Annotated in this window: 49 protein-coding genes and 2 pseudogenes (1 of these 51 only partly in view); 31 read left to right on the plus strand and 20 right to left on the minus strand. The window is 73.4% G+C overall.

Annotated features, from left to right (window positions below; translation table 11 throughout):
- Positions 1-201, plus strand: a 201-nt coding sequence (locus AC3ERT_RS23400) for a substrate-binding domain-containing protein (protein ID WP_435176600.1), incomplete at its 5' end; no start/stop codon positions are given.
- A gap of 46 nt (positions 202-247) precedes the next feature.
- Here AC3ERT_RS23400 and AC3ERT_RS23405 read toward each other — a convergent pair.
- The 3 genes from AC3ERT_RS23405 to AC3ERT_RS23415 form a co-directional block, all read right to left on the minus strand.
- Positions 248-970: an MBL fold metallo-hydrolase gene (locus AC3ERT_RS23405; protein ID WP_435134207.1), complete on the minus strand. Its 723-nt coding sequence runs from the start codon at positions 968-970 to the stop codon at positions 248-250.
- A gap of 7 nt (positions 971-977) precedes the next feature.
- Complete coding sequence (locus tag AC3ERT_RS23410; RefSeq protein ID WP_435176714.1) at positions 978-1,502, minus strand: NlpC/P60 family protein; 525 nt, start codon at positions 1,500-1,502, stop codon at positions 978-980.
- Between the two features lie 63 nt (positions 1,503-1,565).
- On the minus strand, positions 1,566-2,714 hold the full coding sequence (locus AC3ERT_RS23415) for a glycoside hydrolase family 3 N-terminal domain-containing protein (protein ID WP_435176602.1): 1,149 nt from the start codon (positions 2,712-2,714) through the stop codon (positions 1,566-1,568).
- Positions 2,715-3,440: 726 nt separating this feature from the next.
- On the opposite strand from AC3ERT_RS23415, the gene AC3ERT_RS23420 reads away from it, so the two are divergent.
- A complete protein-coding gene (locus tag AC3ERT_RS23420) occupies positions 3,441-6,974 on the plus strand; it encodes a phosphodiester glycosidase family protein (RefSeq protein ID WP_435176604.1) in 3,534 nt (1,177 codons plus the stop codon).
- Positions 6,975-7,080: 106 nt separating this feature from the next.
- On the opposite strand, the gene AC3ERT_RS23425 is transcribed toward AC3ERT_RS23420, so the two are convergent.
- Positions 7,081-8,097, minus strand: a complete 1,017-nt coding sequence (locus tag AC3ERT_RS23425) for a LacI family DNA-binding transcriptional regulator (RefSeq protein ID WP_435134218.1) — start codon at positions 8,095-8,097, stop codon at positions 7,081-7,083.
- A 94-nt stretch (positions 8,098-8,191) separates the two neighbouring features.
- Between AC3ERT_RS23425 and AC3ERT_RS23430 the strand changes: the two genes are divergently transcribed.
- The 5 genes from AC3ERT_RS23430 (at position 8,192) to AC3ERT_RS23450 (ending at position 12,207) form a co-directional block, all read left to right on the plus strand.
- Positions 8,192-9,241, plus strand: a complete 1,050-nt coding sequence (locus tag AC3ERT_RS23430; protein ID WP_435176606.1) for an amidohydrolase family protein — start codon at positions 8,192-8,194, stop codon at positions 9,239-9,241.
- Positions 9,238-9,828: a cysteine dioxygenase gene (locus tag AC3ERT_RS23435; RefSeq protein ID WP_335982570.1), complete on the plus strand. Its 591-nt coding sequence runs from the start codon at positions 9,238-9,240 to the stop codon at positions 9,826-9,828. Before AC3ERT_RS23430 ends, AC3ERT_RS23435 begins: the two co-directional genes overlap by 4 nt.
- A 287-nt stretch (positions 9,829-10,115) precedes the next feature.
- The gene (locus AC3ERT_RS23440) at positions 10,116-10,874 is read left to right on the plus strand and encodes a G1 family glutamic endopeptidase (RefSeq protein ID WP_335982572.1); all 759 of its coding nucleotides are present in this window, start codon (positions 10,116-10,118) and stop codon (positions 10,872-10,874) included.
- Between the two features lie 253 nt (positions 10,875-11,127).
- Positions 11,128-11,532 (plus strand): DUF2795 domain-containing protein, encoded by a 405-nt coding sequence (locus tag AC3ERT_RS23445; protein WP_335982574.1) that lies wholly within the window; start codon positions 11,128-11,130, stop codon positions 11,530-11,532.
- Between the two features lie 255 nt (positions 11,533-11,787).
- On the plus strand, positions 11,788-12,207 hold the full coding sequence (locus tag AC3ERT_RS23450) for a GNAT family N-acetyltransferase (RefSeq protein ID WP_335982616.1): 420 nt from the start codon (positions 11,788-11,790) through the stop codon (positions 12,205-12,207).
- Here the strand turns inward: AC3ERT_RS23450 and AC3ERT_RS23455 are convergent.
- Positions 12,135-13,424, minus strand: a complete 1,290-nt coding sequence (locus AC3ERT_RS23455) for an MFS transporter (protein WP_435176608.1) — start codon at positions 13,422-13,424, stop codon at positions 12,135-12,137. The genes AC3ERT_RS23450 and AC3ERT_RS23455 overlap by 73 nt on opposite strands.
- Before the next feature lie 143 nt (positions 13,425-13,567).
- Between AC3ERT_RS23455 and AC3ERT_RS23460 the strand changes: the two genes are divergently transcribed.
- From AC3ERT_RS23460 to AC3ERT_RS23475, 4 genes are all read left to right on the plus strand, one after another.
- Positions 13,568-14,032, plus strand: coding sequence for a MarR family winged helix-turn-helix transcriptional regulator (locus AC3ERT_RS23460; protein ID WP_435134227.1), 465 nt, complete (start codon positions 13,568-13,570; stop codon positions 14,030-14,032).
- A gap of 44 nt (positions 14,033-14,076) precedes the next feature.
- Entirely contained in the window at positions 14,077-14,796 is a 720-nt protein-coding gene (locus AC3ERT_RS23465; RefSeq protein WP_435176610.1) for an NAD(P)H-binding protein, read from the plus strand.
- A 90-nt stretch (positions 14,797-14,886) separates the two neighbouring features.
- Positions 14,887-15,627, plus strand: a complete 741-nt coding sequence (locus AC3ERT_RS23470) for an HAD family hydrolase (protein WP_435176612.1) — start codon at positions 14,887-14,889, stop codon at positions 15,625-15,627.
- The gene (locus tag AC3ERT_RS23475) at positions 15,624-18,005 is read left to right on the plus strand and encodes a glycoside hydrolase family 65 protein (protein ID WP_435134232.1); all 2,382 of its coding nucleotides are present in this window, start codon (positions 15,624-15,626) and stop codon (positions 18,003-18,005) included. Before AC3ERT_RS23470 ends, AC3ERT_RS23475 begins: the two co-directional genes overlap by 4 nt.
- A gap of 31 nt (positions 18,006-18,036) precedes the next feature.
- Here the strand turns inward: AC3ERT_RS23475 and AC3ERT_RS23480 are convergent.
- The 3 genes and pseudogenes from AC3ERT_RS23480 to AC3ERT_RS23490 form a co-directional block, all read right to left on the minus strand.
- A pseudogene (locus AC3ERT_RS23480) lies at positions 18,037-18,786 on the minus strand (magnesium and cobalt transport protein CorA); the annotation flags it as partial.
- Positions 18,787-18,832: 46 nt separating this feature from the next.
- A complete protein-coding gene (locus AC3ERT_RS23485; protein ID WP_435176614.1) occupies positions 18,833-19,750 on the minus strand; it encodes a recombinase family protein in 918 nt (305 codons plus the stop codon).
- A 175-nt stretch (positions 19,751-19,925) separates the two neighbouring features.
- On the minus strand, positions 19,926-20,564 hold the full coding sequence (locus AC3ERT_RS23490; RefSeq protein ID WP_435176616.1) for a TetR/AcrR family transcriptional regulator: 639 nt from the start codon (positions 20,562-20,564) through the stop codon (positions 19,926-19,928).
- Between the two features lie 247 nt (positions 20,565-20,811).
- Here AC3ERT_RS23490 and AC3ERT_RS23495 point away from each other — a divergent pair, with 247 nt between their 5' ends.
- Positions 20,812-21,945, plus strand: coding sequence for an FAD-dependent oxidoreductase (locus tag AC3ERT_RS23495; RefSeq protein WP_435176618.1), 1,134 nt, complete (start codon positions 20,812-20,814; stop codon positions 21,943-21,945).
- 266 nt (positions 21,946-22,211) lie between these two features.
- On the opposite strand, the gene AC3ERT_RS23500 is transcribed toward AC3ERT_RS23495, so the two are convergent.
- Positions 22,212-25,349, minus strand: a complete 3,138-nt coding sequence (locus tag AC3ERT_RS23500) for a Tn3 family transposase (RefSeq protein ID WP_435176620.1) — start codon at positions 25,347-25,349, stop codon at positions 22,212-22,214.
- A gap of 125 nt (positions 25,350-25,474) precedes the next feature.
- A pseudogene (locus tag AC3ERT_RS23505) lies at positions 25,475-25,723 on the minus strand (magnesium transporter CorA); the annotation flags it as partial.
- A gap of 154 nt (positions 25,724-25,877) precedes the next feature.
- Between AC3ERT_RS23505 and sthA the strand changes: the two are divergent.
- Both sthA and AC3ERT_RS23515 read left to right on the plus strand, forming a co-directional pair.
- On the plus strand, positions 25,878-27,281 hold the full coding sequence (gene sthA / locus AC3ERT_RS23510; RefSeq protein WP_335982587.1) for a Si-specific NAD(P)(+) transhydrogenase: 1,404 nt from the start codon (positions 25,878-25,880) through the stop codon (positions 27,279-27,281).
- Positions 27,282-27,353: 72 nt separating this feature from the next.
- Positions 27,354-28,094 carry a 3-keto-5-aminohexanoate cleavage protein gene (locus tag AC3ERT_RS23515; RefSeq protein ID WP_435134237.1) on the plus strand — a complete coding sequence of 247 codons (741 nt, stop codon included), beginning with the start codon at positions 27,354-27,356 and terminating at the stop codon, positions 28,092-28,094.
- A 208-nt stretch (positions 28,095-28,302) separates the two neighbouring features.
- Here AC3ERT_RS23515 and AC3ERT_RS23520 read toward each other — a convergent pair whose 3' ends face one another.
- From AC3ERT_RS23520 to AC3ERT_RS23555, 8 genes are all read right to left on the minus strand, one after another.
- On the minus strand, positions 28,303-29,337 hold the full coding sequence (locus AC3ERT_RS23520; protein ID WP_435134239.1) for a PHP domain-containing protein: 1,035 nt from the start codon (positions 29,335-29,337) through the stop codon (positions 28,303-28,305).
- Between the two features lie 267 nt (positions 29,338-29,604).
- Positions 29,605-30,162: a glycoside hydrolase family 25 protein gene (locus tag AC3ERT_RS23525; protein ID WP_335982593.1), complete on the minus strand. Its 558-nt coding sequence runs from the start codon at positions 30,160-30,162 to the stop codon at positions 29,605-29,607.
- A gap of 160 nt (positions 30,163-30,322) precedes the next feature.
- Positions 30,323-31,048: a DUF4232 domain-containing protein gene (locus AC3ERT_RS23530; RefSeq protein WP_435176622.1), complete on the minus strand. Its 726-nt coding sequence runs from the start codon at positions 31,046-31,048 to the stop codon at positions 30,323-30,325.
- A 371-nt stretch (positions 31,049-31,419) separates the two neighbouring features.
- Positions 31,420-32,154: a DedA family protein gene (locus AC3ERT_RS23535; RefSeq protein WP_435176624.1), complete on the minus strand. Its 735-nt coding sequence runs from the start codon at positions 32,152-32,154 to the stop codon at positions 31,420-31,422.
- An 18-nt stretch (positions 32,155-32,172) separates the two neighbouring features.
- Positions 32,173-32,340: a hypothetical protein gene (locus AC3ERT_RS23540; protein ID WP_435134249.1), complete on the minus strand. Its 168-nt coding sequence runs from the start codon at positions 32,338-32,340 to the stop codon at positions 32,173-32,175.
- Positions 32,341-32,394: 54 nt separating this feature from the next.
- A complete protein-coding gene (locus AC3ERT_RS23545) occupies positions 32,395-32,751 on the minus strand; it encodes a PRC-barrel domain-containing protein (RefSeq protein ID WP_435134252.1) in 357 nt (118 codons plus the stop codon).
- Between the two features lie 90 nt (positions 32,752-32,841).
- On the minus strand, positions 32,842-34,284 hold the full coding sequence (gene gndA / locus AC3ERT_RS23550; RefSeq protein WP_335982605.1) for an NADP-dependent phosphogluconate dehydrogenase: 1,443 nt from the start codon (positions 34,282-34,284) through the stop codon (positions 32,842-32,844).
- A gap of 181 nt (positions 34,285-34,465) precedes the next feature.
- Entirely contained in the window at positions 34,466-34,741 is a 276-nt protein-coding gene (locus tag AC3ERT_RS23555) for a GlsB/YeaQ/YmgE family stress response membrane protein (RefSeq protein WP_335982607.1), read from the minus strand.
- A gap of 298 nt (positions 34,742-35,039) precedes the next feature.
- On the opposite strand from AC3ERT_RS23555, the gene AC3ERT_RS23560 reads away from it, so the two are divergent.
- The 10 genes from AC3ERT_RS23560 (at position 35,040) to AC3ERT_RS23605 (ending at position 48,769) form a co-directional block, all read left to right on the plus strand.
- Positions 35,040-36,890 carry an ABC transporter transmembrane domain-containing protein gene (locus AC3ERT_RS23560; protein WP_435176626.1) on the plus strand — a complete coding sequence of 617 codons (1,851 nt, stop codon included), beginning with the start codon at positions 35,040-35,042 and terminating at the stop codon, positions 36,888-36,890.
- On the plus strand, positions 36,887-38,644 hold the full coding sequence (locus AC3ERT_RS23565; protein WP_435176628.1) for an ABC transporter ATP-binding protein: 1,758 nt from the start codon (positions 36,887-36,889) through the stop codon (positions 38,642-38,644). Before AC3ERT_RS23560 ends, AC3ERT_RS23565 begins: the two co-directional genes overlap by 4 nt.
- A gap of 201 nt (positions 38,645-38,845) precedes the next feature.
- Positions 38,846-39,715, plus strand: coding sequence for an aldo/keto reductase (locus AC3ERT_RS23570; RefSeq protein ID WP_335982611.1), 870 nt, complete (start codon positions 38,846-38,848; stop codon positions 39,713-39,715).
- Between the two features lie 170 nt (positions 39,716-39,885).
- Positions 39,886-42,012: a glycogen debranching protein GlgX gene (glgX, locus tag AC3ERT_RS23575; RefSeq protein ID WP_435176630.1), complete on the plus strand. Its 2,127-nt coding sequence runs from the start codon at positions 39,886-39,888 to the stop codon at positions 42,010-42,012.
- 476 nt (positions 42,013-42,488) lie between these two features.
- Positions 42,489-43,250: a DeoR/GlpR family DNA-binding transcription regulator gene (locus AC3ERT_RS23580; protein WP_335980425.1), complete on the plus strand. Its 762-nt coding sequence runs from the start codon at positions 42,489-42,491 to the stop codon at positions 43,248-43,250.
- Positions 43,251-43,432: 182 nt separating this feature from the next.
- Positions 43,433-44,818 (plus strand): ABC transporter substrate-binding protein, encoded by a 1,386-nt coding sequence (locus AC3ERT_RS23585; RefSeq protein WP_335980423.1) that lies wholly within the window; start codon positions 43,433-43,435, stop codon positions 44,816-44,818.
- Positions 44,819-44,834: 16 nt separating this feature from the next.
- Positions 44,835-45,803, plus strand: coding sequence for a carbohydrate ABC transporter permease (locus AC3ERT_RS23590; RefSeq protein ID WP_435176632.1), 969 nt, complete (start codon positions 44,835-44,837; stop codon positions 45,801-45,803).
- Positions 45,803-46,687 carry a carbohydrate ABC transporter permease gene (locus tag AC3ERT_RS23595; RefSeq protein WP_335980421.1) on the plus strand — a complete coding sequence of 295 codons (885 nt, stop codon included), beginning with the start codon at positions 45,803-45,805 and terminating at the stop codon, positions 46,685-46,687. Before AC3ERT_RS23590 ends, AC3ERT_RS23595 begins: the two co-directional genes overlap by 1 nt.
- Entirely contained in the window at positions 46,684-47,673 is a 990-nt protein-coding gene (locus tag AC3ERT_RS23600; RefSeq protein ID WP_335980419.1) for a zinc-dependent alcohol dehydrogenase family protein, read from the plus strand. The genes AC3ERT_RS23595 and AC3ERT_RS23600 overlap by 4 nt, the downstream gene beginning before the upstream one ends.
- 76 nt (positions 47,674-47,749) lie before the next feature.
- The gene (locus tag AC3ERT_RS23605; RefSeq protein WP_435134269.1) at positions 47,750-48,769 is read left to right on the plus strand and encodes a carbohydrate kinase family protein; all 1,020 of its coding nucleotides are present in this window, start codon (positions 47,750-47,752) and stop codon (positions 48,767-48,769) included.
- 75 nt (positions 48,770-48,844) lie between these two features.
- On the opposite strand, the gene AC3ERT_RS23610 is transcribed toward AC3ERT_RS23605, so the two are convergent.
- Positions 48,845-49,093: a Smr/MutS family protein gene (locus AC3ERT_RS23610; RefSeq protein WP_335980414.1), complete on the minus strand. Its 249-nt coding sequence runs from the start codon at positions 49,091-49,093 to the stop codon at positions 48,845-48,847.
- 115 nt (positions 49,094-49,208) lie between these two features.
- Between AC3ERT_RS23610 and AC3ERT_RS23615 the strand changes: the two genes are divergently transcribed.
- The 6 genes from AC3ERT_RS23615 to AC3ERT_RS23640 all read left to right on the plus strand — a co-directional run bounded on the left by AC3ERT_RS23615 (position 49,209) and on the right by AC3ERT_RS23640 (position 55,508).
- Complete coding sequence (locus AC3ERT_RS23615; protein ID WP_435134272.1) at positions 49,209-49,568, plus strand: DUF6204 family protein; 360 nt, start codon at positions 49,209-49,211, stop codon at positions 49,566-49,568.
- Positions 49,569-49,737: 169 nt separating this feature from the next.
- Entirely contained in the window at positions 49,738-51,552 is a 1,815-nt protein-coding gene (locus AC3ERT_RS23620; RefSeq protein WP_435176634.1) for an SGNH/GDSL hydrolase family protein, read from the plus strand.
- Between the two features lie 115 nt (positions 51,553-51,667).
- Positions 51,668-52,837, plus strand: a complete 1,170-nt coding sequence (locus tag AC3ERT_RS23625; protein WP_435176636.1) for a S1 family peptidase — start codon at positions 51,668-51,670, stop codon at positions 52,835-52,837.
- A gap of 114 nt (positions 52,838-52,951) precedes the next feature.
- Positions 52,952-53,692 (plus strand): SDR family NAD(P)-dependent oxidoreductase, encoded by a 741-nt coding sequence (locus tag AC3ERT_RS23630; RefSeq protein ID WP_435176638.1) that lies wholly within the window; start codon positions 52,952-52,954, stop codon positions 53,690-53,692.
- Entirely contained in the window at positions 53,689-54,147 is a 459-nt protein-coding gene (locus AC3ERT_RS23635; protein WP_435176640.1) for a MarR family winged helix-turn-helix transcriptional regulator, read from the plus strand. Before AC3ERT_RS23630 ends, AC3ERT_RS23635 begins: the two co-directional genes overlap by 4 nt.
- 68 nt (positions 54,148-54,215) lie before the next feature.
- Positions 54,216-55,508: a low temperature requirement protein A gene (locus tag AC3ERT_RS23640; protein WP_435134285.1), complete on the plus strand. Its 1,293-nt coding sequence runs from the start codon at positions 54,216-54,218 to the stop codon at positions 55,506-55,508.
- Positions 55,509-55,579: 71 nt separating this feature from the next.
- Here the strand turns inward: AC3ERT_RS23640 and AC3ERT_RS23645 are convergent, their stop codons facing one another.
- Positions 55,580-56,743, minus strand: a complete 1,164-nt coding sequence (locus AC3ERT_RS23645) for an AI-2E family transporter (protein WP_435134288.1) — start codon at positions 56,741-56,743, stop codon at positions 55,580-55,582.
- A gap of 470 nt (positions 56,744-57,213) precedes the next feature.
- Here AC3ERT_RS23645 and AC3ERT_RS23650 point away from each other — a divergent pair, with 470 nt between their 5' ends.
- Positions 57,214-57,297, plus strand: the 5' portion of a protein-coding gene (locus AC3ERT_RS23650) for an endo alpha-1,4 polygalactosaminidase (RefSeq protein WP_435134443.1). The gene runs 735 nt beyond the window's last position; 84 of the gene's 819 nt are visible here — the first part of the coding sequence; its start codon is at positions 57,214-57,216; the stop codon falls past the right edge of the window.

A 57,297-nucleotide genomic window follows, 5' to 3' on the forward strand; every position in this document is an offset into this window, starting at 1 on the left:
GTCATCGGCTACGACGACTCCGCCTTCATGAACTACACCGACCCACCCCTCACCACCCTGCGCCAACCCATCGAAGCCATGTCCCGCGCCGCCGTCGCCCTCCTCGTCAACCAGATCACCGGCGAGAGCTCCACGCCCAGCGAGTTCCTGCACGCCCCCGAACTGGTCGTCCGCAATTCCACCAGCCCGGTACGCGGGTGACGCGGCCCGGCCGGACCGCGGGGTCCTGACGCGCGGTGCCGATCGCTCACCCGTCCGAGGCCGGGCCCGGGCGGGTCGGCTCCCATACGGCGGCGTCGTGCGCGAACAGCACGCGGCGGGGGTCGAAGTCGGCGAGCCGGTCCAGCCAGGGGCGGTAGGAGGGCAGTGGGGGCGGTACGCCGTCGAGCGCGGCCTGACGGGCGAGGTGGCCGGCGGTGAAGTGGGAGGCGAAGTCGTGCGCCTGGCCGGCCAGCACCACGGTGCCGTCGCGTCGGCGTACCACCAGCGACTGGTGGCCCTCGGTGTGCCCCGGGGTCGGCACGATCCACACGCCGGGCCACACCTCGGCCTCGCCGGTGAACTCCTCGTAGCGCACGCCGGGGAAGTCCACCAGCTCGCCGAACGTGTAGTCCTCGCCGCGCGCCGCGGCCAGTTCGGACGCCTGGACGAGGATCGGCGTACGGCCCAGCGAGGGGTTCCCGCCGCAGTGGTCGAAGTGCAGGTGGCAGTTGGCCACCAGCGCCACGTCCGCGAGGCCGGCCCCCGCGTCCGCGAGCGCGGCCGCCAACTCCCGGCGCCGGGGCCGGTAGTGGGCCTCGGTCTCCGGGTCGGCGGCGCCGATGCCGGTGTCGAACAGCAGCAGCCCGGCCTCGTGGCGGACGAGGTAGGCCAGTACCGGCTCGACGCGTGGTTCCCGGCCGCCGGTCTCGACCGCGGGACGGACGAAGTACCCCAGGTCCAGACGGCGTACCGCGATGTCGTCGCTCATCGGCTCATCATGCCGCGCGGAGCCGTTTGACGCCGACGAGGAAGCGGTAGCGTTCGCGCGCGGCGAAGTCGGCCGTTCCCCACACCGCGGGTCGCCCGACCTCCGCACACAGGTGGAGGACCTGCCCGTCGCCCACGCAGACGCCGACGTGGGCGCCGTACGCGTCGCCGTCCTTGTTGAACAGCAGCAGGTCGAGGGGGCGGGCCTGCGCTACTTGGACGGTGTGCCGGGTGTCCTCCCACAGGTCGCTGGAGCGCAGGGCGGGCAGGGAGCGGCCGAAGTGGGCGAGCACCGCGTAGGCGTACAGCTGGCAGTTGGCGCCCGCGGCGAGGCCGGGCAGCGCCGCGACGGCCGCGGAGCCGGGGTGGCGGGCGCCGGCGTAGGGGACGTGCCAGAAGGGGGCCGGGAGAAGGGAGAGGAGGGGGTGGGCCGGGTGCGGGTGGGGGTGCGGGTCCGATTGGGCGGAGGGCTGGAGCGGGTCGGGCTTGAGCGGAGCGGGCTGGACCGGGCCGGGTTGGACCGGGTCGGGCAGCTGATCGTCGGGCGTGGTCGCCACCTCGCTTCCTCGGGTGGGGCGCGGGAAGCGGCCCCGGCTTCAGGATAGGGAGGTGCGCAGCGCGGTGACGCGCTGGACCGCCGCGTCGAAGGCGGCGGCGGGGAGTTGACCGCTGGTGTAGGCGCCGGCGAGGGCCTGTGCGGCGTCGTCGCCCTGGGAGGTGTCGCGGGCGGAGCACAGCAACAGGTCCATCCCGGCGCCCGCGGCGAGCAGGGCGCGCTGCGCGGTGTCGTAGGAGGCGCTGATCGCACCGGCTTCCAGGGCGTCGGTGACGGTCACGCCGGTGTAGCCGAGCCGGCCGCGGAGCTCCTGCTGGACCACGGTGGCGGACAGGCCCGCGGGTGCGGTCGCGTCGAGCGCGGGGTAGACGGCCCAGGAGACCATGACGAGTCGGACGCCCGCGGCGATCGCGGCCTGGTACGGGAGTTCGTCCACGCCGCGCAGCTTGGACAGGCTCTGGGTGAGGGTGACGGGGCCGGCGTCGGTGTCCTGGGCTGCGGTGGCGGCGCCGAGGCCGGGGAAGTGCTTGGCGGTGGCGGCGACGCCGGTGGCCTGCTGGGCGGTGATGAACGCCTTGCCGAGGGTGGAGACGGTGCTCGCGCTGCTGCTGTAGGAGCGCTGGTACTTGTCGACGAAGTTGCCGGCCGTGTAGTAGACGTCGAGCACGGGCGCGAGGTTGACGTTCATCCCGACGCCGGCCAGGTTCGTGCCGGCGCCGGTGCCGGCCTGGGTGGCTGCGGTCTGCGGCTGCGCGGCCTCGCCGACCTGCTTCTCCGACAGGGCGGGGGCGCCGGGCAGGCGGCGTACCTCGCCGCCCTCCTGGTCGGTCATCAGCAGCAGCGGCGCCTTGACCGGGCTCGCCGCGTTGGCCGCCGCCAGCTGCTGCACGACGGCGGCGATCTGGCTCTCGCTGGAGATGTTCTCACCGAAGAAGATCACTCCGGCTGCCTCGCCCGCGCTGATCGTGGCCAGCAGGGCGCTCGGCACGGTGAGCCCGGGGTAGGAGTAGATCACCCGCTGGCCCGCGGTCTGACGGGCGGTCAGCGCGGTGGGGGCGGCGGATGTTCGGTCGCGGGTCCGCCCGGCTGCCGCGGCGCTCGTGGCGCCGGCCGAGGCGGCTGCCACGGCGGCGCCCGCGGCGGCCAGCACCGTGCGGCGGCGGACGGGCAGGCTGCGTGGTGCGTCCATGGGTGCCTCTTCCCGTGGGTGTGGGGGCGCGGGATTTGTGCAGCGTTCATGACACCGTCGGGACGGTACGCCCTTCCCGCCACGGCCCGGAAGGGCTCCGGCGAACGCCAATGGCCTACGCCAAAGGCGGCGTTCGGGACCTGCGGCGACGCGGTTTCCGGCGCGGATTCAGGGGGCGGAACCTTCACGGGCGGGGGCCTCGCGGGAGTTGTCCACAGCCGGATGGGTGGCATTGCGCGGGACGCCCCGGCCATGCGTCATCGTGGAGTCATGACACAGAGCGATGAAATGCGATACGGAACGTCACCAGTCAGGTCGGGGCAGGCCGAGGTCGGGGAGAGGGCCCGTCCGGCCGGGGCGAGGGGCGCTCCCCTGGTCCGCGGGCCCGCGCGCGCCGCGCCCGGGGCGTCGGAGGCGAAGACGCGGCCGCCCCGGTGGAGCCGGGCGTGCCAAGGGAGTTCGGCCGCACCCACCCCCACCGAGTTGGCGGTGCACGGACAATTTCTGCGAACACGGGGCCATAATGTGCCCGGGTTCGCCACGTGTGGCGCGCTCCGGCTCCTGTTGCTCATCCTGCCGTCGGCTCACCGACATCCGGATGCGGCCCGGGCCGTCCACACTGCATGGCGCACCACCGCACCGTTCCCGTACGACAGGCCGCGACGGCCGGGACCGCCGGGCCGCCATGGTCCGGGCGGGCCGGCGGCAGGCCCGCCCGGAGGACTCATGGCCCAGTTCCTGAACCGCCCACGCCGCCCGAGACGCGCGGCACGGACCCTGGCCGCGCTGGTGGCGGCCGCCGTGTGCGCCACGCTGCTCGCGGCAGGCGGCAGCCCCGCGACCGCCGCGGCCAGCACCCGCGCGGACGGCGCCGCGTCGTCCTGGCTGCCGCCCACCCCCGACCAGTGGCCGCTGGTGGTCGACGAGAAGACGACCGCGCCCAGCACCCTGACCCACGGGGTGGACCACTACTCCGACACGCTGCAAACGGTCGGCGGGGCGCAGCGCGCGCAGGTCCTCGACGTGTCGCTGACCGACCGGAACGTACGGCTCGGCGTGGTGGAGTCGCACGACCGCCTCACCGACCCGTCCGACGAGGTGCCCTCCTCGATGGCGCGGCGCACCGGCGCGGTCGCGGGGATCAACGGCGACTTCTTCGAGATCAACGCCAGCGGCCGGCCCGAGGGCATGGTGGTGCGCGACGGGCGGCTGCTGAAGAGCCCCGAGCCGAGCCGCCCGGCGGACTTCTGGGTCCGCCGCGACGGGAGCATCGGCATCGGCACCGAGACGTACACCGGCACCCTCACCGACCGGACCAGCGCGGCGAGCACCGCGCTCACCGGGGTCAACGCGGTGGACGACCTCGGCGCGGGCGCGCTGCTGCGGGTCACGCCCGACCTGGGCCCGGCGTCCATCGCGGCGGCCACCGTCGTCACCGGCCGGCTCGGCGCCGACGGTGCCACGCTGACGGTGGACACGGTGCGCAGCGGCGTCACCGACCTGCCCCAACTCGCCGACGGCCAGGAGGACCTGGTCGGCTCGGCCGCGTACGGGGACTGGCTGGCCGCCCATGTCCACGCGGGCGACGAGGTCGCGACCACGGACACGCTGGGGCCGGACAGCGATGTGGTGCAGGCGCTGAGCGGCGGCGCGGTCCTGGTGAAGGACGGTCAGCGCGCGGTGCCGCTCCAGGCCGGCGGCGACAACAACGTCGACAACCCGGTGACGGCGGTCGGCGTGACCAAGGACGGCAGGCACGCGATCTTCGCGGCCTTCGACGGCCACCAGGCCGAGAGCGTCGCGCAGGGCCTGACCCGGCCCCAGTTGGCCGGCTGGATGATGCAGCACGGCGCCTATGACGCGATCCTCTTCGACGGGGGCGGCTCGACCCAGATGGTCGGAAGGCTCCCCGGGCAGGACCGGGCGTCGGTGCTCAACACGCCGTCGGACGGCCACGAACGGCCCGTCGCCAACGGCCTGTTCCTCTACAGCCGGGAGGCGGCGGCCGGTCCCGCGGCGCACGCGGTGGTGAACGGCGGCAAGCCGCTGACGGCGCTGGCCGGCACTTCCGTGGACGTGCCCGCCTACGCGCTGGACACGGCGGACAACCCGGCGGCGGACCCGGTCTTCCTGAGCGTCAGCCCGCCGGGCCTCGCCACGGTGCACGGCACCACGCTGGCCTTCGCCGGCCGGCCCGGCCGCGGCACCCTGCACATCCGCTCGGGCCGTGTCGCCTCCTCCGTGCCGCTGTCGGTGGTCGGCGCCCTGCACACGCTGGCGGTGACACCGGCGCAGGCCGACCTCGGCAACGGAGCATCGCAGGCACTGGCGGCGACGGCGACCGCGAGCGGCGGTGCGAGAGTCAGCCTGCCGCCGTCGGCCGTCACCTGGTCCGTGGACAAGCCGGAGTTGGGCGCGGTCGGCGCCGACGGCACCTTCACGGCGGCGTCCGCCGGCACCGGACTGGCCACCGTCACGGCCGCCGCGGGCGGCGCCAAGGCCACCGCGTCGCTGGCGGTCGGCTCCACCACGGTCCCGGTGGACCCGCTCACCGACCTGTCCAAGTGGTCGGTGACCAGCGACTACATGAACGTCTACCCGCGCAAGGTGCCCAGCCCGGGGCCGCACTCCACCACCAACGGCAGCATCTCCCTGGACTCCGCCACCACCGCGGCGCCGGGTGACAGCGGCTCCATGGACGTGCACTACACCTATCCGGACAAGACCGGCACCTACGACCTGAGCGTCTACCTCAACGACCCGGACAGCGAGCAGATCCCGCTGCGGGGCGGCGACCAGGCGCCGATCGGGCTCGGCGTGTGGGTGAAGGGCAACGCCGACCTCGCCTCGCGCCCCGGCGACGGGCTCACGCCGGGCATCGTCACCCTCAACGTGGGCATCTGGCAGGCGAGCAACCAGCCGACCAGCTTCTACCCGACCGGCATCACCTTCGACGGCTGGCAGTACGTGGTGGCGAAACTGCCGCAGGGCCTTCAGTACCCGCTGCGGATCAACTACCTGGGGCTGGTGACGATCAGGCCGGGCGCGGACCTGACCGGTGACGTCCACCTCGCGGACCTCGAGGCGCTGTACTCGCCGCGCCCGCCGAAGACGGCCGCGTACACCGCCATCCCGAAGAACCCGTCCTGGCTCCGGTTCACCGACGTGTCGTCCTTCCGGCCCGGCGGCACCACGGTCGCCGCGTTCGACGACGCGCACACCACCGCGGCCACGCCCGGGGCGACGGGCACGGTGGCCCTGAAGTCGCTGCCCGGCCTTTTCGGGGCGCTGCCTGCCGCCGCCCGGCCCCAACAGGTGCAGGCGCTCGGCGACATGTCCGACAACGGGACGACCGGCGACCTGACGAACCTGCGCACCCTGCTCGACGGCCTCGGCGTGCCCTACCGGGACGCGGTCGGCAACCACGAGATCACCCAGGGCGCCGACCCGGAGAACGGCGACTTCACCAGCGTCTTCGGCCCGACGCATTACGCCTACGACGCGGGCGCGGCGCGGATGATCGTGACCGACAGCGGGCACATCGGCATCACCGCCTCCGACGCCTACCAGGTGCCCGACGAAGGCGGGTCGCAGTACCAGTGGCTGGCCCGGCAGCTGACCGAGAACACCAGCAAGGTCGCGGTCGTCGTCACCCACACGCCTGCCTATGACCCGCACCCGCGGGCGGACAGCCAGTTCACCGACCGGTGGGAGGCGCAGATGTACGAGGCGCTGGTGCAGCGGTACCAGCGCACGCATCCCGCAGTGCACGTGCTGATGATGTTCGGGCACGCGCGCGGCTTCGCGGAGGACCTGCGCGAGCCGGACGGCACCGACGGGCCGGACGGGGTGCCGAACTTCGTGGTCGCCGACCTGGGCACCCCGCCGTACGCGACACCCGACGAGGGCGGGTTCTTCAACTACGGGCTGTTCCATGTCCTGCCGGACGGCACCGTGCAGTTCGCGGTGCAGCCGCTGCTCTCCTCGGTCGCGGTGTCCGCGCCCGCGCCGTCGCTGGCGGCCGGCGGCAAGGAGCAGCTGACGGCGACCGGCACGTCGATAGCCGGCGACGACCTGACGGCGCTTCAGGTCCCGGTCACGGACCCGGTCTCGCGCCGCTGGGCCAGCTCGGACCCGCGTGTCGCGACGGTGGACGCGGCCACCGGCGAGGTGACCGGCCACCGCGCGGGCACCGCGCGGATCAGCGTCACGGCGGGCGGGATCACCGGCACCGCGACGGTGGCGGTGACGGCCCGGTGACCCGGGCGCGGCCGCCCGGGCGCGTCGGGCGGCCGCGCGGGCCGGGCCCGTTCGGGCGCGGGAGCGTGCGGCGGGCGCACGCGGTCTCCCTCAGCCGCAGCCGCCCTCAGCTGTGCGGGGTCCGGGGCGGTGCGACCGAGCCGCGCGGCTGGGCGGCCGGGGGCAGCACCCGGCGCCGGCTGCGGCGGCCGGAGGTGATCGCCTTGACGGTGCGCTCGACCACCAGGTCCACCAGGAGTTCCACCGGCCAGCGGTAGGTGGACAGCGGCGGGGTCAGCAGGCGGGAGAGCGGGTGGTCGTCGTACCCGACGACCGAGATGTCGGCGGGCACCTCCATGCCCAGCTCGCGGGCGCCCGCGTAGACGCCGTAGGCCATCGAGTCGGCCATGCACAGGAAGGCGGTCGGCGGGTCCTGGCCGGTCAGCACCGCGCGGGCGATCGCGGCGGCGCCGTCCAGGTCGTGCGGGGAGCGGTGCAGCGTGACGTGCAGGCCGAGCCGGCGGGCCACCTGCTCGGCCACGGTCTCGGCGGGGCGGTCGGGGGTGGTCAGCCCGCCGGGCGTCAGTACCGCGATCCGGCGGTGCCCGGCGGCGGCCAGGCCGTGGAGCGCGTCGGTGAGGCCGGCTTCGTTGTCGAAGACGACCTCGGCGTGGGCGGCGGCGCCGGGCAGCCCGTCGCCGATGGAGATCAGCACGGTCCGCTCGGCGACCTCCGCCCAGTGCGCGGCGGCCGGGTCCACCGGCAGCACGATGAGCGCGTCCACCCGCTGATCGGCGAGTTGGGAGGCGAGAGTGGCCTCCAGCGCGGGGTCGTTGGAGGCGTCCACGATGAGGGCGTGCCGGCCGTCGCCGAGCAGTTTGCGGCCGAGCGCGGCGGCGGTGGCCTGCTGCCACACGTCGGTCAGGGAGCGGCAGAGCACGCCGATGTAGCCGGTGCGGCCGGAGGCGAGGGCGCGGGCGATCGGGTCGGCCTGGTAGCCGAGCCGTTCGGCGGCCTCGCGCACCCGCTGCTGGGTCTCGGGGGGCACCTGCATCCCACGCAGCGCGTAGGACACCGTGGCGGTGGAGAGCCCGGTCTCCTCGGCGAGATCGCGCTGGGTGACCCTCGCTGGTCGTTGCGGCACGCGTCCAGTCTAGGGGGCGCACTTGACGGCGCGTGGAGTTAAGCGCTTCACTGAGGCGCTTAACTGAAGCGCATCAGTCGACGTGAGGAGGGTATTGTCCGGCTACGGTCGCTCCCCCGGCGGCACTCCCGACCCCGCGCGCTCCGCCGTCCCCGCCGCACCGGCCGACGCCCCCGGTGCCCCCGGGCCCACCGATGTGCATCAGCACCTGTGGCCCGCCGGGTTCGTCGAGTTGCTGCGCGCCCGCTCCCGGCCGCCGCGCCTGGACGGCTGGACGCTCCACCTGGCCGGCGAACCGCCGTACGAGGTGCGGCCCGAGGACCACGACCCGGCGCTGCGGGTACGCCTGGACCCGGGCCTGCGGCGGGTGGCGGTGTCGCTGTCGAGCCCGCTGGGCATCGAACTGCTGCCGCCCGAGGAGGCCGCTCCGCTGCTGGACGCCTGGCACGCGGGGGTCCGGGAGTTGCCGGAGCCGTTCACCGGCTGGGCGTCGGCGCAACTGACCGCGCCCGACCCGCGGGCGCTGGCGGCGCTGCTCGACGACCCGGCCCCGCCCGGTGGTTCGGCGGCCCCCTCGGCCGCCGGCCCCGCGGCCCGCGGCCTGGTCGGGCTCCAGGTGCCCGCCGGCGCGATGGCCACGCCCCGGGCGCTGGAGCGCCTCGCGCCGCTGCTCGCGGTGGCCGAGGCGGCGGGCAAACCCGTCCTGGTCCACCCCGGGCCGGAGCCGGCACCGGCTTCCGCGTCCGCCGCCGCCGAGCCGCTGCCCGCCTGGTGGGCGGCCGTGGTCGGCTACACCGCCCAACTCCAGGCGGCGTGGTGGGCCTGGCACACCGCCGGGCGCGCCCTCCTCCCGCGGCTGCGGATCTGCTTCGCCGCCGCGGCCGGCCTCGCCCCGGTGCACCACGAGCGGGCGGCCATGCGCGGGGGCGGCCCGCTGCGCCTGGACCCGGGCGTCTTCGTGGACACCTCCTCCTACGGCCGCCAGGCGCTGGACGCCGTGGTCCGCGTGCTGGGCATCGACGCGCTCGTCCTCGGCAGCGACCGCCCGTACGCCACGGCGGCCGACCCCCGACTGGGCGCGGCGGCGGAGTACGCCGTCCGCGTCGCCAACCCGCTGCACCTACTCGAAGGGATCAGTCCGTGACCGCTCCGCCGTCGTCCCTGCCGTCGCCCGAGGACCAGGACACCGCCCCGGTCAAGCGTGCCGAGCCCTGGCTCGGCGTGTCGCCGTCGATCGGCCTCGACACGCTGCCCGGCCGCGACCTCGACAAGCGCGAACTCCTCGAGCTCGCCTGCTCCGTGGCGGCCGACCCCGCGCTGTGGCGCCGCCATGTGCTCTTCTCCGACGACCGGCGCCACTACGTCTCGCTGCACCGCGACGCGCATGTGGACGTCTGGGTGCTGTGCTGGACGCCGAGCAACGACACCGGCTGGCACGACCACGACATATCCTCCGGCGCCGTCGCGGTCACCCAGGGCGCCCTGGTCGAGCACAACCTCGCGGTGGGCGTGCCGAGCCTGGCCACCGAGGTCCCGGCCGGGCAGGTCTACTGCTTCGGCCCCGACCACATCCACCGGCTGACCGGGCTGGACGCCGGGAGCGTGTCGATCCACGCGTACTCGCCGCCGCTGTGGAGGATGGGCCAGTACACCGTCAGCCGCACCGGCATCCTGCGGCGCACCTCGGTGTCGTACGCCGACGAGCTGCGCCCGCTGGACGACATGGCCTGACGCCTGGCCTGACACCTGGTCGGACGGCAGCGAGGGCGGCGCACAAGCGGAGCGATGACATCCGCTTGCGCGCCGCTTTTCGCGCGCCGGTGCGGCGAGTTGCCCGGTTTGGCGTCGAACACCCCGTTCACCTCGGGGTACTTGGCGCGGTCTTTGCCGATCGTTGGCACGAACCAGTGCCGCACCACCAGTGATTGTCTGCACACTGTCAATCACTGGCGGCACGCGCACCCCACTGACCGCCGCCAGTCAACGCCCGTACCGCGAGACCCGCGAGAAGGAGCAGCATGTCGGCAACGAAGCGCTTCACCGCCGCAACAGCCGTCAGCGCGGCGGTCCTGTCGGCCCTCGCCACCGCACCGGCCGTGGCCAGCGCCGCCCCCACGGTCTTCCAGGCACCGGTCGGCAGCCACCGCCTCATCGGCCCCGACGGCCGGATCGAGCACAGCAGCAGCTCCAACTGGGCCGGTTACGCGGCCACCGGACAGACCTTCACCAGCGTCTCGTCCAGTTGGGTGCAGCCCGCGGTCAGCTGCTCCAGTTCGACGACGTACTCGTCGTTCTGGATCGGCCTGGACGGCGACGGCAGCAACTCCGTGGAGCAGACCGGCAGCGAGGGCGACTGCTACGGCGGCACCGCCGAGTACTACGCGTGGTACGAGATGTACCCGGCCTACCCGGTGAACTACAGCAACACGGTCAAGGCCGGCGACCACTTCACCTCGACGGTCAGCGTCAGCGGCACCACCTACACGCTCAAGCTGTCCGACACCACGCAGGGGTGGACGAAGACCACCACGAAGACGCAGAGCGGCCTGTCGAACGCGTCCGCCGAGATCATCGCCGAGGCGCCCTCCAGCTCCAGCGGCGTGCTGCCGCTGTCGAACTTCGGCACCGCGTCCTTCACCGGCGCCACCGCCAACGGCCAGCCGATCGGCAACTTCTCCCCCGACCAGATCAACATGGTCTCGGGCAGCACCACGAAGGCCAGCACCTCCTCGCTGAGCAGCAGCGAGAACTTCTCGGTGACCTGGAAGCACAGCTGAGCCGCCGCTGATCCCCCCGGCGACGCCGCACCCCGTGAGGACCGCGGCCCGCGCACGCCCTCGGCCCCGCCCGGACCTGCCCCGGGCGGGGCCGGGTGGCTTGCGTACGGCCCGCCGGCGAGGCGGGAGGGCGAGAGCGGAGGGGGTGGTTTCGGGGCGTACCGGTCGGGTACCCGATGGAGCCCAGCCCCGGCCGGGCGCGCAACCCTCAGCACCGCGCCGCCCGGCGATCGACCAGGGAGGCCATCACCGCATGACGGACCAGGGAACCAACAAGACCGGCTTCGCCCGCGACGACGAGCTGAAGCGGGAACTTCAGGACGCGCTGCGGGCGAACCGGGCGGTACAGGCCGACGAGGAGCTCGCCGAGCCCCAGCCCTCCGACCAGGACCCGGCCCTGACCGCCCCCGCCCGCGGCGGCGCCGCGCCCGCCGGGATGACGCCGCAGGGCGTCTACGTACGCAACGACCTGGCCCGGCACCTCGACCGCAGCGTCTACCCGGCCCGCCGCAGCGCCCTGCTCGGCGCGCTCCACCGCCACAGCGCGCCGGACGCCCTCGTGGACCGGGTCGCCGCCCTGCCGCCGGACGAGGTCTACCCGAACGTCCAGGCGGTGGTCCAGGCGCTGGGCTACGGCGTCGAGAACCACCGCGACTGACCGCGGGCACCCGAACCCGGCCGCGGGTACCGGTGCCCGGACCGCCACCCGCCCGGGCGGGGCCGCCCTCCCCCGTCCCGGGCGTCCGGCCGCACGGCCTACATTCTCGGTATGACTGGTGAGCCGGCGCCCGTTGCGGGCGCGGACAGGGCAGACAGGGCAGATGAGGCGGACGGGACGCACGGCGCCCGGACCGCCTCCGTACGGGCCGGGCGCCCCTCGGACGCGGCCGAGGTGGTCCGGCTGCGGCGCGTGATGTTCGCCGCGATGACCGGCGCGGACCGGCCGGGCCCCTGGGAGGCCGAGGCACGGCGGCAGCTCGCCGCCCAGCTGGCCGGCCCCGAGCCCGCGACGGGCGTGTTCGTGGTGGACGCCGAGGGCGGGGCGGGCCTGGCCGCGTGCGCGGTGGGCACCATCGAGCGGCGGCTGCCGTCGCCCTCGTCGCCGGCGGGCCTGTTCGGCTTCGTCTTCAACGTCTGCACCGACCCCGCCCACCGCGGCCGCGGCTACGCCCGGGCGGTCACCGAGGCGCTGCTCGACTGGTTCGCGGCGCGCGGCGTGACCCGGGTGGACCTGCACGCCACACCCGAGGCCGAGCGCCTCTACCGGGCGTTGGGGTTCGCCGCGCACTCCACCGCGCTGTCGCTGGACGTCTCGGCCCGCACCGGGCGCTGACCGCCGTCCGCCGCCGGGGCCGGGACCGTACGGCTCACCACCGTGCGGCCCTGGACCGCGGCGGCGGAGCGGCGTCCGGTGCGCTCCAGCGCCGCGGAGACCACGGCCAGCACCAGGGCCGCGCCGGTGAGCGCAGCGCCCACCCAATTCGCCGCGGTGTAGGAGTGGCCGGCGGAGATGACCAGCCCGCCGAGCCAGGCGGCGAGCGCGTTGCCGAGGTTGAAGGCGCCGATGTTCAGCGCAGAGGCGAGGGTGGGTGCGCCCGCGGCCTGGTCGAGCACCCGCTTCTGGAGCGGCGAAACCGTGGCGAAGCCGAGCACGCCGATCAGGAAGACGGTCACCGCGGCCGCGGTCTTGTCGTGCGCGGTGAGCGTGAAGGCGGCCAGGACGGCGCCGAGCGCGGCCAGCGCGGTGAGCAGCATCGGCATCAGGTGCCGGTCGGCGAACCGGCCGCCGACCAGGTTCCCGGTGACCATGCCCAGCCCGAGGAGCACCAGCAGCCAGGTCACGGAGCCGTCGGCGTAGCCGGTGACGTCGGTCATCATCGGCGCGAGGTAGGTGATGGCGGCGAAGACGCCGCCGAAGCCGAGCACGGTCATCGCCATGGCGAGCAGCACCTGCGGTTCGCGCAGCACCGCGACCTCGTGCCGCAGCCGTACGCCCTCGGGCCGGGGCAGGTCGGGGACGAGCCTGGCCACGCCCAGCAGCCCGAGCACGCCGAGCCCGGCGACCAGCACGAACGTGAGCCGCCAGCCCGCGCTCTGCCCGACGAACGTGCCGAGCGGGACGCCGACGACGTTGGCGACCGTCAGCCCGGTGAACATCATGGCGATGGCGCCGGCCCGCTTGTGCGGGGCGACCAGCTCCGAGGCGACCACCGACCCGATGCCGAAGAACGCGCCGTGGGCGAGGGAGGTGACCACCCGGCCGACGAGCATCACCGCGAGCACGGGCGCGGCCGCGGAGACCAGGTTGCCGACCACGAACAGCCCCATCAGCAGGATCAGCATCCGCTTGCGGGAGATCTTCGTGCCGAGCGCGGTCATCAGCGGGGCGCCCGCCACGACGCCGAGCGCGTACCCGGTGACGAGCAGGCCCGCGGTGGGCACGGACACGCCGTAGTCCCCGGCGATCTGCGGGAGCAGGCCGACGACGACGAACTCGGTGGTGCCGATGCCGAAGGCCCCGCTGGCGAGGGCCAGGAGCGCGAGGGGCATGGGAAGGGCCTTTCGAGGGGACGGCAGGGGGACGGCAGGGACATCAGGGGAGACCGCCCGCCCGACTAGCAGGCTGGCGCGGTTAGCCAGCGCCCACAATACTTGCGCGCGCTGGTTATTTGCAAACGCGCTACAATTGGCCCATGACCGCCACGGACCCGGCACTGACCGCGCTCGCCGACAGCTGGTGCGCCCTGTCCCTGCTGCACGGCCGCATCGAGACGCACATCGAGCGGGCCCTCCAGTCCGGCCACGGGCTGAGCGTGCGGGAGTTCTCCCTGCTGGACGTGCTCAGCCGGCAGCACGACGGCGACGGCGGCCACCTCCAGATGAAGCAGGTCGCCGACGCGGTGGTGCTCAGCCAGTCCGCGACCACCCGGCTGGTGACGCGGCTGGAGGAGCGCGGGCTGCTCTCCCGCTACCTGTGCCCGACCGACCGCCGCGGCATCTACACCGACGTCACCCCGGCCGGGCGCGAACTGCTCGCCGCCGCCCGCCCCACGAACAACGAGGCGCTGCGCGAGGCCCTCGACCAGGCGGCGACCGACCCCGCCCTCGCGCCCCTGGTGTCCGCGCTCGCCGAGATCCGCCGCCCGTCGACACTCTGACCGCCCGACCGCCCCGGACAACGGCTGCGCATCTCCCGCCCCGGGTGGGGCAGACTGGGCGCGACGGCGGACGGCAGGAAGGGCGGCGACGCACCGCGATGAAGGTGATCCTCTTCGGTGCCTCGGGGATGGTCGGGCAGGGCGTGCTCCGCGAGTGCCTGCGCGACCCGGACGTGACCGAGGTGCTCGCGGTGGCGCGCAGCCCCCTCGCGGCCGCCCACCCGAAGCTGCGCCAGGTCTTCCACGACGACTTCACCGACTTCACCGCGGTCGCCGGGCAGTTGGCGGGCGCGGACGCGTGCTTCTACTGCCTGGGCGTGTCCGCGGCCGGGCACAGCTCGCAGGACTACACCCGGATCACCTACGACTGCACGCTCGCGGCCGCCCGCACCGTGGCCGCCGGCAACCCCGGGCTGACCTTCACCTACGTCTCCGGCGAAGGCACCGACAGCACCGAGCAGGGGCGTTCGGGCTGGGCGCGGGTGAAGGGGCGCACCGAGAACGCGCTGCTGGCGATGGACATGCACGCGTACATGTTCCGGCCGGGCTGGGTCCAGCCGCTGCACGGCGAGCGCTCCCGCACCGGTTGGTACCGCGTGCTCTACGGGGCCGGGTCGTGGCTCTACCCGCTGCTGCGGCGCCTCGCACCCCGGCACGTGACGACCACGCAGGCGCTCGGCCGGGCGATGCTGGCCGTCACCCGGCTCGACGGCGAGGAGCCGTACGTCCTGCACAGCCCGGACATCAACCGGCTCGGCGCCTGACGGCCCGCCCTCGGCGGCGGAATTCGGCGAGCCGAGGGGACTTCACTCGCAAAGGGCATGTTTGCCGCCGTATGGGGGCACATGGTGCGCATGACGCAGATCGGCCTTCCGAGCAGAGTACGTGCCTGCCTCTTCGACCTCGACGGTGTGCTGACGCCGACGGCGCTGGTGCATGCCGCGGCCTGGAAGGAGATGTTCGACGCCTTCCTGCACGACCGGGACGGCGACGGCTTCCGCCCCTTCGACTCCGCGGACTACGACAGCTACGTCGACGGCCGCCCCCGCGCGGACGGGGTGCGCACCTTCCTCGCCTCCCGCGACATCGAGCTGCCCGAGGGCGAGGACGACGATCCGCCGTCCGCGGTGACCGTGCACGGCCTGGGCAACCGCAAGAACGCCCTGGTGCTGGCGAAGATCCGCGCCGAGGGCGTCACCCCGTACGAGGGCTCGGTCCGCTATGTGCAGGCGGTGCGGGCGGCGGGGCTGCGCACCGCGGTCGTCTCGTCGAGCGCCAACACCCGGGACGTCCTGATCGCCGCGGGCATCGAGCACCTGATGGACGTCCGGGTGGACGGCCTGACCGCCAAGGAGCAGGGGCTGCGCGGCAAGCCCAAGCCGGACACCTACCTGGCGGCGGCGAAGCAGCTGGGCTTCGATCCCGGTCAGGCGGCGGTCTTCGAGGACGCGCTGGTCGGGATGGACGCCGGACGGGAGGGCAGCTTCGGCTACGTGGTGGGCGTGGACCGGGTGGGCCAGGCCGACGAGCTGCGGCGGCACGGCGCCGACACCGTGGTGAAGGACCTGTCCGACCTGATCGGGAGGAGCGCGTGATCACCGATCCGGCCTACGAGGTCGCGCCCTGGTCGCTGCGCGAGTGCGAACTCAACCTCGACCTGCTGCCGCAGAGCGAGTCGGTCTTCGCCCTGTCCAACGGCCACATCGGCTGGCGCGGCAACCTCGACGAGGGCGAGCCGAACGGCCTGCCCGGCTCCTACCTCAACGGACTGCACGAACTGCACCCGCTGCCGTACGCGGAGGCCGGCTACGGCTACCCGGAGTCCGGCCAGACCGTCATCAACGTCACCAACGGCAAGCTGATCCGGCTGCTGGTCGACGACGAGCCGTTCGACCTGCGCTACGGCACGATCCGCTCGCACAAGCGGGAACTGGACCTGCGGGCCGGGGTGCTGGAGCGCGAGTGCGTGTGGGTCTCGCCGGCCGGCCGCGCGGTGCGCGTGCGCTCCACCCGGATGGTCTCCTTCCGGCAGCGCGCGGTCGCGGCGATCGCCTACGAGGTGGAGCCGCTGGACGAGCAGGTCCGCGTGGTGGTGCAGTCGGAGCTGGCGGCCAACGAGGACATCCCCCGCACCACCGGCGACCCGCGGGTGGCCGCGGCGCTGGAGTCGCCGCTGGTCTCCGAGGACCACTTCGCCGCCGGCACCCGGCTGGGCCTGATCCACTCCACCACCCGCAGCGAACTGCGGGTCGCCGCGGCCGCCGACCACCGGGTGGACGGCCCGAAGGGCACCACGCAGATCTCCTCGGAGGCCGGCGAGGACGTCAGCCGGCTGACCGTCACCTGCGTGCTGGAGAAGGGGCAGCGGCTGCGGCTGGAGAAGTTCGTCGCCTACGGCTGGTCGGCGACGCGCTCACTGCCGGCGCTGCGCGACCAGGCGGACGCGGCGCTGGTGGGCGCGCGCGACACCGGCTGGCAGGGCCTGCTGGACCAGCAGCGCTCCTACCTGGACGACTTCTGGGAGCGGGCGGACGTCGAGGTCGACGGCGACACCGAGATCCAGCAGGCGGTGCGGTTCGCGCTCTTCCACGTGCTCCAGACCGCCGCCCGCGCCGAGCAGCGGGCGATCCCCGCGAAGGGCCTGACCGGCTCCGGGTACGACGGCCACACGTTCTGGGACGCGGAGACGTTCGTGCTGCCGCTGCTGACGTTCACCGCGCCGCAGGCCGCCGCGGAGGTGCTGCGCTGGCGGCACACCACGCTGCCGGCCGCCCGTGAGCGCGCCGCCCAACTGGGCCTGGAGGGCGCCACCTTCCCCTGGCGCACCATCAACGGCGACGAGGCGTCCAGCTACTGGCCGGCCGGCACCGCCGCCTTCCATGTCAACGCCGACATCGCCGACGCCGTGGTGCGGTACGTCGCGACCACCGGCGACGACGCCTTCGAGGCCGAGACCGGGCTCGAACTCCTCGCGGAGACCGCCCGGTTGTGGCGCTCGCTGGGCCACCACGACCACGCCGGCGCCTTCCACATCGACGGCGTGACCGGACCGGACGAGTACAGCGCGGTCTGCGACGACAACGCGTACACCAACCTGATGGCGCAGGCGAACCTGGTGGCCGCCGCCGACGCCGCCGAGCGCCACCCGCGGCACGCGACCGCGCTCGGCATCACCGACGAGGAGACCGCCGCGTGGCGCGACGCGGCCGCGGCGATGACGGTGCCCTTCGACGAGGACCTGCGGGTCCACGAGCAGTCCGCGGGCTTCACCCGGCACCAGCGCTGGGACTTCGACGCCACCGGCCCCGAGCGCTACCCGCTGCTGCTGCACTACCCGTACTTCGACCTGTACCGCAAGCAGGTCGTCAAGCAGGCCGACCTGGTGCTGGCGATGTACCTGCGCGGCGACGCCTTCACACCGGAGCAGAAGGCGCGCGGCTTCGCCTACTACGAGCCGCTGACCGTACGGGACTCCTCGCTCTCCGCGTACTGCCAGTCGGTGATCGCTGCGGAGGTCGGGCACCTCCAGCTCGCGTACGACTACCTCGGCGAGACCGCGATGATGGACCTGGAGGACCTGGAGAACAACGCCCGGGACGGGCTGCACATCGCGGCGCTGGCCGGCACCTGGACGGCGCTGGTGGCCGGGTTCGGCGGGATGCGGCTGTTCAACGGCGACTCGATCCGGTTCGCGCCCAGGCTGCCGGACGCGCTGAGCCGGGTGGCGTTCCGGCTGGACTTCCGGGGGCGGCGGCTGCGGGTGGAGGTGAAGCGGACCTCGGCGACGTACGCGCTGGCCGCCGGGGAGCCGATCGAGATCCTGCACTACGAGCAGCCGTTCACGCTGACCGCCGAGCACCCGGTGGTGCGGGACCTGCCGGAGGTGGTGCACCGCGAGGCGCCCCAGCAGCCGCCGGGGCGGGCGCCGCGGCGGCGCAGCCAGGCGCCGGGGCAGCACGGCGTGCGTTCGTGAGTTCGTGACGGTGAGGTCCCCATTTTCTTCCTCACAGCCAGCCGCGGTGCTTGAAGAGCCGGTAGAGGACCAGGACGACCACGACCATCAGCGCGAGCACCGCCGGGTAGCCCCAGACCTGGCGGAGTTCCGGCATGTGCTGGAAGTTCATCCCGTAGATGCCGGCGATCATCGTGGGCACCGCGGCCATGGCCGCCCAGGCGGAGATCTTGCGCATGTCGTCGTTCTGCCGCACCCCGACCTGGGTGAGGTGCGCGGCCAGGATGTCCGACAGCAGCCGGTCCAGGGACTCGCCCGCCTCGGTGACCCGGGTGAGGTGGTCGGCGACGTCGCGGAAGAAGGGCTGGCTGCGCCGGTCGGTGTACGGCATGCCGCCGGCGGCCATCCGCGCCATGGGTTCGGCGAGCGGGCCGGTGGCCCGGCGGAACTCCAGCACCTGGCGTTTGAAGGCGTAGATGGTCGCGGCGGTGCGGGCGGAGTCGCCCCCGACCGGCGCGAACACCCGCTCCTCCAGTTCCTCCAGGTCCACCTGGAGTTCCGTCGCGACGTCGAGGTAGTCGTCCACGACGCTGTCGCAGATCGCGTGGAGCACCGCGACCGGGCCGTGCTTGAGCATCGCCGGGTCCTTCTCCAGCCGGGTGCGGGCCGCGGCCGCCGCGCCGGTGGCGCCGTGCCGGATGGTCACCACGAAGGCGTCGCCGAGGAAGACCATCAGCTCGCTGGCGCCCACGGTGCCCTTGGCGTCGTCGTAGCGCAGCGGCCGCAGCACGGCGAACAGCGGCCTCGGGGAACATCGGTACAGCGGTTGGCGCCGAGAACGATCATGGTCAGGGTGTGAGTGCGCTGACCCGGTTCTCGTACTCGCGGCGGGCCTTGCGCTGGGCCGGGACTGCGGGGAGGCCCTGGCCACCGTCGAGCGGCTGGCAGCGGGCGAGGAGCCCTCGGTGCACGGCGGGGACGGCGCTGACGCGCAGGGTGTAGCCCTGGCCGCGCCGTACGGTCACGCCCTGGTCGAGCGCCGCCCGCTCGGCGGGCTCCAGCTCGGTGGTGCGGAGGTAGTCGGCGACCTTGCCGGGCATGTCGAGGACGACCGGCAGCTCCGGGGCCGGGACGCCCGGGTCGCCAGCCGTGTGCTCGGGCAGGAGATCGGCGACGGCTGTGCGGATCGCGCCGCGGCTGGCGCCGTGCTCCCGCGCGAGGGCAGCGATGGACCGGCCCTCCAGGTACGCGGTGCGTACGCCGACGGTCTGCGCGGCCGGGACGGCGGGTCGGCGTCCGCCCTTGCTGCCCTTGGCCTCGGCGGCGCGCAGTCCGTCGTAGGTCAGCTCTCGCTGGAGGTCGCGCTGGAGTTCGCCGGCGGCGGCGAGGGTCTGCACCATGAACTTCACGGTGGACAGCAGTTCACCGGTGCGCGGGTGGCGGGCGGTGAGGTCCATCGCGGAGAACGCGCCGTCGTGGATGCGCAGCGCGAGACGGTCGCGGTGCAGGACGTCAAGAACATCGAGGATGTGCTGGTTGCCGCGTACGAGGCGGAACATCTCGGAGATGTGCACGGTGTCACCCGGCCGCGCGTACGTCAGCAGCTCGCCGAACTTCGGACGCTGGAGCGGATGGAGACGGCTGGAGGTCCCCGGGTCCTCCTCGAAGACCACCGGGTCCTCGATCCCGGCCTCGGCCAGGACGAGGTCCTGCCGGGCGGTGGACTGCTGGTCGGTCGAGACCCGCTTGTAGACCAGGTTCGCCACCGAAGGGCCCCTTCCGTACGGAGGATCGGACCCTATCTGTCGTCAAACCCTGTCAGCAATCACCATCGGATCTGATTGGATTCGCGCCGCCTCGAACCCCCGGATTCCAAGGGTTCATTGGACGTGCCGTCCGCCTGTCGTCAAACGATCCTTTGCCGACAGGGCCGTCGCTTGCTCAGCGCGCGCCCTGGTCTTCGCTTCCCGGGCGAGTGAGTGCGCGCCATCCATGGTTCAGCAGGTCGAAGGCGGCTGCGATGACCTGGTCGGGGTCGGAGTGCCCGCGGGCGGCGTGTGGGGCTTCGAGGACGAAGTGGGCCAGGGCGGTGCACGCGGGGTCGTCGGCCGGGAGTCCGTTCTCCTCGGCGATGGCCGAGGCGAGGGCGGCCGTGTGGCGGAGCCACATGGCCTGGTGGTAGTCGCGCAGCGCAGGGGTGTCGTTGACCAGGTCGAGGAAGGTGGTGAAGCGCGGATCGGCGGCGGGGCCTGACCGGCGGTGGCGCAGGGCGTGCTCGCGCAGGGCGTCGGGGACGGACTGCCCTGCGGGGCGCTCGCGCACGGCGGCCAGGAGGCCGGATTCGAGGTCTGACTCGCGGTCGAAGATGAGCGCTTCCTTGGCCGCGAAGTGCTTGAACAGGGTGGCGGTCGACACGTCTGCGGCATCGGCGATCTCGCGGATGCCGACGTTGTCGTAGCCACGATCCAGAAACAGGCGCAGGGCGGCGTCGGCGATGGCCTGCCGAGTGGCCGCCTTCTTGCGTTCACGGCGACCGACGGGGGCCGGTGCGGCGTTGTCCTGCGTGGTGGTGTCGGGCATAGGGCTACTCTACCGCAATGGTTTCCTTGCTCCAAAAGTAGAGCTGTTGCATTAATCGTTTTGGTGTGCTCTCCTGAAATGGTGGCCGTGACGCACTGAGCGGCGGCCTCCATCCCCGTGCAGAAGGTGGACCCGCCGTCCGCAGGTCAGGAAGGCGGTACCCCCAGGCGACATCAGCCGCACTCTGCCCCCCCATTCGATGCCCGCGACTAGCGGCAGACACTCACCCTCCTGATCGGACATCACCATGAACACCCGTACCACCCCCCGTATCGCCATCGTTGGAGCCGGCCCCGGCGGCCTGACCTGCGCGCGCATCCTGCAGAAGCACGGCGTCAGCGCCACTGTCTACGACCGCGACAGCGGCCCGGACGCCCGCAACCAGGGCGGCAGCCTGGACCTGCACGACGACGACGGACAGATCGCGCTCCGCGAGGCCGGTCTCCTTGACGAGTTCTTCGCCCTGTCCCGCCCCGAAGGGCAGGAGATGCGGCAGATGACGTCATCGGGCGAGATCGTCGATCACAAGATTCCCGCCGAGGGGGAGCTTTTCAAGCCAGAGATCGACCGCGGCGTGCTCCGCGACCTGCTGCTGAACTCCGTCCAGCCCGGAACCGTCCAGTGGGGCCGTGGCCTCGACCACGTCAGCGGACCCGCGGACGGCCCGCGCCTGCTGCACTTCACCGACGGCACCACCGTCGAGGCCGACCTGGTCATCGGCGCCGACGGGGCCTTCTCCCGGGTCCGACCAGTCGTGTCCCCCGCCGTCCCCGCTCACACCGGCGTCAGCTTCCTGGAGGCATGGTTCGACGACGTCGAGGCCCGCCATCCCGAGATCTCCGCACTGGTCGGTCAGGGCAGCGCGGCTTCGGGCGACGGCGAGCGCGGCATGTTCGCCCAGCGCAACGGCGGCGACCACATCCGCGTCTATCTGATCCGCCGTGTCCCGGCGGCCTGGCTCGCCGACATGGGCCTGACCATCGACGACACCGCCGCGATCCGCGCCCGCCTGCTGGAGGAGTACGCCGCATGGTCACCCGCCCTGCGCCGACTCATCAGCGACAACGACGGCCGCTACGTGGACCGCCCGATCTTCGCACTGCCCGTCCCGACCACCTGGGAATCCAACCCCACCGTCACCCTGCTCGGCGACGCCGCCCACCTCATGCCGCCGCTCGGCGTCGGCGTCAACTACGCCATGCTCGACGCCGCTGAACTCGCCCTGGCCATCGCCGACAACGACACCGTCGCCGACGCCATCCGCGCCTACGAGGCCACCATGCTCCCCCGCGCAAACGAGACCGCCAAGTTCCTCGAAGGCGGCGCGGAACAACTCATGGGCACCAGGTTCCCCGGCCCCCCGGACGACGACTCCAACTGAACACCCAACCCCACCCGTTCCAACACGCACCACGTGCCCCATGGCACGGCCGGGCCAGACCCCCGGTGACGCAGGGGCGCAGGTCGTCATGGCAGACCCCACCTCGTCGCCGTACGCACGGATGGTGCTGTAGAGCTGAGGAGCGGCGAAGGGGCGCTCTGGACCATGGGTGCCCGCACGGGCCAGGCTGCCTGGCCCGTAGCCGCCGGGACTCCCGCCGCGCCCGCAGTGCCGGGCGCGGTACCCGGCCCGCTGGTCGGCCACGACTAGTCTGGCTCACCCCCGTCGTCGTCCTCGTCCAGCTCGGGCGCGTCCGGGTCGCGCAGTGGGCGCAGAGCGCCGGCGGCCGGGACGCTGGCGGTGAAGCTGTAGCGGCCGAGCAAGTTCAGGTTGCGGTGCTTGAGCGGGGACAGGCGGGCGATGTCCCCGTCGCGGATCTCGTGGCCTTCGGCGCGGAGCTGGGCGACGGCGGCGTCGATGTACTTCGTCGTCCAGAGCACGATGGCGTTGAGGACCAGGCCGAGCGCGCCGAGCTGGTCCTCCATGCCGTCGCGGTACGCCTGGTGGATGGTGCCGCGCTTGCCGTGACACACGTCCCGGGCGAGCTTGTGGCGGGACTCCTGCACGGTGAGCTGCCGGTTCATCTGCCGGCGGTAGGTGTCGTCCACCGGGTCGACCACCCGCAGCAGATGTTCGGTCTTGGCGATCCGCCCGTATTCCGCGAACGCCGCCCCGAGCGGGGTGGGGCGGCCGTCGCGGCCGAACATGCGGAGCAGGTCGTAGGCGCGGACCTGATTGGTGACCAGGGAACCGGCGACCTTCAGCATGTCGGGCCAGTGCGTGATCACCTTGTTCAGGTTCACGCGGTTGCGGGCCAAGTCCTCCACCGCGCCGTACGCGCCGGTCTCGACGCCGGGCATCGTGGCCCGCCAGAACCGCTGGTCGTCCAGGTCGCGGAACCGGGGGCTGAAGTTGTAGCCGAGGATCTTGAACAGGCCGAACACCATGTCGGAGTACGAGGCGTTGTCGGTCGCCACCATCTCCGGCTTCACCCCGCCGTCCAGGTTCAGCAGGGCGTCCAGGATGTGCAGGGAGTCGCGCGGGGTGCCGGGGACGACCATCTGCCCGATGCCCGCGACCTGGTCGTTGACGGCGTTGAGCCAGGTGATGCCGCGCTTGAACCCGAAGTACTTCGGCGACGGGGCGGCGTTGATGGTGCGCACCGGCACCTGGAAGCGCAGCCCGTCCACAGAGGCCAGCAGTCCGTCGCCCCAGTAGCGCACGATCGGGATGCCGGCCTGGGCGGCGATCAGCCGTGCGTTCGCCGCGGCGATGGTGTCGGCGCGTAGGTAGTACTGGTCGACGTGCACAAGCCGGGCCCGGGTCAGAGCCTCGTACCCGGGGTTGACCACCGGGGCCAGGCCGATGTTGCACGCCTCCGAGACCAGCAGCGCGACCACCGAGGTGGGCAGGTCCTTCATCCGGGTCGTGCCGTCGCCGAGGTGCACGAAGGCGTCGAGGAACCCGGTCCAGGCGTTCACCTCGAACAAAAGGTCCGGCAGGTCGATCTTCGGGAGCATCTTCTCGACCCGCTGGCGCAGCCAGGTCAACGACTTCGGCTCGCCGAGCGCGCCGAGCTTGTCGACGTTCAGCTTCACCCGCCCGTCTTCCTGGACCTCGATGGAGACCTTCGCCGCCGGCCCCGCCTCCTCCAGACGTGTCGCGAGCTGCTTCCATCCGGCGTCCAGGCCGAGCACCAGCTCCGCCAGGTGCTCGGTGACGGGCATGTCCAGGCTCAGGGCCGCCAGGACGTCCTCCTCGACCGCGTCCCAGTCGGGCCCGTCCAGCAGGCGGGCCCGCGGGTTGGACCAGCGGTGCGAGGGCGAGGCGAAGACGTCGCGGTTGTTCAGGGCCCGGTGCAGCTGCTCCAGCACGCACACCACGTACGCGTCCCGGTCCACCGCGCCCTGCGGCAGGTCCGGGTTGGCGTACACCGCCTTGCGCCACGCCGGCGGCACCAGCTTGTCGTCCACCTCGCGCGGCAGCAGCGGTTTGACCCCCGTCTTCCGCCGCGCCAGCGCCGGCAGGCCGCGCACCCCGGCCAGGACCCGCTTCCCGGCGCTCGCCGCGTCCAGGGCCTTCGACTCACCCAGCAGCGCGAGGAACGGGCGCACCGTGGCGTACCGGTTCGCGAGCGCGGCCCGCATGGCGACCTCGGCCGAGTTCTCGTCCTCGGGCACCAGAGTCACCACGGTGGCCGCCGCGGTCATCACGGCGGCGCGCGGGGCCACTTCCTCCACGGCTGCCCAGAGCGCGGCCACGTTCAGGTCCGCCTCGTGTTCCTCGACCAGCTCCAGCTCCTCGAACAGCACCCTCGCCGCTCGCGCGAGTACCCGTGACGCCTTCTCCAGCTGCGGCAGCGTCGACAGCCGTTCCTTCTCCGTCTTGCGCTTCGCCGTGTTCAGCAGCCGGGTGGCCATGAGGACCTGGAACAGGTCCAGGGCCTCGTCGATCGCCTTCGCCTCCAGGTGCCGCATCACCGCGGTGAGCATCGCCGTGCGCTTCGGCTCCTGAGCCCGCTCCAGCAGCGGCGCCTTCGACCCCAGCGCGTACCGGGCCAGCGCCGCCATCCGGTTCGGCGGGATCTGCGACAGCCGCAACCTGCCGAGCCGGTATGCGCCGATCTCGTCCACCCGCTCCAGCGCGCGGGCGAACGCCGTCCCCGTCGTCCGCGTCGGCGGCCGGCGCAGCCGCTCCAGCTCCGAGAACCGCGAGCCCTCCGGCGTCTTCAGTGTCGCCACCAAATCCCCGGGCAACGCCGGGTCCGCGCGGCGGGCGGCCCCCGCGACCGTGGCGTGCAGCCGCTTGTCCGCGACCTTCCGCACCTCCGCCACCTGCCGGGCCAGCACCGACACCCCGGGCAGCAGCACCCGATTACGGCGCAGCCAGCCCACCGCGTGATCGAACAGCGCCTTCGGCCCCTCGGCGTGCGTCCACGCCCGCCCGTGCAGGAAGGTGCGGAACCGCCGGGACCACTCCGCGTCGTCGTACTCGTGGTACTCGTAGGCGTCCCGGATCTCCCACGCGTGCTCGTACGCCGTCTTCGGCCGCTCGGTGTACCGCTTCACCACCGACGGGTCCTCGATGCCGAGCTGCGCGGCCAGGTGCTCGACCACCGGCCACGGCGCATCCAGCGGGTCGTCCGGGAGAAACCGGCCGATGTAGCGCACCGTGCACATCTGGAGCGCGAAGCCGAGCTGGTGGTGCGCGGAGCGGCGCCGGGCGATCAGATCGCGGTCGACGTCGTCCAGGAAGAAGAACCGCTCCAGCTCGGGGCGGGTCGGCTCCTCGGCGAACTTCCCGTACGCCTCGGCCTGCTCATCAGTCAGAAACTCCACCGGCACGAGCGGACCGTAGCCAGCCCCAGCACCCGCCCGGCGATCTTTCCGCGAACCCCAGCAGAGCCACTGGCCGGTGTGCTAGCCGACCATGATCGCTCTCAGCGCCAACCGCTGTACCGATGTTCCCCGAGGCCGAACAGCGCGCCGGGGTAGATCTCCAGCTTGGGCCGCTGGTGGGCCTTGACGACGTCCTCGACGGCCAGCGGGTGCAGTTCCAGCGCGGCGGCGATGTCCGCGAACTCCGGTTCGGTGGGGTCGTGCACGCCGATCCACAGGAAGGAGTCGCCCTGGCCGCGGGCCCGGGCGAGCGCGGCCGACAGGTCGTCCGGGGTGCGGGTGCGGCGGCCGTCACGGTACAGAGCGCAGTCGACGATCACGGGGACATCCCTTCCTCGGCGGCGTGCGGATCTATCACCCGCGCGCCCGCCCGCCGGTCCGTGTGCCCGGGCCGGGCCGCGGCACGCAGAAGTCACCGAACCGCCGCCCCCGTACGGGTTACGGTGCCGGGGGCGGCGATGGCAGACTCTGCGGGTGCGCGACTACGACATACTGGTCATCGGTTCGGGTCCCGGCGGGCAGAAGGCGGCGATCGCCGCGGCCAAGCTCGGCAGACGGGCGGCGATCGTGGACCGCCCGGCGTCGCTGGGCGGGGTGTCCCTGCACACCGGCACCATCCCGTCCAAGACGCTCCGCGAGGCGGTGCTCTACCTCACCGGGCTCAACCAGCGCGACCTGTACGGGCAGAGCTACCGGCTCAAGGACGACATCACCATCGGGGACCTGACCGCCAGGACCGAGCACGTGGTCGGGCGCGAGGTCGACGTGATCCGCAGCCAGCTCAGCCGCAACCAGGTGCAGCTGCTGCCGGGCACCGGCCGCTTCCTCGACGAGCACACCGTGGCCGTCACCGACGCGGCCGGCCGGGAGCGGGCGGTGACCGCGGACTTCGTGGTCGTCGCGACCGGCACCCGCCCGGCGCGCCCGGCGAGCGTGGAGTTCGACGACCGTACGGTGCTGGACTCCGACAGCGTGCTGAGCATGGACCGGGTGCCGCGCTCCATGGTGATCGTCGGCGCCGGAGTGATCGGCATGGAGTACGCCTCGATGTTCGCCGCGCTCGGCAGCAAGGTCACGGTGGTCGAGCAGCGCGAGGGCATGCTCGGGTTCTGCGACGGCGAGGTGGTCGAGGCGCTCAAGTACCACCTGCGCGACCTCGCGGTGACCTTCCGCTTCGGCGAGACGGTCGCGGCCGTCGAGCGCCACGAGCGGGGCACTCTCACGGTGCTCGCCAGCGGCAAGAAGATCGCCGCCGACGCAGTGATGTACTCCGCCGGGCGCCAGGGCCTCACCGACGGACTCTGCCTGGACCGGGCCGGGTTGGCCGCGGACAAGCGCGGCAGGATCGCGGTCGACGAGCACTACCGCACCGCGGTGCCGCACATCTACGCCGTCGGCGACGTGATCGGCTTCCCCGCGCTCGCCGCCACCTCCATGGAGCAGGGCCGCACTGCCGCCTACCACGCCTTCGACGAGCCCGTGCACGGCATGCCCGAGCTCCAGCCGATCGGCATCTACACCATCCCCGAGATCAGCTTCATCGGCCGCACCGAGGACGAGCTCACCGAGGCCGCCGTCCCCTTCGAGGTCGGCGTCTCCCGCTACCGCGAGCTGGCCCGCGGCCAGATCATCGGCGACGCCCACGGCATGCTCAAGCTCCTCGTCTCCCCCACCGACCGCCGCCTGCTGGGCGTCCACTGCTTCGGCACCGGTGCCACCGAGCTCATCCACATCGGCAGCGCCGTCATGGGCTGCGGCGGCACCGTCGACTACCTCGTCGACGCCGTCTTCAACTACCCCACGTTGGCCGAGTCTTATAAAGTCGCCGCCCTCGACGTCACCAACAAGATCCGCCAGATCGACCGCCTCGACACCTGACCGGCACCCGCCACCGGGTGGCAGGGCGGGTCGGAGCGGCCTCCGGCGGGGGGCGGCTGGGATGATCGCGGGATGCTGCAGGTATGTCTGAACGGTGGTCGGGGGCAGGGCGCGGGTGCGGCGGTGCCGGTGACGGCGTGGGAGTTGGGGGACGCCGCGGCGCAGGCCGTACGGGCCGGGGCCCGGGCGGTGCATGTCCATCCCAGGGACGGGAAGGGCGAGGAGACGATGGCGGCGGTGAGTGTGGACGCCGCGGTCGCGGCGGTGCGGGCGTCCGCGCCCGGGGTGCCCATCGGGGTGACCACCGGGGCGTGGACCGAGCCGGACCCGCGGCGGCGGGCCGCGCTGGTGCGGTCGTGGTCGGTGCTGCCGGACCACGCGTCCGTGAACTGGCACGAGGAGGGGGCCGAGATCGTCGCGGAGGCGCTGCTGGAGGTGGGGGTCGGGGTCGAGGCGGGGGTGTTCTCGGGGACGGATGCGGCGGTGCGGTTGCGGAGGTGGCCGCATGTGCGGCGGTTGGTGCGGGTGCTGGCGGAGGTCGTGGACCACGATCCGGTGACGGCGCCCGGGACCGCGGTCGCGCTGCTCGATGAACTCGCCGCGCTGGACGGGCTGGATCGTGCCGCGCGGGGGCCGGTGCTGCTGCATGGGGAGGAAGGGGGTGCCTGGGCGGTGTTGCGGTGCGCGGCGGGCCGGGGGCTTGACGTGCGGATCGGGCTGGAGGACACGGTGGTCCTCCCGGACGGGGGCGCGGCCGTGGACAATGCGGAGCTTGTACGGGCGGCTCTTGCTGAGGTGGCGGCGGCGGGTTGAGGTGATGCGGGGGCGTTGGGGCGCCAAGGCTGCGGGGGCGGGGGCGCCGGGGCTCCGGGGGCGGGGTTCGGGACTGCATATTTACGGCGCCTGCGCGTCTTCCGCGAACCTGCCCTTGCTTTCCGCGCCACAAATATACGAACGTCCCGAACCCCGCCCCCTGCGCCCCGGCTTCACTCCTCCGCGGTAGGGGGGTGGCGGGTGGGGGCTACTCGGGGGGTGGGAGGGTGCGGGTGGTGGTCCAGGTGAGGAGGGTGGGGGTGGACCAGGTGGTGAGGATGCGGGAAGGGGGGATGGAGGCGGCTTCGGCCAGGGCGCAGCCGTGGAGTTGCCAGGCGAGTTGGCCGGGGGCGTGGGCGTCGGAGTCGATGGAGAAGAGGGTGCCGAGGTCGCGGGCGAGGGTGAGGAGGGGGTGGGGCGGGTCGAGGCGGTGGGGGCTGCTGTTGATCTCGACGGCGGTGTGGGAGCGGGCGCAGGCGGCGAAGACGGCTTCGGCGTCGAAGGTGGACTCGGGGCGCTGCTTGGTGTCGCCGATGAGGCGGTTGGTGCAGTGGCCGAGGATGTCGACGAGGGGGTTGCCGACGGCGTTGACGAGGCGGCGGGTGAAGTCGCGGGCGGGCATGCGGAGTTCGGAGTGCGCGGAGGCGACGACGAGGTCGAGGCGGTCGAGCAGTTCGTCGCTCTGGTCGAGGGAGCCGTCGGGGAGGATGTCGCACTCGATGCCGGTGAGCACGCGGAAGGGGGCGAGGCGTTCGTTGAGTTCGGCGACGACGTCGAGTTGGCGCAGGAGCCGTTCCGTGGTGAGGCCGCGGGCGATCTTCAGGCGCGGGCTGTGATCGGTGAGGACCATCCAGGAGTGGCCGAGGTCGCGGGCGGTGCGGGCCATCGCCTCGATCGGGCTGCCGCCGTCGGACCAGTCGGAGTGCACATGGCAGTCGCCGCGCAGGGCCGCGCGCAGGGCCTGCCCGGCGCCGTCGGCGGGTGGGGCGGGCCGGCGGCGTTCGAGGTCGGCGAGGTAGGCGGGGGTGCGGCCGGCGCAGGCGTCGGCGATGACCTGGGCGGTGGTCTTGCCGATGCCGGCGAGGTCGGTCAGCCGCCCGTTGCGGGCGCGCCGCTCGACCTCGCCGGGCGGGAGTGCGGCGACGATGTCGGCGGCGCGCCGGAAGGCCCGTACCCGGTAGGTGGGCGCGAGGGCGCTCTCCAGCAGGAACGCGATCCGGTCGAGTGCCTCGATGGGCTCCATGGTGGCGCTGTTCCCGCCCGGGGCCGCGGCTAACGGCCGGGCGGGCCCGCGTCACCCGCCCGGCCCCGCGGCTCCGCGGTCCCCCGCGGCTGAGACGTTCGGCACCTGGAGGGCGTCCCAGCTCTCCTTGCCGGGCGGCCACTTGAGGGCGGCGCCGCTCCACCCCTTGTGGTGCCGCTCACGTCCTTGTTCGCAGTGCTCGATCGGCGGCTTGCGGCCGGCGGAGGACCAGGACGTGCCCGGGAACGGCTCGTACGCCGCCGCTGCCTAATTCCCCTTCGCCGCCCAGGCGGTGAGCGCGTCTTTGTCGGCGAAGGCGGCGACATTGCGGTCCAGGCCGTCGGCCGAGCTGTACTGGTGGATGGTCCAGGGGTGCTTCACCCGCGGGTGGCCCGCCTTCGCGCCCGGGTCCGCGATCCACAGGCCGTCGCCGCAGAAGGAGGTGGTGTCGCGGTGCAGCCAGTAGTCGCGGTTGCAGTAGAGCAGCACCCGGTGGGTGGGGGCGGCCTTCTGGAGCGCCTTGATGAAGGAGTCCTTCTCCGCGCAGCTCACGCCGGTGTCCTCCCAGTCCATGGCGAGGATGTCGCCGGCCTTGATCCCGGCGTGCTTGCGGAAGTAGGCGACCTGGTCGGAGACGGAGCCGGGCCGGGCGAAGTGGTAGTGGCCGACGGCGACGCCCTCGGCCCGGGCGTGCGCGACCTGGGCGGCGTGCCGGGGGTTGACGTAGCCGGTGCCCTCGGTGGCCTTGACCATCACGAAGGCCAGGCCGGAGGTGCTGAAGGTGCTGGACTGGTAGGAAGCGACGTCGATGCCCTTGATGGTCATGGCGGGCCTTTCCCTCACGTGGTGCGGTGCGCTGGTTCGTCGACGGTGGGTTCACGGGTCGGGGGTGCGGGGGCGGGCGGGTCGGCGGTGGCGTGCACGGGCGTGGTCACCGGTACGGACCCGCTCGCGGCCGGTAGCGGTTCCGCCGGAGCGGAGCGGCTCAGTGCACACTGCCGACCTCGAAGGTGTCGCCGCAGACGACGGGGTCGGCGGTCGCCAGGGCCATGGCGTCCCGCGAGCCGGGCGGGTATGCCTTGACCAGGGTCGGCCGGCCCCAGCAACTGTTCCCGCGCACGCCCTGGTTGAGCGTGTGCAGGTCCGCCTCCACGGTCGCGCCCGGCTTCAGGGGGACCACGGCGCCCTTGGGCCCCTCCCGCCCGGCGGGGCGGCCGATCGTGGTGCCGTCGCCCCGGATCAGGGAGACCCCGGGGAAGCCGTCGAGGACGCAGGGGTGCGACGAGGTGTTCGTGAACAGCAGCGGGTAGTACAGCTGGCCCGCGCCCGGGTCGCCGCGGCCGAGCCGCATCGTCAGGTCGGTGACGGTGCATCGGCTGCCGGCCGCCTCGGCCCGTACGGTCGTGGGGGCGTCGCCGTCCGTGGCCTGCGGCGAGGCGGCGGCGGTCCCGGGCGCGGTCGTGCCCTGCGGCGCCGCCGACGGGGAGGCGGAGTCGTCGGTGGTGGTGGGCGCGGGGCTGTCCGACGCGGCCGGCCGGGTGGAGGCGGCGGCCGCCGTGCCGGTGCCGCCGGTGCCGCCGTTGCCGCAGCCGGCGGCGCCGAGCGCGAGGACCGTGGCCACCGCTGCGGCCAGCGGTGCGGTACGCGCCAGCGGGTGCCGCCCGGCGGGCGTCCGCCGGCCGCGCGGTGACAGGAACGTCGTGGTACGCATATCTACCGCGTTCTCGCTCCGGGCCCCTCCGAACCGTCGGCACCACGGATTGTTGCCGTATCCGCACATTCTGTACGCCCTGTTCGAACCGCTGCCGGCACAGGCGCACCCCCTACGCACCCGCCCCGACACCGGGGCGAACTGACGGGTGATCACCTTGTACCGCCGGGGACCACCGGTTGGGGTCCAGCCTCGTATCGGGGGATCATCGCAGGTGGGGGGGATGTGCGACGGGGAACGGCAGTGCGCCCGAAAAGAGCGGGAGCGCGTGGGGGCAGGCGGTCGCGGCCGTGGTACTGGTGGGGGTCGCGCAGAGCGTGCTGCCCACGCTTCCGGGGTGGCAGGCCGCGGCCTGACCGAGCAGGCCGCCGTCAGTGGTCCGCGTCGGAGTCGCCGTCGGGGTCCGGCGCGCGGTGGGCGCCGCCACCGGACGTACCGCCCGGCGCCCGGTCGGCCTCGCCCCCGCTCTCGCTCTGCGAACCGTCCGGCTCCGCCGGGGGCTTGGACTCGCGCCCGCGCCGCTTGAAGTGCCAGTAGACGACCGCCCCGACCACGACCACCGCGACGACGACCGCGACGGCCGTGCCCGCCGTACGCTCCACCCGCTTGTACGCGTCGCCCGCGTAGTAGCCGAGCAGGGTGAAGCCGACGCCCCAGACGATCCCGCCGGCCGCGTTGAAGACGAGGAAGACCCGGTAGGGCATCCGGGACATGCCCGCGAGCGCCGGCATCAGGGCGCGGAAGAAGGCGATGAAGCGGCCGAGGAAGACCGCGGCCGGGCCGCGCCTGCGGATCAGCTCCTGGGCGTGGGCGATGCGTTCGTGGTGGGCGCGCAGCGCCCGGCTGTCCAGGATGCGCGGGCCGAACCGCCGGCCCACCTCGTAGCCGACGCTGTCCCCGGCGATCGCGGCGAGCACCACCACCACGCACAGCCAGAACACCGACACCCCGCCCTGGCTGGCGATCACCCCGCCGAGCACCGCCGCGGTCTCGCCGGGCAGCACGAAACCGAAGAAGAGGGCGTCCTCGCAGAAGACGAGGGCGCCGACGACGGCGTAGACGACCGGGCCCGAGGAGTGCGCGAGCCAGTCGGTGACGGAGCTCATCCGGTCACCGGCCCCGCCTCAGCGGACCGGCCGCGAACGCCTGCGGCGCAGCCGCCACGCGCCCCACGCCAGGTCCGCGACGAACAGCACGACGCCGATCACGAGCAGCACGCCGAGGCCCCCGGCGACCGCGCCGATCAGCCCGAGGACCATCGCCAGGATGATCAGCAGGAGGAACAGGGTCACGTTCCGGGTCCTTTCCGGGCGAGGGGCGGATGCGCGGGCTCGCGGGTGTGCGGCTCAGCGGCGGGCGAGCAGCCTGGTGCCCTTGGCGGCCGGCTCGTACGGCAGCCCGTAGTGCTGGAAGATCGCCTCCTCGTCCTCGGCGGGCAGCACGTCGTCGGTGCCGATCGAGGGGGCGGCCTTCAGCAGGGACTTGGGGTAGGGGACGCGGACGTAGCCGGGGCCCGCGACCGCCTCGCGGACGGGGACGAACAGCAGCCGGTGGCGCGTGGGCAGCCCGGTCCGTACCGTGACGACGGCGGGGCGGTCGGTGGTGGTGTCCACGTAGACCGCCTCGAGGACGCCGATCTTGTGGTGGTCCTCGTCGACCACGTCGTGGTCGCGCCACTCGCGCAGATCCGCGGGTTCGATCATCGCCCACCTGCCTTTCGCCGGGGTACGTCAGCGGGCCGGGCAAGGGCCCTGTGCGGGGTTTCCTTCCCCCGCGGCGCGATGCCACGCGGTTCAGCCGGCCTCGACCTCGTCGCGGCTGCCGCCCCACAGCGTGTGGAAGGTGCCGTCGCGGTCGGCGCGCCGGTAGGTGTGGGCGCCGAAGAAGTCGCGCTGGCCCTGGGTGAGAGCGGCGGGCAGCCGTTCGGCGCGCAGCGCGTCGTAGTAGGCGAGGGCGGCGGAGAAGCCGGGGACGGGCACCCCGCCGGACACCGCGGCGGACACCACGGCCCGCCAGTCGTCCTGGGCGGCGCCGATCTCGGCGGCGAAGCGCGGGTCGGACAGCAGGCTCGGCAGGTCGGGGCGGCCGTCGTAGGCGGCGGTGATCCGGTCGAGGAACGCGGCCCGGATGATGCAGCCGCCGCGCCAGATCGCCGCGATCCGGCCCAGGTCGATGTCCCAGTCGTAGGTGTCGCTGCCGGCCTGGATCTGGTGGAAGCCCTGGGTGTAGGAGACGATCTTCGACGCGTACAGGGCCTGCTCGACCTGGTCGGCGAAGTCGGCGGCGGCCTGACCGGTCAGGGCCTTCGCCCGCGGTCCTGGCAGGTCGCGGGAGGCGGCGCGCAGGTCGGTGTGGCCGGACACCGAGCGGGCGAAGACCGCCTCGGCGATCCCGGAGACGGGCACGCCCAGGTCCAGCGCGGTCTGCACGGTCCAGCGGCCGGTGCCCTTCTGCTCGGCCGCGTCGGCGACGACGTCCACGAAGGGGCGGCCGGTCGCGGCGTCGGTGTGGGCCAGCACCTCGGCGGTGATCTCGATCAGGTAGGAGTCGAGCCGTCCGGTGTTCCAGGTGCGGAAGATGCCGCTGATCTGCTCGGGGGTGTAGCCGCCGACGGCGCGCAGCAGGTCGTACGCCTCGGCGATGAGCTGCATGTCGGCGTACTCGATGCCGTTGTGCACCATCTTCACGAAGTGGCCGGCGCCGTCCGGGCCGATGTGGGTGGTGCAGGGCGTGCCGTCCTTGGCCTTCGCGGCGATCCGCTCCAGCAGCGGGCCGAGCGACTCGTACGACCGGGTGGAGCCGCCGGGCATGATCGACGGGCCGTTGAGCGCGCCCTCCTCGCCGCCGGAGATGCCGGTGCCGACGAAGTGGATGCCCTGCTCGCGCAGTTCCCGCTCACGGCGCCGGGTGTCCTCGAAGTGGGCGTTGCCGCCGTCGATGATGACGTCGCCGTCCTCCAGCAGCGGGGCGAACTCGCGGATCACCGCGTCGGTGGGGTCGCCCGCCTTGACCATGACGATCAGGCGGCGCGGGCGCTTCAGCGCGGCCACGAACTCCTCGGGGGTGCGGGCGGGCACGAAGTCCCCCTCGTCGCCGTGCTCCTCGACGAGGGCGGTGGTCTTCGCGGTGGTGCGGTTGTGCAGCGCCACGGTGAAGCCGTGGCGGGCGAAGTTGCGGGCGAGGTTGCTGCCCATGACCGCGAGGCCGGTCACGCCGATGTCCGCTGTTGCGCTCATCTTCCGCTCCTGGTTGCCGCGCCGGGGTCGTGGGGCCGCTCCCGGTCATTGTGCGCGGCGGGAGGGTGCCGGGCCGTCGCACTGCGGCCGTTCGGGTGGACGGCGGCGGTGCGGGCGTGGAGCGGCGGCTGGCTGGGGGGTGCGGCCGCGGGCCGGGCGGGGGTCCGCCGCGGCCCGCGGCTCACCGTCGTCGGTCGCGCGAGTCGCCGAAGACCAGCCGGTAGGCGATGAGCAATACCAGCGAGCCGACGATCGCGGCCAGCCATGTCGAGCGGTCGAAGAAGTGGTGCGGCACCGGGTGGCCGAGCACCTTGGCCGACAGCCAGCCGCCGAGGAAGGCCCCGATGATGCCGATGACGGTGGTGCCGAGCACCCCGCCCGGGTCGCGCCCGGGCAGCAGCAGCTTTGCGATCGCTCCTGCGAGCAGTCCCAGAATGATCCAACCGATGATTCCCATGTCGGCCATATGCCCCGGCGCCCGCGGCGCACACCGTGATTTCCGCCGTACGGCGGCTTGTTACGGGGCCGGGACATGTCTGCGACGCCGCTGCGACGGCCGGGCCGGCGGCCGAGGGGTGGGCCGGCCGGGCCGGCAGCCGAGGGGTGGGCCGGATATACGTTGGCCCGGCGGCCGGGTGCTCTGGGAGGCTGGCGGCCATGCACCGATCCCAGGCGACCGACCGGCCCCGACCGCACCGCGCGCACCTCCAGGACCGCGCGCACCTCCAGGACCGGCGGACCCGCGGGGCCCGCTCGTGATCGACGCGTACGCCGACCCCGGCACGCCCGAACGCCGCGGCCCGGGCCGCTACCTGTGGTGGCTGCTGGCCCGCCAGCCGGGCCGCACCCTGGGCGGCGCGGTGCTCGGCACCGTGTGGATGGTCCTGATGGTCCTCACGCCCTACGTCCTGACCCGGGCCGTCGACGACGGGCTGGAGCCCGGCCGCACCGGTCCGCTGCTCGCCTGGAGCGGCGTCCTGCTGGCGCTGGGCACCTTCAACGCCTGGGTCAGCACCATGCGGCACCGCACGATGACGCGGCTGCGGATGGACGCGACCTTCCGCACGGTCAAGTCGGTCATCGCGCAGGCCAACCGGCTGGGGGCGGACCTGTCGCGGCAGGCGGGCGCCGGCGAGGTCGTCACCATCGGCGTGACCGACGTCCAGCAGATCAGCCAGTCCCTGACGATGACCGGACCGGGGCTCGGCTCGGTGATCGCCTATCTGGTGGTGGCGGTGCTGCTGCTGTCGATGTCGGTGTCCCTGGGGCTGGTGGTGCTGCTCGGGGTGCCGGTGATCGCCCTGCTGGTCGGTCCGCTGCTGGGGCGGCTGCGCGGGGCGGAGTCGGTCTACCGCGAGCGGCAGGGCGGACTGACCGCGCGGATCGGCGACCTGTCGGGGGGCCTGCGGGTGCTCAACGGGCTGGGCGGCAAGCAGCTGTTCGCCGACGCCTTCCGCCGGGAGTCCGCCGAGCTGACGGCGCAGGGGTACCGGGTCGGGGCCGTGACGAGCTGGGTGCAGGCGCTCGGTGTGGGGCTCCCGACGCTCTTCCTCGCGCTCGTCACCTGGCTCGCGGCGCGCCTCGCCGTCCAGGGCACCCTGTCGGTGGGCGAGTTCGTCGGGGTTTACGGCTATGTCGCGGTGCTGGTGATGCCGGTGGCGTTCTTCATCGAGTGCGGCTACGACATCACCCGCGGGCTGGTGGCCGCGAAGCGGGTGGTGGGCTTCCTGGCGCTGGCGCCCGAGGGGGGCGAACGGCAGGAGGGCGCGGCGGACGCGCCCGCCGGGCCCTCGGTGCTGCGCGACCCGGACTCCGGGGTGGTGGTGGCGCCGGGGCGGCTCACCGCGCTGGTCAGCGCCCGGCCGGCCGAGTCGGCGGAGGTCGTCGACCGGCTCGGCGGGTTCCGGCGCGCGGACGTGACCTGGGGCGGGGTCCGGCTGGCGGACGTGCCGGCCGCGCAGGTCCGCGACCGGCTCCTGGTCGCCGACAACGAGGCGGACCTGTTCGCCGGGACGCTGCGGGAGATGGTGGCCGGCCGGCGGGCGCACGACGACGAGGCGGTCGCCCGGGCCGTCGGGGACGCCGCGGCGCAGGACGTGGTGGCCGGGCTGCCCGAGGGGCTCGGCACCGCGATGGACGCACAGGCCCGCAACCTCTCCGGCGGGCAGCGCCAGCGCGTGCGGCTGGTGCGGGCGCTGCTGGCCGAACCCGAGGTGCTCATGGCGGTCGAGCCGACCTCCGCGCTCGACGCCCACACCGAGGCGGCCGTCGCGGCCCGGCTGCGGGCTGCCCGGACCGGCCGCACCACGGTGGTCACCGGCACCTCGCCGGTGCTGCTCGACCAGGCCGACACCGTGCAGTACCTCGTCGACGGCAAGGTGGCCGCCTCGGGCACCCACCGCGACCTGCTGCGCCGCGAGCCGGGCTACCGGCTGCTGGTGGACCGCAGCGCGGCGGAGGAGGAGCACGCCGGGCAGGTGCCGGGGCCGGCGCCGGGCGGCGGGGCGGGGCCGGGCGGCGGGGCGGGGCCGGGCGGCGGGGCGGGGCCGGGCGGCGGGGCGGGCGCGATGGACGGGCGGGCGCGGGCCGAGGAGGCGGGGCGATGACGCCGCGGCAGTTGCCGGTGGCCGGGCCGCGGGAGGTCGCGCGGGCGGGCGGGCGCCTGGTGCGGGCCGACCGGTGGGCGTTCGCCGGCGTGCTCGGGCTGAACGCGCTGGCCGCGGCGGCCGGTCTGGTCGGTCCGTGGCTGGTCGGCCGGATCGTGGACGACGTGCAGAAGGGCGCCGGGGTGGGCGACGTGGACCGGATGGCGCTGGTCATCCTGGTCTTCTCCGCGGCGCAGTTCCTGCTCGCCCGCTACGCCCGCTACCTGGGGCACCGCTTCGGCGAGCGCACGCTGGCGCGGGTGCGCGAGCAGTTCGTGGACCGTGCGCTGGCGCTGCCCGCCTCGGTGGTGGAGCGGGCCGGCAGCGGCGATCTGACCGCGCGCGGCACCACCGACGTGGCCATGGTCGGCACCACGCTGCGCGACGCGGCGCCGGAGGTGCTGATCGCCATGGTGCAGGCGCTGTTCATCTTCGGCGCGGTCTTCCTGCTGGACCCGCTGCTGGGCTGCTGCGGCCTGGTCGGGCTGCTGGGGATCTCCTGGTCGGTGCGCTGGTACCTGCGGCGGGCCCGCGCCGCCTATCTCGCGGAGGGCGCGGCCAACTCGGCGGTCACCGAGGTCCTCACGGCCACCGTCACCGGTGCCCGGACGATCGAGGCTTTCGGCTTGCAGGAGCGGCGGGTCGCGGCGAGCAGGGACGCGATCGAGTCCTCCCGCCGGGCCAGGACCCGCACGCTGGACCTGCGCAGCGTGTTCTTCCCCACCGTGGAGGTCTCCTACGTCGTCCCCGTGGTCGCGGTGCTGGTGGTCGGCGGTATGCTGCGCGCGCACGGCGTGGTCGGGCTGGGCGCGGTGGTGAGCGCGGCGCTGTACCTGCGGCAGGTTTCCGAGCCGTTGGACTCGATCATGATGTGGGTGGAGCAACTTCAGAGCAGCAGTGCCTCCTTCGCCCGGGTGGAGGGGCTGGGCGCGGCCGCGCGGCAGGCGCCGGCGGCGGCCGACACCCCCGCGGACGACCGGATCGACGTGGTCGGGGCGCGCTTCTCCTACGAGGGCGGGCGCGAGGTGGTGCGGGGTGTCGACCTGACAGTGCGGCCCGGGGAGCGGATCGCGCTCGTCGGTCCGTCGGGGGCCGGGAAGACCACGCTGAGCCGGCTGCTGGCGGGGATCGACGCGCCGCACGCGGGGTCGGTGACGGTGGGCGGTGTCCCGGTCGCGGCCTTGGACCCGGAGCAGTTGCGCCGCCATGTCGTGCTGGTCACCCAGGAGCACCACGTGTTCCTGGGCACGGTCCGCGACAACCTGCTGATCGCCGCGCCCGCCGCGCAGGACGCCGAACTGCTCGCGGCGCTGGCGGCGGTGGGCGCGGACTGGGTGGAGGACCTCCCGGCCGGCCTGGACACCGCGGTCGGCGACGGCGGCCACCGCACCGACGGCTCGCAGGCCCAGCAACTCGCCCTGGCGCGGGTCGTGCTGGCCGATCCGCACACCCTCATCCTCGACGAGGCGACCGCGCTGCTGGACCCGACCACCGCCCGGCACACCGAACGCGCCCTGGCGAGCGTGCTGCGCGGCCGTACGGTGATCGCGATCGCCCACCGCCTGCACACCGCGCACGACGCGGACCGCGTGGCGGTGATGGAGGACGGCCGTCTGACCGAACTGGGCTCCCATGACGCTCTCCTGGCTGCCCGCGGCACCTATGCGTCGCTGTGGTCGTCCTGGCACGGCGGCACGGACGGCGCTCCGGCCTGACGGGCGTGCGGCCCGCACGGCTGCCGCGGGAGCGCGGCGGTCACTGGGCCGAACGGGGGAAACCGGGCGGGGGTGGAATAGCGGCCGGCGGGCAGGGGGTTGGACGGGGCGTGGGCGGAAGGGCCGCCCGCGGGGGGACCGTCGTGCGGCGCGGGCCGGCCGGGGTGGGCCGGGGCGCGTCCGCGGAAGGAGCAGGCGAACGTGAGCGCACAGACCCAGCCCGCGAAGGCGTCCGGGAGCTTCACCCTGTCCGGGAAGCTGCCGGTCACCCGGCTCGGGTTCGGCTCGATGCAGTTGACCGGCCCCGGGGTGTGGGGTGATCCGAAGGACCCCGACGAGGCGGTGCGGGTGCTGCGGCGCGCCGTGGAGTTGGGCGTCGACTTCATCGACACCGCGGACTCCTACGGGCCGGTGGTGGCCGAGCCGCTGATCCGCAAGGCGCTGCATCCCTACCCGGCGGACCTGGTGATCGCCACGAAGGCGGGCCTGGCCCGGTCGGGGCCGGATGCCTGGCAGCCGCTGGGCCGGCCGGAATACCTGCGGCAGCAGGCGGAGATGAGCCTGCGCCATCTGGGCCTGGAGCGCATCCCGCTCTTCCAGCTGCACCGGATCGACCCGAAGGTGCCGCTGGAGGAGCAGGTCGGCGAGCTGAAGCGGCTCCAGGAGGAGGGGAAGATCGCGCACATCGGGCTCTCCGAGGTCGATGTGGACCAGCTGGAGGCGGCCCGGGCGGTCGCGGAGATCGCGTCGGTGCAGAATCTGTACAACCTGGCGAACCGCTCCGCGGAGCGGCTGCTGGACCACGCGGAGGCGGCGGGCATCGCCTTCATCCCGTGGTTCCCGCTGGCCACCGGGGAGCTGGCCAAGCCAGGTGGACCGCTCGCCGAACTGGCCGAGCGGCACAGCGCGTCGCCCTCGCAGCTCGCCCTCGCCTGGCTGCTGCGCCGTTCCCCGGTGGTGCTGCCGATCCCGGGCACATCGTCGGTGGCGCATCTGGAGGACAATGTGGCGGCCGCCGAACTCCAGCTCAGCGACGAGGAGTTCGCGGAGCTGACCGCCGCGGTGGGCTGAGCGGGCGCGGGGCCCGGCGGCGTTCGCGGGTGCGGGCGCCGCGGCCCGGCCGGTGCGCTGGGCCGGACGGATGACGCGGGAGTGGCGCTCGGGTGCGCGGCGGGCGGGGTCCGCGCGTCGGGGCGGCCAGGTCGGATGTGCAGGGCGGTACCGACAGTAAGGTCTCGAAAATGCACAAATGGAGTGGCCATCCCTTTCCGCTCGGCGCCACCTTCGACGGCACCGGCACCAACTTCGCGCTGTTCTCCGAGGTCGCCGAGAAGGTCGAGCTGTGCCTGCTCGACGACGCGCGCCGGGAGACGCGGGTGACCCTGACCGAGGTCGACGGCGTGATCCGGCACGCGTACCTGCCGGGGGTCGGCCCCGGGCAGCGGTACGGGTTCCGGGTGCACGGCCCGTACGACCCGGCGCGCGGGCACCGCTGCAACCCGGCCAAGCTGCTGCTCGACCCGTACGCGAAGGCGGTCGAGGGGCAGGCGGACGGGCACCCGTCGCTGCTCGGCTACCGCGACGGCGACCCGGCCGTGCCCGACCCGGCCGACAGCCTGCCGCACGCGATGCTCTCGGTGGTCGCCGACCCGTACTTCGACTGGGGCGACGACCGGCTGCCCAAGCGGCCGTACCACGAGTCGGTGATGTACGAGGCCCACGTCAAGGGCCTGACGATGACGCACCCGGGGCTGCCGCCGGAGATCCGCGGCACCTATGCCGCGCTGGGGCACCCGGCGGTGATCGGGCACCTGACGGAGCTGGGCGTCACCGCCGTGGAGCTGATGCCGGTGCACCAGTTCGTGCAGGACGGGCATCTGCTCGGCCGGGGCCTGACCAACTACTGGGGCTACAACACCATCGGCTTCTTCGCCCCGCACAACGGCTACTCGGCATCGGGCGGCCGGGGCGGGCAGGTCGCGGAGTTCAAGTCGATGGTCAAGGCGCTGCACGCGGCCGGCATCGAGGTGATCCTCGACGTGGTCTACAACCACACCGCCGAGGGCAACCACCTGGGTCCCACGCTGTCCTTCCGCGGGATCGACAACGCCGCGTACTACCGGCTGGCCGACGACGACCCGGCGTCGTACTTCGACACCACCGGCACCGGCAACAGCCTGCTGATGCGCAGCCCGCACGTGCTCCAGCTGATCATGGACAGCCTGCGCTACTGGGTGACGGAGATGCACGTCGACGGCTTCCGCTTCGACCTGGCGGCCACGCTGGCCCGGCAGTTCCACGAGGTGGACCGGCTCTCCGCGTTCTTCGACCTGGTGCAGCAGGACCCGGTGGTCTCGCGGGTGAAGCTGATCGCCGAGCCATGGGACGTGGGCGACGGGGGCTACCAGGTCGGCAACTTCCCGCCGCTGTGGAGCGAGTGGAACGGCCGGTACCGGGACACCGTCCGCGACTTCTGGCGCTCCTGCGACGGGGTGCTGCCGGAGTTCGCCTCCCGGCTGACCGGCTCCTCCGACCTGTACGCGGGCGAGCACCGCAGGCCGCGCGCGGGGGTGGACTTCGTGACCGCGCACGACGGGTTCACCCTGCGCGACCTGGTCTCCTACAACGACAAGCACAACGAGGCGAACGGCGAGGACAACCGGGACGGCGAGAGCCACAACCGCTCCTGGAACTGCGGCGCCGAGGGCGAGACCGCCGACCGGGCGGTGCTGACGCTGCGCGCCCGCCAGCAGCGCAACCTGCTGACCACCCTGCTGGTCTCGCAGGGCGTGCCGATGCTCGCCCACGGCGACGAGCTGGGCCGCACCCAGCGCGGCAACAACAACGCCTACTGCCAGGACAACGCCCTGTCCTGGATCGACTGGGAGCTGGACGAGCAGCAGCGCGAGCTGCTGGACTTCACCCGGCGGCTGATCGCGCTGCGCCGAGGCCACCCGGTCTTCCGCAGGCGGCGGTTCTTCCGCGGCGGCCCCGGCCCGGACGGCGGCCCGGGTGATCTGACGTGGCTGCGGCCCGACGGCCGGGAGATGGCCGAGCGCGACTGGTTCCGGCGCGACGCGCACGCGCTGGCGGTGCACCTCAACGGCGACGCGATCTCCGAGCCGGACGCCCACGGGCATCCGATCGCGGACGACTCGTTCCTGCTGCTGTTCAACGCGCACTGGGAGCATGTGGCGTTCCGGCTGCCGCCGGTGGAGTTCGGGCCCGGCTGGAGCGTGGTGGTGGACACCGCGGAGCGCTCCGGGGCGGACGGCGGCGCCCCGGTGCGCTTCGCGGCCGGCGACACCTGCAAGGTCGAGGCGCGCGCGGTCGTGGTGCTGGTCCGGGAGCCCGGCCGGGCGCGATGAGGCGCCGCCCGTAGCGGCCGCCCGAGGTCCCGGGCGAGCGGGCGGGAAACGGGCAGGGCGGCCCGGTACGGGCACACCGGCGCGAACCGGGCACGCCGCTCCCCCGCCTCCGGCCCGATACGCACCGGAGGTCCGGAATGCGCCCGGCGCCGGCGCCGGGCCGGCGCCGCGGACCGGGCCCGGCGCCCTCCCGACCGGGCCGGAAAACCCGTCGAACGCGCCCGGAAAGATGTATCCGCCCGCTATCGGGCAACCGCCCGAACCGGGCCCGCCAGCCGCCGCTTTGGGTGCGATTCGGTCGGCATACCCTCCCATCACCTGGGGGACCAGGGACTTTCCACCGGCGGACCGGGCAATACCGGGCCGTTTGTTGTCCGTTGTGGGCCCTGGTCGGACAAAGGGCCGACGGTATAACTCTTCTACGGGCGATACCGGGCAGGCCGCGCCCGGACCGGAGCGAAGAGGCGAGGTGGGCGATGAGGGCCGAGGAGCGCCAGCACCGCATCCTGACCCTGGCCCGTCACCACGGCCAGGTGGAGGTCACCGCGGTGGCGTCGGACCTGTCGGTGGCACCGGAGACGATCCGGCGGGACCTGGGCGTGCTGGAGCGCCGCGGTCTGGTGCGCCGCACCTACGGCGGGGCGTATCCCGTCGAGGGCGCGGGGTTCGAGACCGCGCTGGCCGAGCGGGTCAACCTGCACGTCGCCGACAAGCGCCGGATCGCCGCAGAGGCGGTCAAGCTGCTCGGCGAGGCGGAGACGGTGTTCGTGGACGAGGGCTACACGCCCCAACTCGTCGCCTCCCTGCTGCCGCGCGACCGCCCGCTGACGGTGGTCACCGCGTCGCTGTCCACCGCCGCCGCGGTCGCGGAGTCCGCCGACACCACGGTGCTGCTGCTCGGCGGCCGGGTCCGGGCCAGGACCCTGGCGACCGTGGGCTCGTGGGCCTGCGCGATGCTGGCCGGCTTCGTCATCGACCTGGCGTTCGTCGGTTCCAACGGCATCTCCCGCGAACTCGGCCTGACCACACCCGATCCGGTCGTCGCCGATGTCAAGGCCAAGGCGCTGGAGGTCTCGCGCCGGCGGGTGTTCATGGGCCACCACAGCAAGTTCGGCGCGAGCAGCTTCTGCCGCTTCGCGGAGGTCTCCGACTTCGAGGCGATCGTGACCGACACCGGGCTGTCCAGCACCGAGGCCCACCGCTACACCCTGCTCGGCCCCCGCGTCTTCAGGGCCTGACCCCCGCCGCCGATCCGCCGCCCCCGACCCACCGCTCCCGATCCACCGCTCTCGACCGACCGACCGCTCCCGACCTCCCCCGCACCTCCTTCCGCCCGCACCCCCGTGCCGTTCCGACGTGCCGCCATCGGCCCGCCGGATGATCCCCCACACCCCGACCCCAGTCATGAAAGGGACGAATCATGACATCGTCTACCGGCTCCACCGCCTCCCGCAGACTGCGCCGCCGCACCCTCCCCCCGTTGGCGCTGGCGGTGTCGGGCATGCTGCTCGCGGCGGCCTGCTCGGGCGCGGGCGGCGCCGGCGGCGGCTCCGGCTCGCACTCCATCAACGTGCTGATGGTCAACAACCCGCAGATGGTGGACCTGCAGAAGCTGACGGCCGCCAACTTCACCAAGTCCACCGGCATCAAGGTGAACTTCACGGTGCTGCCCGAGGACGACGTCCGCGACAAGATCACCCAGGACTTCTCCAGCCAGGCCGGCCAGTACGACGTGGCCACCATCAGCAACTACGAGGCGCCGATCTTCGCGAAGAACAACTGGCTGTCCTCGCTGTCGTCCGAGGCGAAGGCCGACACCGCCTTCGACCAGAGCGACATTCTGCCCGCCATGCAGCAGTCGCTGACGTACAACGGGCAGCTGTACGCCGAGCCGTTCTACGGCGAGTCGTCGTTCCTGATGTACCGCAAGGACGTCTTCGCCGCGAAGGGCCTGACGATGCCGGCGAACCCGACCTGGACCCAGGTCGCGGACCTGGCCGCCAAGGCCGACGGCGCCGAGAAGGGCATGAAGGGCATCTGCCTGCGCGGCCAGCCCGGCTGGGGCGAGATGATCGCGCCGCTGACCACCGTGGTGAACACCATGGGCGGCACCTGGTTCGACAAGGACTGGAAGGCCCAGGTCGACAGCCCCGCCTTCACCAAGGCGGTGAACTTCTACGTCGACCTCGTCCGCAAGCACGGCGAGGCCGGCGCCGCCCAGTCCGGGTTCACCGAGTGCCTCAACGACCTGGAGCAGAGCAAGGTCGCCATGTGGTACGACGCCACCTCCGCGGCCGGCTCCCTGGAGGGCTCCGGCTCCCCCGTGGCCGGGAAGATCGGCTACGTGCCCGCGCCGGTCGACCAGACCAAGAACGCCGGCTGGCTGTACACCTGGGCCTGGGGCGTGCAGAAGGCGAGCAAGCACCAGTCCGACGCCTGGAAGTTCATCTCCTGGGCGTCCGGCAAGGGCTACGAGAACCTGGTCGGCCAGAAGCTCGGCTGGTCCCGGGTGCCGGCCGGCAAGCGCACCTCGACCTACAGCAACCCCGACTACGTCAAGGCGTCCGCCGCGTTCGCCCAGCCGACGCTCAACGCGCTCAAGGACGTCGACCCGGCCAACCCCGGTGTGCAGCCGCGCCCCGCGCCCGGCATCCAGTTCGTGGACATACCGGAGTTCACCGACCTCGGCACCCAGGTCTCCCAGCAGCTCTCCTCGGCGGTGGCCGGCCGCACCAGCGTCTCCAGCGCGCTGAAGGCCAGCCAGAAGCTCGCCGAGAAGGTCGCCGACAAGTACGCCGGCAAGTGAGCGGGAAGCCGACACCATGAGCACTCCCTCGATCCTCGGAAACCGCCACGCGCCGCCGGCCGTGTCGGGGTCCGCCGCGAACCGGGCACCGCGCCGCAACGCCGGTGCCTGGGCGCGGCGGGCGCCGCTGCTGCCCGCGCTGATCTTCATGATCGTCGTCACCCAGCTGCCGTTCGTCGGCACCCTGGTGATCTCGTTCATGCGCTGGAACGCCCTGGACCCCAGTGACAAGGGGTTCACCGGCTTCGACAACTACAAGGAGGAGTTCACCGACCCGCAGCTGCGCTCGGCGCTGACCACCACGGTGGTGCTGACCGTCACGGTGGTGCTGGTCAGCCTCGTGCTGGGGCTGGGCCTGGCGCTGCTGATGGACCGGAAGTTCCCCGGCCGCGGCGCGGTGCGCACGCTGCTGATCACGCCGTTCCTGGTGGTGCCGGTCGCCTCAGCGCTGCTGTGGAAGCACGCCCTGTACAACGCCACCTACGGCTTCATCAACGGCTCACTCACCTGGATCTGGAGCGTGTTCGGCAGCGACAGCGCGCCGCAGCCGGACTGGCTGTCCACGTCGCCGAAGCTCGCCGTCGAGGCGTCGCTGATCTGGCAGTGGACGCCGTTCATGATGCTGATCCTGCTGGCCGGGTTGCAGTCGCGCCCCACCGACGTCGTCGAGGCGGCCCGCGTGGACGGCGCCAACAACTGGGACGTGTTCCGCTTCCTGACCCTGCCGCACCTGCGCCGCTACCTGGAACTGGCCGCGCTGCTCGGCACGGTCTACGTGGTGCAGAACTTCGACGCGGTCTTCACCCTCACCTCCGGGGGCCTGGGCACCGCGAACCTCCCCTACGCGGTGTACAGCACCTTCTACGAGGCCCACGACTACGGGCAGGCGTCCGCGGAGGGCGTGATCGTGGTGATCCTGTCCATCCTCGTGGCGACGTTCGCGCTGCGCTCGGTCTCGTCGCTGCTCAGGGAGGAGTCCCGCTGATGGCCGCCACCACCCTCGACCCCGTCACCCCGGTCGCCGGCCGCGCGCCGCGCGAGCGCAAGGAGCGCCGCAACCGCGGCCTGCTGGCCGTCGGCGCCTGGCTGTGCGGGATCGTCTTCTTCCTGCCCTTCGCGTGGATGGTGCTGACCTCCTTCCACAGCGAGCAGGACGCGGGCACCAACCCGCCGAAGATCGACGCGCCGCTGACCCTGCACGGCTACCGCGAGTTCTTCGGCTCCGGCACCGGCGTCAGCCCGTGGCCGCCGCTGATCAACTCGCTGACCGCCAGCGTCGTCTCCACCCTGCTGGTGCTGCTGCTGGCCACCCCGGCGGCGTACGCGCTGTCCATCCGGCCGGTCCGCAAGTGGTCCGACGCGATGTTCTTCTTCCTGTCGACGAAGATGCTGCCGGTCGTCGCCGGGCTGCTGCCGGTCTACCTCATCGCGAAGAACATCGGCATGCTCGACAACATCTGGCTGCTGGTCATCCTCTACACCTCGATGAACCTGCCGATCGCGGTGTGGATGATGCGGTCCTTCCTGTCCGACGTGCCCGGCGCGATCATCGAGGCCGCCTCGATCGACGGCGCCGGACTGCCGACCATCCTCGCCCGGATCGTCGCCCCGATCGTCGCGCCCGGCATCGCGGCGACCGCGCTGATCTCGTTCATCTTCAGCTGGAACGAGCTGCTCTTCGCACGGGTGCTCACCGGTGTCACCGCCGGCACCGCGCCCGTCTTCCTGACCAGCTTCGTCACCAGCCAGGGCCTGTTCCTGGCGAAGGTGTGCGCCGCCGCGGTCTGTATCTCCCTGCCGGTGCTCGCCGCCGGGTTCGCCGCCCAGGACAAGCTCGTCCAGGGCCTCTCCCTTGGAGCCGTCAAGTGAAAGCCGCCGTCATCAGCTCCCCCGGCCAGGTCGGCATCGAGACCGTGGACGACCCGACGCCGGGCCCGGGCGAGGTGGTCGTCCAGGTCGCCGCCTGCGGCCTGTGCGGCACCGACCTGCACATCCTCCAGGGGGAGTTCGCGCCGACGCTGCCGATCGTGCCCGGCCACGAGTTCGCCGGGGAGATCGTCGCGGTCGGCTCGCAGGTACGCGGTCTGAGCGCCGGCGACCGGGTCGCGGTGGACCCCTCGCTGTACTGCCACGAGTGCCACTACTGCCGGATCGGCCGCAACAACCTGTGCGAGCGGTGGAACGCGATCGGCGTCACCGTGCCCGGCGGCGCCGCCGAGTACGCCGCCGCCCCGGCCGCGAACTGCGTCAAGCTCCCCGAGCACATCGCCACCCGCGACGCCGCCCTGATCGAGCCGCTGTCCTGCGCGGTGCGCGGCTACGACATCCTGCGCTCCCAGCTGGCCACCCACGTCCTCATCTACGGCTCCGGCACCATGGGCCTGATGATGATGGAGCTGGCCAAGCGCACCGGCGCGGCCAGCGTCGACATGGTCGACCTCAACGAGGAGCGGCTGACCACCGCGCGGCAGCTGGGCTGCTCCGCGGCGGCCACCAGCGCCGACGAGCTGGACCAGCCGCGCGGCTGGGACGTCGTCATCGACGCGACCGGCAACGCCGCCGCCATCCAGGACGCCCTGGGCCGGGTCGGCAAGGGCGGCACCTTCCTCCAGTTCGGCGTCGCCGACTACGCCGCCCGCGCCACCATCGAGCCGTACAAGATCTACAACCAGGAGATCACCATCACCGGTTCGATGGCGGTGCTGCACAGCTACGAGCGGGCCGCTGAGCTGTTCGCGGGCGGGGTGCTGGACCCGGAGGTGTTCATCAGCGACCGGCTGCCGCTGGTGGACTACGCTGCCGCCCTACAGCGCTTCCAGGCGGGCGTCGGCCGGAAGATCCAGGTCCTGCCGTAGGGCCCGCCCCTGCCGACTCCCCCCACACCCGTCCCTGGTCCCGCCGTGTTGCCGTGCCGCCGGAAGAGGAAGGCCCATGACCGCACCCCTGCCCGCTTCGCCCCCCGTGCCGCCGCTGCCGCCTCCCCCGGTGCCGGCGCTGGTGATCGGCGAGGCACTGACCGACATCCTGACCGGTCCGGCAGGGGTGCACGGCGAGCACCCCGGCGGCAGCCCGGCGAACGTCGCACTCGGGCTCGGCCGCCTCGGCCACCCGGTACGCCTGGCCACCCGTATCGGCCGTGACCGCACCGGCACGGCACTGCGCGAGTGGCTGGAGCGCGGCGGAACCGAGCTGCTGCCGGGGTCCGTCGGTGACGCGCCGACCTCGTCGGCGACCGCCCGGGTGCGCCCGGACGGCACGGTGGGCTACGAGTTCGACCTCGTCTGGGACCTCGCGCCGCAGACGGTCGAGGCGCTGCGCTCGGGGCCCCCGGCCCATCTGCACATCGGGTCGGTGGCCGCCGCGCTGCCGCCGGGCGCCGACCTGGTGCTCGCGGCCACCGAGCAGCTCCGGCCGCGCGCCACCGTCTCCTACGACCCCAACATCCGCCCGGCGCTGCTGGGCGACCGGGACACCGAACGCGCCCGGGTGGAGCACCTGGTCGGGCTGAGCGACGTGGTGAAGGCCAGCGACGAGGACCTCGCCTGGCTCTACCCGGAACAGGACCCGGACACCGCGGCCGCCCGCTGGGCGCGGCTCGGCCCCGCGCTGGTGGTGCTCACCCGGGGCCCGCGCGGCGCCCGCGCCTGGTGGCAGCACGGCATGCTCGATGTGCCGGCGCCGCCGATCCGCGTGGTGGACACCGTGGGCGCGGGCGACTCGTTCATGTCCGCGCTGGTCAGCGCGCTGCTGCGGCGGGACCTGCTGAGCGGCGGCGGCACGTCCGCGACCGCCGCGACCCGGGCACGGCTGCGGGAGGCGACCGGTGCGGCGGCCCTGAGCCCCGAGGTGGTCGGGGCGCTGCGGTACGCGGTGCGGGCGGCGGGCATCACCTGCTCCCGCCCGGGCGCGGCCCCGCCGACCTACGAGGAGCTGGAGCGGCCGCCGGCCTGAGGCGTCGGGCGAGCACGCGGGCGAGCACCGGGATGAATCCCGGGTGAGCCCGCGCGGTGGCGCGCCCGGCCCGCGTCACGCGAAGTGGACGACGATCCGCCCCTGGTTGGACGGGTCGGCCTCGAAGCTGCGGTAGAGCCGCTTGAGATGGGGCTGCCGCAGCGTGGCGAGCACGCGCGTGCGCAGCTTGCCCGAGCCCTTGCCGGAGATGATCTCCACCCGGTCCGCCTTCGTGGCCGCGGCCCGGAAGATGATCTCCCGCACGGCGCGGTCGATGTCGCGGTCGCTGCGGAACAGCGGGTGCAGGTCGAGGGTGAGCGTCATCGGGTGCCTGTGCCTTCCGAGCCGGCGGCGGCGCCCACCGCGGGCGCCAGAAGCACCGTACCCCCGGCGGGGAAATCGCGTGGCGGCCCCGGGCAGCCGCGGTTACGGTCGCGCGATGACCACTCGTACCTTCCGGATCACCGTCCGCGGCGTCTTCGACCAGCTCACCGACGCCCAGCGCGCCGAACTGCTGGCGCACGCGGCCGAACACGACGTGCTGCGGGCCGCCTTCACCCCCGAGGGGCACCTCAGCTACGACCTCGCGGCGCGCCCCGCGTTCACCTTCCGCTTCAGCGACACCGGTGAGGCCGAGGAGGACATCCTGCCCGCGACCGAGCGCGCGCAGGCCGCCGCCCGCGCCTGGCTGGAGAGCCGCGGCTACGGCTTCGCGAAGCTGCGCGCCCAGGCCGAGGACCTGTCGCTGGCGCCGCTGGGCAAGCGGCAGAAGCGGGAGGCGACCCGGCGGCAGGCGTAAGCGGGCCGAGCGCCACCGCCGTTCCCGGCCCGCCGCCTTGAGGCGTCAACGGCCCCGCCGGGTGCCGAAAAGGCACCCGGCTGCGTCACACTGCTCTCAGCCACCACCCGAGCACCGGCCGCACCTCCTCGCACCTCGCCCCCACCGGAACACCCGTCAGGAGCGTGAGTTGAAGAGATTCCTGCCCGCGATCGCCCTTCCCGTCGCCGCGTTGGCCGCCGTGCTGGCGCCACCGGCCGCCGCCGCCGGACCGGCCATCGCCGGACCGCCGCCCGCCTCCGCACCGCAGTACCCGGACCTCGCCGCCGCGTACGACAACGCCGGCATCAGCTCGGCCGCCGATCCCACCGCCGCGGACCTCGACGGCCTCGGCAACAGCTTCGTCGCCGAGGACCTGGCGGCCGCGGGCTGGGGCCCGGGCGCCGCGGTCACGGTCGACGGCACCGAGCTGGCCATGCCGCGGCGCGCACCGGGCCGGCCGGACAACGTCGTCGCCGACGGCCAGCGCATCGCGCTGCACGGTGCCGGATCGGCGCTGACGTTCCTGGTCACCGGCACGGCCGCCGACGCCACCGGGTCCGGCACGGTCCGCTACGCCGACGGCGGCAGCCAGAGCTACCGGCTGACCGCGCCCGACTGGTACAGCGGGCCGAGCGACCTGCTGGCCGTGCGCACCGCGCGCCGTGACACGCCCGCCGGCCCGACCGCGCTGGACGTCAAGCTGTACGCGGTGTCCGTGCCGCTCGACGCCCGCAGGCGGCCGGTGTCGGTGACGCTGCCGACGGTGGCCGCCGCGGACGGCGCCGCGGCGCCCGCGCTCCATGTGTTCGCCCTGGGCCTGCGGAAGGTGCCGGCCGGGTGGACCGCGACCTGGTCCACCGCGGTCGACGACAGCCTGGCGCCGTACGTGTGGACCGACCGCACCCTGCGGATGGTGGAGCACACCAGCGTCGGCGGCGACCGGGTGCGGATCAGGCTGGACAACTCCTTCGGGCCGGCCCCGCTGACGGTCGGCCACGCCACCATCGCGGTGCGCGCGTCCGGCGCGGCGCCGGCCGCCACGCCCGCCACCCTCACCTTCGGCGGCAGGCAGCAGGTCACGATGCCGGCCGGCGGGCAGGCGTACAGCGACCCGCTGCCCTTCGCCGTGCCCGCCGACAGCGACCTGCTGGTCAGCGTCTTCCTGCCGGGCACCGTGCAGTTCGCGCCGATGCACAGCCTGGGCCTGCAGGACATGTACTCCACCGCCGACAACGGCACCGACCACGCCGCCGACGGCGCCGGCTTCCCGGTGAACAACCTCTTCCGGTTCTGGACGGTGCTGTCGGGCATCGAGGTCACCGGCCCCGCGCACGGCACCGTCGTCGCGCTGGGCGACTCGATCACCGACGGCTACGCCTCCACCGTGGGCGGCAACCAGCGCTGGCCGAACTACCTCGCGCAGCGCCTGCTCGCCCAGGACGGCCCGAAGGCGCCGGCCGTCGCCGACGAGGGGATCAGCGGCAACAAGGTGCTCACCGACGCGTTCACGGGCCTGCCGGACACCGGCACCGCGGGCGTCAAGGCGACCGCCCGGCTCGACCGCGACGTCTTCGCGCAGGCCGGGGTGCGCACCGTCGTCGTTCTGGAGGGCATCAACGACGTGGACGCGAACGCCACCGCCGCCGACGTGATCGCGGGGCTGAAGCAGATCGCCGCGGCGGCCCACGCCCACGGTCTGCGGGTCGTCGCCGGCACCCTCACCCCGACCGGCGGGTGCAGCTGCACCAACCCCGCGCGGGCCGCGGCGCGCGACGCGATCAACGCCTTCGTCCGCGACAACGGCGGCGTCTTCGACGCGTGGGTGGACTTCGACGCCGCCGTGCGCGACCCGGCCGACCCGCAGACGATGCTGCCGCGCTACGACTCCGGCGACCACCTGCACCCCAACGGCGCCGGCTACCGCGCCATGGCCGACGCGATCGACCTGGCCGCCCTCCGATAAAGTTCTTGACCTGTACATGGCACTTTTTTGCCCCTACGATGACCTCGCACCTCCGCGAGAGAGCGCTCTCTCCCGCACTTCGGTCTCACTCCCCCCGGACGGAAGAAGAAGTGTCATGAGACGCAGAATCGGCATGATCGCGTGTCTGTCCGCCGCCCTCGTGGCGACCGCCCTCACCGGCGCGGGCGCCATGTCGGCGGACGCCGCCCCGGCCTCCGCCGCCCGCGCGGACGCCTCCGACGCCGTGGTGTCGGCGATGGTCCACGACCTCGGCCTCACCCCGGCCCAGGCCCACCAGCGGCTGCGGCAGCAGGCCGCGGCCACCGCACTGACCCCCAAGGCCCGCAAGGCGGCGGGCGGTTCCTACGGCGGATCGTGGTTCGACCAGCGCGACGGCTCGCTGGTGGTCGCCGTCACCGACGCGCACGCGGCGGCAGCGGTGGCGAGGACCGGCGCGACCGCGAAGGTCGTCTCCCGCACCGCCGAGCAGCTCAACACCGCGAAGTCGGCGATCGACACGCTGGCCAGGGCGCACAAGGCCCCGGCCGGGGTGAGCAGTTGGGGCGTGGACCTCCAGTCCAACCAGGTGGTCGTCGACGTCCAGGCCGCCCATGCGAAGGACGCGGCGGTGCGGGCGTTCGTCGCCGGGGCCGAGCGGGGCGACAGCGCCCACGCGGTCACGGTCCGCACGACGGCCGCGGCAGCTCCGACAACGCTGTCAGCCGGCACCGTCGGCGGCGACCCGTACACCAGCCACGGCATCCGCTGCTCCATCGGCTTCTCGGTGATCGGCGGGTTCGTCACCGCGGGCCACTGCGCCCAGCAGGGCGCGGCGGTCTACGGGTGGGACGGCTCCTACGTCGGCAACTTCCAGGCCGGCACCTTCCCGGGCAACGACTACTCCTGGGTGAACGTCGGCAGCGGCTGGTGGACGGTGAACGTGGTGCTCGGCTGGGGCACCGTCTCCGACGTGCTGGTGCACGGCTCCAACGTGGCGCCGGTGGGCTCCTCGATCTGCCGCTCGGGGTCGACCTCGCACTGGCACTGCGGCACCGTGCTGGGCATGAACGAGACGGTCAACTACAGCGAGGGCAGCGTCTACGGGCTCACCGAGACCAACGTGTGCGCCGAACCCGGCGACTCCGGCGGCTCGTTCATCAGCGGCGACCAGGCCCAGGGCGTCACGTCCGGCGGCTACGGCGACTGCACCTCGGGCGGCGAGACCTGGTTCCAGCCGGTCAACCCGATCCTGTCCGCCTACGGTCTGACGCTCCAGACCAGCTGACCGCCGGCACCTGAAAGGCACCAGCGCGGCCCGTCCCGGAACTCCCTCCGGGGCGGGCCGTCGCGTGGGCGGGCGCGCTTGACGCGATTAGTTATAGGTCGCACAATTGTTGCTATGACTACAATCAATCACCCCGACAGCACTCGGCCCGACCCGACGGCCCGGCTAAGCGAGCGGGTGCTGCTGATCGGCGCCTCCCGGGGGCTGGGGCTCGCGCTCGCCCAGGAGTGGGCGAAGGACGGCCGGCAGGTCGTGGCGACCGTGCGCGGCACCGCCCGCACCGCGCTGCACGACCTCGCCGACGGCGCCGCGGGCCGCGTGCAGATCGAGACCGTGGACATCACCAAGCCGGAGCAGATCGCGGCGCTGCGCGAACGGCTGGCCGGCCGGCGCTTCGACCTGCTCTTCGTGAACGCGGGCGTGACCAACCAGCCGGAAGGGACCGTGGCCGAGACCTCGACCGAGGAGTTCACCCGGGTCATGGTGACCAACGCGCTCGGCCCGCTGCGGGCGGTCGAGGCGCTCCAGGACCTGGTCGAACCCGCGGGCACCATCGGCGTGATGTCCTCCGGGCAGGGCAGCGTCGCCAACAACGAACGCGGCGGCCACGAGGTGTACCGGGGCAGCAAGGCCGCGCTCAACACCTTCATGCGCAGCTACGCGGCCCGGCACGAGGGCGAGCCGCGGAGCCTGGTGCTCATGGCGCCGGGCTGGGTGCGCGTCGGCGTCGGCGGCCCCGACGGCCGGCTCAGCGTGGAGGAGAGCATCCCGAACGTGGTCCGGACGCTGGACTCGCTGCGCGGCACGCCCGGCCTGCACTACGTCGACTACCTCGGCCGTACGGTGGCATGGTGAGTCCGGCGCCGGCCCCCGGCGACGCGGACGCCGACCCCGTACGGCAGGTCTGGACGCTGATGCGGCGCTTCGTCGAGGCCCACAGCCGGCACGGCGAACTCGCCGACGCGCTCGGCTTCCGCCTCGGCGGGGGCCGCGGCAAGGTGCTGCTCCAGCTGCGGCAGGGGCCGCGCACGCTGCGCGAGATCGCCGAGGCCAACGGGGTGGACGCGCCCTACGCGACGATCGTCGTGGACAAGTTGGAGGCGCACGGCCTGGTCGAGCGCCGCCCGCACCCCGACGACCGGCGGCGCAAGCTCGTCACGCTCACCGCGGCCGGGCAGCGGGCGCTGGAGACCGCCGACGCCATCCTGCTGCGTCCGCCCGCGGCCGTCGGCACGCTGCCGCCGGGGGACCTCGAGCGCCTGGCGGGGTTGCTCGCCCGGCTGCTGGCGGCGGACGCGGCGGGCGGCTGAGCGCGCGGGGCGCGGCCGTGGCCCGGCCCGCCCGGGAAGCAGGCGCCGCGTCCGGCATCATGCTGGTCATGACCGTCTCCGAACCAGGCAGCACCCCGGGCACCGGCCGGGTGGCGCACGCGCGGGTGCCGATGACCGGCCGCGACCCCGGCGAACACGGCCGGGTCTCCACGCCGTTGGAGCTGCTGCTCGACCTGACCTTCGTCGTCGCCGTCGGCACCGCGGCCGACCAGTTCGCCGAGATGCTCGCCGGCGGGCGCACCGGTGCCGCGGTGGCCTCGTTCCTGATGGCGATGACCGCGATCCTCATCGCGTGGATCAGCTTCAGCTGGTTCGCCTCGGCCTTCGGCACGGACGACTGGCTGTACCGGGTGCTGACCATGGTGCAGATGATCGGTGTGGTGGTGTTCGCGCTGGGCCTGCCGGCGATGTTCCACTCCGTGCGGGAGGGCGGGCACCTGGAGCTGCGGGCGATCGTCGCGGGCTATGTCGTGATGCGGGTCGCGATGGTGCTCCAGTGGTGGCGGGCGGCCCGGGACTCGCCGCCCTTCCACGACGTCGGCATGGCGATGATCCGCTGGACGGTGATCGCGCAGGCGGCGTGGACGGTGGTCGGCTTCGCGCCGCTGCCGCGCACGGCGGTCTTCGCGGCGTTCGTGGTGCTCGCGGTGCTGGAACTGCTGCTGCCGGTGCTCGGGCAGGGCGGCGCCGGGGGTACGCCCTGGCATCCGCACCATGTGGCCGAGCGGTACAGCCTGTTCGCGATCATCACCCTCGGCGAGGGCGTGGTGGGCACCGTGGCGTCGTCGGGCGGTCTGCTCGGGGGCGCGGACGGCACGCACTGGACCGGCACCGCGGTGGCGGTCGTGGTGGCGGGGATCGGCCTGACCTTCGGGATGTGGTGGGTGTACTTCACCACGCCGTTCGGCGACATCCTGGTCCGCCGCCGCGCGTTCGGCTACCTCTTCGGCTACGGGCACATCCCGGTCTTCGTGGGGATCGCCGGCGCTGGCGCGGGGCTGCATGTCGCGGGGCTGTACCTGGAGCACGACGCGGAGCTCGGCGGGACCGCGGTGGTGCTGGCGCTGGCCCTGCCGGTCGGCCTGTACGTGCTGATGATCTACCTGCTGCACACGCTGCTGCTGTCCGCGCGGGACAGCTTCCACCTGCTGCTGATCGCCATCAGCATGGTGGTGCTGCTGGCGGCGGTGCTGCTGGCGGCGGCGGGCGCCGCGCTGTCGCTGTGCCTGCTGGTGGTGATGCTCGCGCCGTTCGTCACCGTCGTCGGGTACGAGACGGTCGGGCACCGGCGGCAGCGGCGGATGCTGGACGGGCTGCCCCCGGCCGGGGACGCGCCCTGAGCAGGCCCCGGGCCGGGGCGGAGGGCGGTTCACCCCGGACCGGGGCGCCGCGCGGTCACGCGGTCACGCGGTCAGGCGCGGTCGGTGCGCGGGAAGACGTACTCGTCGAGCACGATGCCCAGCGCCACCGCCGCCGGGATCGCCACCAGACCGCCGACGATGCCGAGCAGGCTCCCGCCGACCAGGACCGCGACGACGGTGACGACCGGGTGGACGTCGACGGCGTACTTCATCGCCCGCGGCATGATCAGGTAGTCCTCGGCGACGCGGAAGGCGACGGAGAAGGCGGCGGTGGCCAGCGCCACCGGCAGTGACACCGACAGGGCGATCAGGCTGACCGCGATCCCGCCGACCGTGGAGCCGATCACCGGCACCATGTCCACCAGGGCGACGAAGAAGCCGAGGGCGGCCGGGTAGGGCACGCCGGTGGCCTCGCACCAGGCGAAGGCGGCGGCCCCGGCGATCGCGGAGGTGACGACGTTGCCGAGCATGAAGCGGCCGACCCGGCTGAGGATCTCCTCGCTCACCGCCTCCGCCCTGGCCCGGCGGGTGCCGGGCACGAAGCGGTAGCCGAAGCACTTGATCGCGGGCAGGGCGGCCATGACGTAGAGGGTCACCGTGACCACGATCGCGGTGGAGGCGACCGCGCTCACCACGAGCTGGCCGGCGCCCAGCACGCCGCCGGCGATGTCCGCCGCTCCCCCGCCGGAGCCGAGCTGCTGCCGGACCTTCTCGATGACGTGGTAGTGCTCCTCCAGCCGTCCCAGGGTGGTGCGGTGGTCGTGCAGCTGGCTGCGCCAGCGCGGCACGTCGTCGGTGAGCGCGGCGATGGCGGCGCTGACCGGCGGGATGACCAGCGCCACGAACGCGGCGAGCACCCCGGCGAACCCGGCCGCCACCGCGGCCACCGCCAGGCCCCGGCGCAGCCCGCGCCGGCACAGCCACGCCACGACCGGCTCCAGGCTGACCGCGATGAACACCGCGAGCAGCAGCAGCGTCAGCAGCTCGCTCATCCGCAGCACGGTGCGCACCAGCATCCAGGCGAGCACCGCGCCGAGCCCGGCGCCGAAGCCGACGCCGAACCAGGAGCGGCGGACCGCCGGGAGGGCCGCGGCGAGCCGGGGCCGCGGCCGGGCAGTGCCGGGCGCGGCGGGCGCGGCAGTGGCAGCCGGGGCGGGGGCGGAAGCGGCGGCGGGGGCCACGGGGAGCGCGGTGCCGGCGGGCAGGTCGGTCATGGCTGGGCTCCCTCGCGACGGTGGACCGCACTCGACGGCCGCGCGGGCGGGGGCGGCCGCCGCCCGCGGGTCCACCTCTACCAACGGCGCGGAGCGCGGCGCGTCACCCGTTGCCGCCTGGTCGGCGGAATCCGGGGGGCGCCCGAACCCCCGCGAACCGCCCATGTGCACCCCGCGCGCACCTCCCGATCCCCTCCTTCCGCGCCTTTCGGGCACCCGCGTGCGCGAAACACCGAGGTAACGTGCGCATTTTTGACTCAATCATGGGTCTACTGAGCAGAAACGCGCGGTTGACACAGGGGAATCTGCGCGATTTACTCCCGGGCAAGCGCCGGAAACGAGGACCGGCGCGAGAGGTACGCCTAGCCGGTGATCCGGCCCCCACCCGGGCCGTAAGTCCGGACAAAGTCGCCAGGACCGCCGTGCGCGTCCGAGGCGGGGACGTACCCCCCATCATCAGGAGCTCGATGATGCGCATCGACCGCGGTTCCGTTCTCCGACTGACCGCGCTTCCGGCGCTCTTGGCCACCGCGCTCGTCCCGTCGCTCGCGATG

This window comes from Actinacidiphila sp. bgisy145 (assembly GCF_057708125.1).

Excerpts from the sequence above, each read along its gene's own strand:
- AC3ERT_RS23440 (WP_335982572.1), top strand. The coding sequence starts at position 10,116 with ATGTCGGCAACGAAGCGCTTCACCGCCGCAACAGCCGTCAGCGCGGCG.
- glgX (WP_435176630.1), top strand. The coding sequence starts at position 39,886 with ATGCACAAATGGAGTGGCCATCCCTTTCCGCTCGGCGCCACCTTCGAC.
- AC3ERT_RS23545 (WP_435134252.1), bottom strand. The coding sequence starts at position 32,751 with ATGATCGAACCCGCGGATCTGCGCGAGTGGCGCGACCACGACGTGGTC.
- AC3ERT_RS23645 (WP_435134288.1), bottom strand. The coding sequence starts at position 56,743 with ATGACCGACCTGCCCGCCGGCACCGCGCTCCCCGTGGCCCCCGCCGCC.
- AC3ERT_RS23415 (WP_435176602.1), bottom strand. The coding sequence starts at position 2,714 with ATGGACGCACCACGCAGCCTGCCCGTCCGCCGCCGCACGGTGCTGGCC.
- AC3ERT_RS23420 (WP_435176604.1), top strand. The coding sequence starts at position 3,441 with ATGGCCCAGTTCCTGAACCGCCCACGCCGCCCGAGACGCGCGGCACGG.
- AC3ERT_RS23640 (WP_435134285.1), top strand. The coding sequence starts at position 54,216 with ATGACCGTCTCCGAACCAGGCAGCACCCCGGGCACCGGCCGGGTGGCG.
- AC3ERT_RS23460 (WP_435134227.1), top strand. The coding sequence starts at position 13,568 with ATGACCGCCACGGACCCGGCACTGACCGCGCTCGCCGACAGCTGGTGC.
- AC3ERT_RS23470 (WP_435176612.1), top strand. The coding sequence starts at position 14,887 with ATGACGCAGATCGGCCTTCCGAGCAGAGTACGTGCCTGCCTCTTCGAC.
- AC3ERT_RS23525 (WP_335982593.1), bottom strand. The coding sequence starts at position 30,162 with ATGACCATCAAGGGCATCGACGTCGCTTCCTACCAGTCCAGCACCTTC.
- AC3ERT_RS23625 (WP_435176636.1), top strand. The coding sequence starts at position 51,668 with ATGAGACGCAGAATCGGCATGATCGCGTGTCTGTCCGCCGCCCTCGTG.
- AC3ERT_RS23585 (WP_335980423.1), top strand. The coding sequence starts at position 43,433 with ATGACATCGTCTACCGGCTCCACCGCCTCCCGCAGACTGCGCCGCCGC.
- AC3ERT_RS23535 (WP_435176624.1), bottom strand. The coding sequence starts at position 32,154 with ATGAGCTCCGTCACCGACTGGCTCGCGCACTCCTCGGGCCCGGTCGTC.
- AC3ERT_RS23580 (WP_335980425.1), top strand. The coding sequence starts at position 42,489 with ATGAGGGCCGAGGAGCGCCAGCACCGCATCCTGACCCTGGCCCGTCAC.
- AC3ERT_RS23520 (WP_435134239.1), bottom strand. The coding sequence starts at position 29,337 with ATGGAGCCCATCGAGGCACTCGACCGGATCGCGTTCCTGCTGGAGAGC.
- AC3ERT_RS23445 (WP_335982574.1), top strand. The coding sequence starts at position 11,128 with ATGACGGACCAGGGAACCAACAAGACCGGCTTCGCCCGCGACGACGAG.
- AC3ERT_RS23555 (WP_335982607.1), bottom strand. The coding sequence starts at position 34,741 with ATGGGAATCATCGGTTGGATCATTCTGGGACTGCTCGCAGGAGCGATC.
- AC3ERT_RS23490 (WP_435176616.1), bottom strand. The coding sequence starts at position 20,564 with ATGCCCGACACCACCACGCAGGACAACGCCGCACCGGCCCCCGTCGGT.
- AC3ERT_RS23450 (WP_335982616.1), top strand. The coding sequence starts at position 11,788 with ATGTTCGCCGCGATGACCGGCGCGGACCGGCCGGGCCCCTGGGAGGCC.
- AC3ERT_RS23565 (WP_435176628.1), top strand. The coding sequence starts at position 36,887 with ATGACGCCGCGGCAGTTGCCGGTGGCCGGGCCGCGGGAGGTCGCGCGG.
- AC3ERT_RS23515 (WP_435134237.1), top strand. The coding sequence starts at position 27,354 with ATGCTGCAGGTATGTCTGAACGGTGGTCGGGGGCAGGGCGCGGGTGCG.
- AC3ERT_RS23630 (WP_435176638.1), top strand. The coding sequence starts at position 52,952 with ATGACTACAATCAATCACCCCGACAGCACTCGGCCCGACCCGACGGCC.
- AC3ERT_RS23455 (WP_435176608.1), bottom strand. The coding sequence starts at position 13,424 with ATGCCCCTCGCGCTCCTGGCCCTCGCCAGCGGGGCCTTCGGCATCGGC.
- AC3ERT_RS23615 (WP_435134272.1), top strand. The coding sequence starts at position 49,209 with ATGACCACTCGTACCTTCCGGATCACCGTCCGCGGCGTCTTCGACCAG.
- AC3ERT_RS23595 (WP_335980421.1), top strand. The coding sequence starts at position 45,803 with ATGGCCGCCACCACCCTCGACCCCGTCACCCCGGTCGCCGGCCGCGCG.
- gndA (WP_335982605.1), bottom strand. The coding sequence starts at position 34,284 with ATGAGCGCAACAGCGGACATCGGCGTGACCGGCCTCGCGGTCATGGGC.
- AC3ERT_RS23495 (WP_435176618.1), top strand. The coding sequence starts at position 20,812 with ATGAACACCCGTACCACCCCCCGTATCGCCATCGTTGGAGCCGGCCCC.
- AC3ERT_RS23405 (WP_435134207.1), bottom strand. The coding sequence starts at position 970 with ATGAGCGACGACATCGCGGTACGCCGTCTGGACCTGGGGTACTTCGTC.
- AC3ERT_RS23605 (WP_435134269.1), top strand. The coding sequence starts at position 47,750 with ATGACCGCACCCCTGCCCGCTTCGCCCCCCGTGCCGCCGCTGCCGCCT.
- AC3ERT_RS23610 (WP_335980414.1), bottom strand. The coding sequence starts at position 49,093 with ATGACGCTCACCCTCGACCTGCACCCGCTGTTCCGCAGCGACCGCGAC.
- AC3ERT_RS23590 (WP_435176632.1), top strand. The coding sequence starts at position 44,835 with ATGAGCACTCCCTCGATCCTCGGAAACCGCCACGCGCCGCCGGCCGTG.
- AC3ERT_RS23530 (WP_435176622.1), bottom strand. The coding sequence starts at position 31,048 with ATGCGTACCACGACGTTCCTGTCACCGCGCGGCCGGCGGACGCCCGCC.